At 69.0% G+C, this 55,498-nt stretch carries 53 protein-coding genes and 6 pseudogenes (2 of these 59 only partly in view); 22 read left to right on the top strand and 37 right to left on the bottom strand.

The annotated features are described in order from the left end of the window. The 4 genes and pseudogenes from ACQEXA_RS52995 to ACQEXA_RS52980 form a co-directional block, all read left to right on the top strand. Nucleotides 1-104 carry the final stretch of a TetR/AcrR family transcriptional regulator gene (locus tag ACQEXA_RS52995; protein ID WP_432921947.1) on the top strand. The gene continues 505 nt to the left of window position 1, outside the view, so the window shows 104 of its 609 coding nt (coding positions 506-609); its start codon lies beyond the left edge, outside the window; its stop codon occupies nt 102-104. A 231-nt stretch (nt 105-335) separates the two neighbouring features. Further along, nucleotides 336-491 (top strand): hypothetical protein, encoded by a 156-nt coding sequence (locus tag ACQEXA_RS52990; protein ID WP_432940035.1) that lies wholly within the window; start codon nt 336-338, stop codon nt 489-491. Beyond that, entirely contained in the window at nt 455-556 is a 102-nt protein-coding gene (locus ACQEXA_RS52985; protein ID WP_433133668.1) for a hypothetical protein, read from the top strand. Before ACQEXA_RS52990 ends, ACQEXA_RS52985 begins: the two co-directional genes overlap by 37 nt. A gap of 15 nt (nt 557-571) precedes the next feature. Continuing rightward, a pseudogene (locus ACQEXA_RS52980) lies at nt 572-1,648 on the top strand (ISL3 family transposase); the annotation flags it as partial. A 201-nt stretch (nt 1,649-1,849) separates the two neighbouring features. On the opposite strand, the gene ACQEXA_RS52975 reads toward ACQEXA_RS52980, so the two are convergent. Further along, nucleotides 1,850-3,148 (bottom strand): ISAs1 family transposase, encoded by a 1,299-nt coding sequence (locus tag ACQEXA_RS52975; protein WP_433133666.1) that lies wholly within the window; start codon nt 3,146-3,148, stop codon nt 1,850-1,852. 523 nt (nt 3,149-3,671) lie between these two features. On the opposite strand from ACQEXA_RS52975, the gene ACQEXA_RS52970 reads away from it, so the two are divergent. Together ACQEXA_RS52970 and ACQEXA_RS52965 are read left to right on the top strand one after the other, a co-directional pair. After that, the gene (locus ACQEXA_RS52970; RefSeq protein ID WP_432921950.1) at nt 3,672-4,100 is read left to right on the top strand and encodes an ATP-binding protein; all 429 of its coding nucleotides are present in this window, start codon (nt 3,672-3,674) and stop codon (nt 4,098-4,100) included. 319 nt (nt 4,101-4,419) lie between these two features. Continuing rightward, a complete protein-coding gene (locus ACQEXA_RS52965) occupies nt 4,420-5,004 on the top strand; it encodes a TetR/AcrR family transcriptional regulator (protein WP_432921953.1) in 585 nt (194 codons plus the stop codon). A 135-nt stretch (nt 5,005-5,139) separates the two neighbouring features. Here ACQEXA_RS52965 and ACQEXA_RS52960 read toward each other — a convergent pair. The 4 genes and pseudogenes from ACQEXA_RS52960 to ACQEXA_RS52945 all read right to left on the bottom strand — a co-directional run. After that, nucleotides 5,140-5,346 (bottom strand): annotated as a pseudogene (locus ACQEXA_RS52960) (cytochrome b/b6 domain-containing protein); the annotation flags it as partial. 347 nt (nt 5,347-5,693) lie between these two features. After that, complete coding sequence (locus ACQEXA_RS52955) at nt 5,694-6,329, bottom strand: chorismate mutase (protein WP_432921956.1); 636 nt, start codon at nt 6,327-6,329, stop codon at nt 5,694-5,696. A 74-nt stretch (nt 6,330-6,403) separates the two neighbouring features. After that, nucleotides 6,404-7,780 (bottom strand): FAD-binding oxidoreductase, encoded by a 1,377-nt coding sequence (locus ACQEXA_RS52950; RefSeq protein ID WP_432921959.1) that lies wholly within the window; start codon nt 7,778-7,780, stop codon nt 6,404-6,406. 125 nt (nt 7,781-7,905) lie between these two features. Beyond that, nucleotides 7,906-8,712, bottom strand: coding sequence for an alpha/beta fold hydrolase (locus ACQEXA_RS52945; RefSeq protein WP_432921962.1), 807 nt, complete (start codon nt 8,710-8,712; stop codon nt 7,906-7,908). A gap of 446 nt (nt 8,713-9,158) precedes the next feature. Here ACQEXA_RS52945 and ACQEXA_RS52940 point away from each other — a divergent pair, with 446 nt between their 5' ends. Further along, a complete protein-coding gene (locus tag ACQEXA_RS52940; protein WP_432921964.1) occupies nt 9,159-10,433 on the top strand; it encodes an ISL3 family transposase in 1,275 nt (424 codons plus the stop codon). A 196-nt stretch (nt 10,434-10,629) separates the two neighbouring features. Here ACQEXA_RS52940 and ACQEXA_RS52935 read toward each other — a convergent pair whose 3' ends face one another. From ACQEXA_RS52935 to ACQEXA_RS52925, 3 genes are all read right to left on the bottom strand, one after another. Further along, the gene (locus ACQEXA_RS52935; RefSeq protein ID WP_432921966.1) at nt 10,630-11,139 is read right to left on the bottom strand and encodes a hypothetical protein; all 510 of its coding nucleotides are present in this window, start codon (nt 11,137-11,139) and stop codon (nt 10,630-10,632) included. A 421-nt stretch (nt 11,140-11,560) separates the two neighbouring features. After that, entirely contained in the window at nt 11,561-12,271 is a 711-nt protein-coding gene (locus tag ACQEXA_RS52930; RefSeq protein ID WP_432921969.1) for a hypothetical protein, read from the bottom strand. 469 nt (nt 12,272-12,740) lie between these two features. Beyond that, nucleotides 12,741-14,291, bottom strand: a complete 1,551-nt coding sequence (locus ACQEXA_RS52925; protein WP_432921972.1) for an esterase — start codon at nt 14,289-14,291, stop codon at nt 12,741-12,743. A 396-nt stretch (nt 14,292-14,687) separates the two neighbouring features. On the opposite strand from ACQEXA_RS52925, the gene ACQEXA_RS52920 reads away from it, so the two are divergent. Together ACQEXA_RS52920 and ACQEXA_RS52915 are read left to right on the top strand one after the other, a co-directional pair. Further along, nucleotides 14,688-15,239: an HD domain-containing protein gene (locus ACQEXA_RS52920; RefSeq protein WP_433133664.1), complete on the top strand. Its 552-nt coding sequence runs from the start codon at nt 14,688-14,690 to the stop codon at nt 15,237-15,239. Then, nucleotides 15,158-15,523 (top strand): annotated as a pseudogene (locus ACQEXA_RS52915) (IclR family transcriptional regulator domain-containing protein); the annotation flags it as partial. The gene ACQEXA_RS52920 and the pseudogene ACQEXA_RS52915, both read left to right, overlap by 82 nt. Here the strand turns inward: ACQEXA_RS52915 and ACQEXA_RS52910 are convergent. Together ACQEXA_RS52910 and ACQEXA_RS52905 are read right to left on the bottom strand one after the other, a co-directional pair. Next, nucleotides 15,498-15,818 carry a hypothetical protein gene (locus tag ACQEXA_RS52910; RefSeq protein ID WP_432921979.1) on the bottom strand — a complete coding sequence of 107 codons (321 nt, stop codon included), beginning with the start codon at nt 15,816-15,818 and terminating at the stop codon, nt 15,498-15,500. The pseudogene ACQEXA_RS52915 and the gene ACQEXA_RS52910 sit on opposite strands and share 26 nt — an antisense overlap. Before the next feature lie 497 nt (nt 15,819-16,315). Then, nucleotides 16,316-18,457: a transposase gene (locus ACQEXA_RS52905; protein WP_433133662.1), complete on the bottom strand. Its 2,142-nt coding sequence runs from the start codon at nt 18,455-18,457 to the stop codon at nt 16,316-16,318. Nucleotides 18,458-18,699: 242 nt separating this feature from the next. Here ACQEXA_RS52905 and ACQEXA_RS52900 point away from each other — a divergent pair, with 242 nt between their 5' ends. Then, entirely contained in the window at nt 18,700-19,413 is a 714-nt protein-coding gene (locus tag ACQEXA_RS52900; RefSeq protein WP_433133661.1) for a transposase, read from the top strand. 21 nt (nt 19,414-19,434) lie between these two features. Here ACQEXA_RS52900 and ACQEXA_RS52895 read toward each other — a convergent pair whose 3' ends face one another. Continuing rightward, nucleotides 19,435-20,817 carry an IS701 family transposase gene (locus ACQEXA_RS52895; RefSeq protein WP_433133659.1) on the bottom strand — a complete coding sequence of 461 codons (1,383 nt, stop codon included), beginning with the start codon at nt 20,815-20,817 and terminating at the stop codon, nt 19,435-19,437. Between the two features lie 29 nt (nt 20,818-20,846). Here ACQEXA_RS52895 and ACQEXA_RS52890 point away from each other — a divergent pair, with 29 nt between their 5' ends. Further along, on the top strand, nt 20,847-21,659 hold the full coding sequence (locus tag ACQEXA_RS52890) for a transposase (RefSeq protein ID WP_433133657.1): 813 nt from the start codon (nt 20,847-20,849) through the stop codon (nt 21,657-21,659). A gap of 256 nt (nt 21,660-21,915) precedes the next feature. Here ACQEXA_RS52890 and ACQEXA_RS52885 read toward each other — a convergent pair whose 3' ends face one another. The 9 genes from ACQEXA_RS52885 to ACQEXA_RS52845 form a co-directional block, all read right to left on the bottom strand. Next, nucleotides 21,916-23,145 carry an IS110 family transposase gene (locus ACQEXA_RS52885; RefSeq protein ID WP_432942438.1) on the bottom strand — a complete coding sequence of 410 codons (1,230 nt, stop codon included), beginning with the start codon at nt 23,143-23,145 and terminating at the stop codon, nt 21,916-21,918. 227 nt (nt 23,146-23,372) lie between these two features. Further along, the gene (locus tag ACQEXA_RS52880) at nt 23,373-25,001 is read right to left on the bottom strand and encodes a transposase (RefSeq protein ID WP_433133655.1); all 1,629 of its coding nucleotides are present in this window, start codon (nt 24,999-25,001) and stop codon (nt 23,373-23,375) included. A 31-nt stretch (nt 25,002-25,032) separates the two neighbouring features. After that, nucleotides 25,033-25,266, bottom strand: a complete 234-nt coding sequence (locus ACQEXA_RS52875) for a hypothetical protein (protein ID WP_433133653.1) — start codon at nt 25,264-25,266, stop codon at nt 25,033-25,035. A 513-nt stretch (nt 25,267-25,779) separates the two neighbouring features. Continuing rightward, entirely contained in the window at nt 25,780-27,357 is a 1,578-nt protein-coding gene (locus ACQEXA_RS52870) for an acyl--CoA ligase family protein (protein ID WP_432921991.1), read from the bottom strand. Next, entirely contained in the window at nt 27,354-28,025 is a 672-nt protein-coding gene (locus ACQEXA_RS52865) for a nitroreductase family protein (RefSeq protein WP_433133651.1), read from the bottom strand. Before ACQEXA_RS52865 ends, ACQEXA_RS52870 begins: the two co-directional genes overlap by 4 nt. A 19-nt stretch (nt 28,026-28,044) precedes the next feature. Next, nucleotides 28,045-29,229 (bottom strand): flavin reductase, encoded by a 1,185-nt coding sequence (locus tag ACQEXA_RS52860; protein WP_432921997.1) that lies wholly within the window; start codon nt 29,227-29,229, stop codon nt 28,045-28,047. 9 nt (nt 29,230-29,238) lie between these two features. After that, nucleotides 29,239-30,480, bottom strand: a complete 1,242-nt coding sequence (locus ACQEXA_RS52855; RefSeq protein ID WP_432922000.1) for an LLM class flavin-dependent oxidoreductase — start codon at nt 30,478-30,480, stop codon at nt 29,239-29,241. Nucleotides 30,481-30,581: 101 nt separating this feature from the next. After that, nucleotides 30,582-30,884, bottom strand: a complete 303-nt coding sequence (locus ACQEXA_RS52850) for a hypothetical protein (protein WP_432922003.1) — start codon at nt 30,882-30,884, stop codon at nt 30,582-30,584. Beyond that, the gene (locus tag ACQEXA_RS52845; protein ID WP_432922005.1) at nt 30,885-31,187 is read right to left on the bottom strand and encodes an EthD family reductase; all 303 of its coding nucleotides are present in this window, start codon (nt 31,185-31,187) and stop codon (nt 30,885-30,887) included. 152 nt (nt 31,188-31,339) lie between these two features. Between ACQEXA_RS52845 and ACQEXA_RS52840 the strand changes: the two genes are divergently transcribed. The 5 genes from ACQEXA_RS52840 to ACQEXA_RS52820 are packed head-to-tail and all read left to right on the top strand — an operon-like array spanning nt 31,340 to nt 35,847. Beyond that, complete coding sequence (locus ACQEXA_RS52840; RefSeq protein WP_432922008.1) at nt 31,340-32,146, top strand: SDR family NAD(P)-dependent oxidoreductase; 807 nt, start codon at nt 31,340-31,342, stop codon at nt 32,144-32,146. Between the two features lie 45 nt (nt 32,147-32,191). Continuing rightward, nucleotides 32,192-32,983, top strand: a complete 792-nt coding sequence (locus ACQEXA_RS52835) for an SDR family NAD(P)-dependent oxidoreductase (RefSeq protein ID WP_432922011.1) — start codon at nt 32,192-32,194, stop codon at nt 32,981-32,983. A 36-nt stretch (nt 32,984-33,019) separates the two neighbouring features. Next, nucleotides 33,020-34,267, top strand: a complete 1,248-nt coding sequence (locus tag ACQEXA_RS52830; protein ID WP_432922014.1) for an LLM class flavin-dependent oxidoreductase — start codon at nt 33,020-33,022, stop codon at nt 34,265-34,267. 9 nt (nt 34,268-34,276) lie between these two features. Then, nucleotides 34,277-35,056, top strand: coding sequence for an alpha/beta fold hydrolase (locus tag ACQEXA_RS52825; RefSeq protein WP_433133649.1), 780 nt, complete (start codon nt 34,277-34,279; stop codon nt 35,054-35,056). Nucleotides 35,057-35,079: 23 nt separating this feature from the next. After that, the gene (locus tag ACQEXA_RS52820; RefSeq protein WP_432922020.1) at nt 35,080-35,847 is read left to right on the top strand and encodes an SDR family NAD(P)-dependent oxidoreductase; all 768 of its coding nucleotides are present in this window, start codon (nt 35,080-35,082) and stop codon (nt 35,845-35,847) included. Nucleotides 35,848-35,946: 99 nt separating this feature from the next. On the opposite strand, the gene ACQEXA_RS52815 is transcribed toward ACQEXA_RS52820, so the two are convergent. Beyond that, the gene (locus ACQEXA_RS52815) at nt 35,947-36,498 is read right to left on the bottom strand and encodes a TetR/AcrR family transcriptional regulator (RefSeq protein ID WP_432922022.1); all 552 of its coding nucleotides are present in this window, start codon (nt 36,496-36,498) and stop codon (nt 35,947-35,949) included. Nucleotides 36,499-36,662: 164 nt separating this feature from the next. On the opposite strand from ACQEXA_RS52815, the gene ACQEXA_RS52810 reads away from it, so the two are divergent. After that, nucleotides 36,663-37,283 (top strand): TetR/AcrR family transcriptional regulator, encoded by a 621-nt coding sequence (locus ACQEXA_RS52810; protein ID WP_432922027.1) that lies wholly within the window; start codon nt 36,663-36,665, stop codon nt 37,281-37,283. Nucleotides 37,284-37,349: 66 nt separating this feature from the next. Here ACQEXA_RS52810 and ACQEXA_RS52805 read toward each other — a convergent pair whose 3' ends face one another. The 7 genes from ACQEXA_RS52805 to ACQEXA_RS52775 all read right to left on the bottom strand — a co-directional run bounded on the left by ACQEXA_RS52805 (nt 37,350) and on the right by ACQEXA_RS52775 (nt 45,127). After that, the gene (locus ACQEXA_RS52805) at nt 37,350-38,102 is read right to left on the bottom strand and encodes an SDR family NAD(P)-dependent oxidoreductase (RefSeq protein ID WP_432922032.1); all 753 of its coding nucleotides are present in this window, start codon (nt 38,100-38,102) and stop codon (nt 37,350-37,352) included. Then, entirely contained in the window at nt 38,099-39,142 is a 1,044-nt protein-coding gene (locus tag ACQEXA_RS52800) for a phosphotransferase family protein (RefSeq protein ID WP_432922035.1), read from the bottom strand. The genes ACQEXA_RS52805 and ACQEXA_RS52800 overlap by 4 nt, the downstream gene beginning before the upstream one ends. After that, nucleotides 39,139-40,347 (bottom strand): acyl-CoA dehydrogenase family protein, encoded by a 1,209-nt coding sequence (locus tag ACQEXA_RS52795; RefSeq protein ID WP_433133647.1) that lies wholly within the window; start codon nt 40,345-40,347, stop codon nt 39,139-39,141. The genes ACQEXA_RS52800 and ACQEXA_RS52795 overlap by 4 nt, the downstream gene beginning before the upstream one ends. A 148-nt stretch (nt 40,348-40,495) precedes the next feature. Then, nucleotides 40,496-41,290 carry an SDR family NAD(P)-dependent oxidoreductase gene (locus ACQEXA_RS52790; protein ID WP_359407110.1) on the bottom strand — a complete coding sequence of 265 codons (795 nt, stop codon included), beginning with the start codon at nt 41,288-41,290 and terminating at the stop codon, nt 40,496-40,498. Between the two features lie 59 nt (nt 41,291-41,349). After that, nucleotides 41,350-42,405, bottom strand: a complete 1,056-nt coding sequence (locus ACQEXA_RS52785) for an ABC transporter permease (protein WP_359407113.1) — start codon at nt 42,403-42,405, stop codon at nt 41,350-41,352. Then, nucleotides 42,402-43,946, bottom strand: coding sequence for a sugar ABC transporter ATP-binding protein (locus ACQEXA_RS52780; RefSeq protein WP_432922043.1), 1,545 nt, complete (start codon nt 43,944-43,946; stop codon nt 42,402-42,404). The genes ACQEXA_RS52785 and ACQEXA_RS52780 overlap by 4 nt, the downstream gene beginning before the upstream one ends. Continuing rightward, a complete protein-coding gene (locus ACQEXA_RS52775; RefSeq protein WP_432922046.1) occupies nt 43,943-45,127 on the bottom strand; it encodes a substrate-binding domain-containing protein in 1,185 nt (394 codons plus the stop codon). The genes ACQEXA_RS52780 and ACQEXA_RS52775 overlap by 4 nt, the downstream gene beginning before the upstream one ends. A 200-nt stretch (nt 45,128-45,327) precedes the next feature. Here ACQEXA_RS52775 and ACQEXA_RS52770 point away from each other — a divergent pair, with 200 nt between their 5' ends. Next, complete coding sequence (locus ACQEXA_RS52770) at nt 45,328-46,122, top strand: alpha/beta fold hydrolase (RefSeq protein ID WP_433133645.1); 795 nt, start codon at nt 45,328-45,330, stop codon at nt 46,120-46,122. 195 nt (nt 46,123-46,317) lie between these two features. On the opposite strand, the gene ACQEXA_RS52765 is transcribed toward ACQEXA_RS52770, so the two are convergent. Beyond that, nucleotides 46,318-47,589 carry a bifunctional 3,4-dihydroxy-2-butanone-4-phosphate synthase/GTP cyclohydrolase II gene (locus ACQEXA_RS52765; RefSeq protein ID WP_432938796.1) on the bottom strand — a complete coding sequence of 424 codons (1,272 nt, stop codon included), beginning with the start codon at nt 47,587-47,589 and terminating at the stop codon, nt 46,318-46,320. A gap of 95 nt (nt 47,590-47,684) precedes the next feature. Between ACQEXA_RS52765 and ACQEXA_RS52760 the strand changes: the two genes are divergently transcribed. Then, entirely contained in the window at nt 47,685-47,909 is a 225-nt protein-coding gene (locus ACQEXA_RS52760; protein WP_433133643.1) for a hypothetical protein, read from the top strand. A gap of 42 nt (nt 47,910-47,951) precedes the next feature. Here the strand turns inward: ACQEXA_RS52760 and ACQEXA_RS52755 are convergent. The 6 genes and pseudogenes from ACQEXA_RS52755 to ACQEXA_RS52730 all read right to left on the bottom strand — a co-directional run. Next, a pseudogene (locus ACQEXA_RS52755) lies at nt 47,952-48,355 on the bottom strand (LuxR C-terminal-related transcriptional regulator); the annotation flags it as partial. Nucleotides 48,356-48,736: 381 nt separating this feature from the next. Beyond that, nucleotides 48,737-49,351, bottom strand: coding sequence for a GAF domain-containing protein (locus ACQEXA_RS52750; RefSeq protein ID WP_432922055.1), 615 nt, complete (start codon nt 49,349-49,351; stop codon nt 48,737-48,739). After that, nucleotides 49,314-49,937, bottom strand: coding sequence for a GTP-binding protein (locus ACQEXA_RS52745; RefSeq protein WP_432922058.1), 624 nt, complete (start codon nt 49,935-49,937; stop codon nt 49,314-49,316). The genes ACQEXA_RS52750 and ACQEXA_RS52745 overlap by 38 nt, the downstream gene beginning before the upstream one ends. Then, a complete protein-coding gene (locus ACQEXA_RS52740) occupies nt 49,915-50,301 on the bottom strand; it encodes a DUF742 domain-containing protein (RefSeq protein ID WP_432922061.1) in 387 nt (128 codons plus the stop codon). Before ACQEXA_RS52740 ends, ACQEXA_RS52745 begins: the two co-directional genes overlap by 23 nt. Nucleotides 50,302-50,304: 3 nt before the next feature. Continuing rightward, nucleotides 50,305-50,697, bottom strand: a complete 393-nt coding sequence (locus tag ACQEXA_RS52735) for a roadblock/LC7 domain-containing protein (RefSeq protein WP_359407142.1) — start codon at nt 50,695-50,697, stop codon at nt 50,305-50,307. Between the two features lie 76 nt (nt 50,698-50,773). Next, nucleotides 50,774-52,315, bottom strand: coding sequence for a sensor histidine kinase (locus ACQEXA_RS52730; RefSeq protein WP_433133641.1), 1,542 nt, complete (start codon nt 52,313-52,315; stop codon nt 50,774-50,776). A 331-nt stretch (nt 52,316-52,646) separates the two neighbouring features. Between ACQEXA_RS52730 and ACQEXA_RS52725 the strand changes: the two are divergent. From ACQEXA_RS52725 to ACQEXA_RS52715, 3 genes and pseudogenes are all read left to right on the top strand, one after another. Beyond that, nucleotides 52,647-52,700: pseudogene (locus ACQEXA_RS52725) on the top strand (hypothetical protein); the annotation flags it as partial. 242 nt (nt 52,701-52,942) lie between these two features. Beyond that, nucleotides 52,943-53,140, top strand: a complete 198-nt coding sequence (locus tag ACQEXA_RS52720; RefSeq protein WP_432922067.1) for a hypothetical protein — start codon at nt 52,943-52,945, stop codon at nt 53,138-53,140. A gap of 202 nt (nt 53,141-53,342) precedes the next feature. Then, the gene (locus ACQEXA_RS52715) at nt 53,343-54,419 is read left to right on the top strand and encodes a fatty acid desaturase family protein (protein WP_432922070.1); all 1,077 of its coding nucleotides are present in this window, start codon (nt 53,343-53,345) and stop codon (nt 54,417-54,419) included. A 108-nt stretch (nt 54,420-54,527) separates the two neighbouring features. Here the strand turns inward: ACQEXA_RS52715 and ACQEXA_RS52710 are convergent. Next, a pseudogene (locus ACQEXA_RS52710) lies at nt 54,528-54,720 on the bottom strand (ISAzo13 family transposase); the annotation flags it as partial. Between the two features lie 23 nt (nt 54,721-54,743). Next, nucleotides 54,744-55,498, bottom strand: partial view of a GntR family transcriptional regulator gene (locus tag ACQEXA_RS52705; RefSeq protein WP_432922072.1) — the 3' portion only. It continues 34 nt past the right edge of the window; only the last 755 of its 789 coding nucleotides appear in the window; the start codon falls outside the window, past its right edge — the gene reads right to left on this strand; its stop codon occupies nt 54,744-54,746.

Here is a 55,498-nt window from a genome sequence, read left to right as displayed (position 1 = left end):
TGACCGTGTCGAACGGCATCGCCGTCCAGGCCGCCGGCGGCGCCACCCGCTCCGAACTCCAGCAGGTAGCCGACGCGGCGCTGCGAAACTGGCCACCCGTCTGACAGTCGGTGCCCGCGGGAGCGTGCGGCTCGCGGGAATATGACGGTTTTCCAACGACCACCGACGCCCCGTCAGCCGCTCACCTGGGCCGATGTGGGGGTGACGCACGATCCGGCACGGACGTTCCTCAAGCCCTGGTTCTTGCTCAGGCGTTGCCCCTGGATGCAGAACGCCCGTGGCCATAGCTGATCATGCCTGTTCTCTACGCAGCTTGATCACCAGGAACCACGGGCTTGAACAACTTTACGACGTTGCTGCTCGATCTGAACGGCCTGGCCGTCGTTTCGGTCGAGCAACTGGAGGACGGAACCCGGCGGATCCACCTGGCCACGGCCGATGAGCGGGCCCGGGTGTGTGTCCGGCCTGCGGTGTGGTCGCCTCCCGGGTGAAGGGCTCAGCCATCACCCGACCCCGTGATCTCCCATACGGGGAACACGGGTTGGAGTTTCGCTGACACAAGCGCCGCTGGTACTGCCGCGAGCCGCAGTGCCCGAGGAAATCGTTCACCGAGCAGATCCCGCAGATACCGGCCGGCGCGCGGATCACCGCAGGGCTGCACAGTGCCGCCGGGCGCCGCATACGCGACGCCGGGCCCACCGTCATCCAGACCGCCCGAAACCTGCACCTGTCCTGGCCGACGGTGATGGACCCCTTCCGCACCGCCGCCCGCGAGATCACCGAGGCACCGCTGCCCGAGGTGCAGGTGCTGGGCATCGACGAAACCCGGCGCGGACGGCCACGCTGGGACCAGGACCCCGCCACCGGCAAGTGGCACCTGGTCCGGGAGCGGTGGCACACCGGCTTCGTCGACGTGCTCGATACCGGCGGGCTGCTGGGCCAGGTCGAGGGCCGCACCGCCGCAGACGTACTGGCCTGGCTCGCTACCACCCCGCGGACCTGGAGAAAGAGCATCGAGTATGTGGCCATCGACATGTCGACCACCTATCGCGCCGCCGTCCGCACCGGTCCGCCGCACGCCACCGTCGTGGTCGACCACTTCCACGTCGTCCAACTCGCCAACAAGATGTTGTCCATGGTCCGCCGCCGCACCACCGCCGAGACCCGCGGCCGGCGCGGACGCGCCAGTGCTCCGGAATGGGAGGCCAGGCGGCGCCTGCTCCGCAACCGCAAGGACCTCACCGACGAGCAGTTCGCCACGATGTGGCACGCGCTGCTGGGCGAGGGAAGGATCGGCCAGACCCTGCTGACGGCATGGATTGCCAAGGAGAACCTCCGCAACCTTGTCGCGTGCGCCCGCACCGGCGCCGACCGCCACCAAGTCGGCCGCGCCCGCTGGAAGTTCCTCACCTGGTGCGTGGACTCCGACATCCCCGAGGTCAGGCAGCTCGCCTCTACCGTCGACCGCTGGTGGCCGGAGATCGAAGCATTCATCGACACCGGGCACAGCAACGCCAAGAGCGAAGGCATCAACCGCGTGATCAAGCTCGTCGCGCGCAACGCGTTCGGCTTCCGCGACGCGGACCACCAACGACAGTGCCGCAGAGTCTGCTACGACCGCACCGACGAGAGGCCATTGGAGTTGTAGTCGACCTATTCCTTCCGCGTCTACGCCTCGGTCGGGCGGCAAGGACGGAGTTGCAGGCCATTTCGCAGGCATCCCCACGTGCGACAGCTCGGCTGCCTGCGCATCCGTCGCACCTGAAGCGGTCCTTGAACGCGCGCTTCAGGTGCTTCACGGCCCACGGCCCCGGCGTTGTTCCGTTACGCCCGACTTCGTAGTAGTTGATCAGATGCCGTAGACGGCGAAGGCGTCGTTGTGGTTGAGGAGATCGCGGCGGGCGTGGGCGATGTTGGCTCGTCCGGCGAGGCGGAACGTGCTGATGCCCAGGTTGCGGAAGCTGGCCAGGACTCGGGGGGCGGTGCCGGTCCGGACCTGGGAGTTGTCCTCGTGGAAAGTGACGTCCCGCACCCAGTGGATCTTGTTTTCGATGGACCAGTGGGCCCTCTCGTAGTGGTTGAGGTGAGCGGGGCCGGCGAGGTGGGCGGGCATACTGGTGACGCCGAAGACGATCTCCTTCCCGGTCCAGGTGCCGTCGAGGCCGCCGGTGTCACGGCGCAGGCGGAAGACCTGTCCCGCGCCGGGGAAGAGGGCGTCGTCGGCTTGGGCGGTGCGGATCGTGCGGCGCTCGGTGCGCCCGTGCCCACGGTCGTCCTCGGCCTCGGTGGTCTCGGTCCACTCGGCGTCGGTGCCGGCCAGCAGCGCCTGGGCGGCGGCGCGGGCCAGCGGCTGGTTCCCCTTCAGGATCAGGACGTAGTGGGCGTCGAGCCGGTCCGTGATCAGGCGGGCGGTCTTCTTTGTGGTGTGCAGGGCATCCAGGGTGAACACCCATCCAGGCAAGGCGAGTTGGGCCAGCAGGGTGCGGGCCGCCTCGCCCTCGCCGCGCTTGTCCGGAACCTGGGTCTGGCCGAGGACCGCGCCGCTGGCGTGGGCGACCGCCCCGACCAGGAAGACCCGCCCCGATTCGGTGCGGGCGCCGGTCAGGGCCTTGCCGTCGAAAGCCGCGGCGGGCAGGAGCCCGGCCGGCGCCGGGTGTTCCACGGCCCGCTGGGCGGCGCGGCGCTGTTCGCGCTCGATGGGCCCCGGGGTGCACGGGATCTCGGGCGCCGTTGCGGTTCCGGCCGCGACTTCGGTGACGTAAGCACAGGTCGCCGCGTCCAGGGCGTCGGCGTCCAGGTCGGCGAGCACGCGGCGGAAGGTGCGTTCGCTGGGTACGAGGTACTGGCCGGCCAGCGGGTCGTACCGGGCGCCGATGCGTGCCAGTTTGATCTGCGGGGCGCGGGTGGCCCACTGCCAGATCGCGGTCATGGAGTCGCCGCCGACCACCAGCGTCGCGCACGCAGCCAGCACCAGGATCACCACCAGAGGATGCCGCCGCCCTCGCTCCGCGCGCCGGTCAGGGACCTGGCGCAGCCTGCTGACCAGCGCAGAATCCGCTGCCGCAGGGTCGGCGGCGAGCTCGGCCTCCCACAGCGCGAGGTCGGTGAGCTGGCCAAGGGCAGGGCTGATCAGAGAGGATGCGGACACGAGCGCGGCTCCTGAGACGATCTTCTGGCGTAGGAACCTGAAAGATCATCAGAGGCCGCGCTCGCCTTGCAACTTGCCACCTCACCCCACGGACAAACAACCCAAAACCCATCAAAGATCAACTACGCCGGGGCCGTGCTTCACGGCCAGGTTCACAAACTGATGACGCCACTCGTAAAGATCAGAATTAGGGTCAGGCAACTACGTTCCGCCCCGGCGGCCGGTCACAGCTCCCCGCCCTGCTCCGCAGGAGTCCCTTCTTTCCCCCGCCTGAACGCGGAGGCACCCACGGAAGGCCCGATGAAGTCTCCCTCTTCCTCGCCGGCCTCTTGATCACCTGAAGCACATCCGACGACTTGGTAGCTCTCTCGGCGATGGGGAGGATTTTGTAACGCCGACATCTCTAGCTTGTAGCTTCTCCAGGTATTATAGTGAACGCTACATACAGGTCATTGCCAGCCGTAGGCCATCCCCAATCTCTGCGTATTGCGCCTCGACGGCCTGAGGAACGAAAGGATCCGCAATGCCCTCCACCATGATCCTTACGCAATCACGTCGCCTTTTCGAGGCGACAATCGCTCCCGAGCTCGCCCGAGTGCCTCAGGCACGGAACACCGCATTCGCGATCATGCAACTCTGGGACATAGATGAGTCACTCGCCGAAGATGTGCGGCTGACCGTATCCGAACTGGTATCCAACGCGATAGAGCACGGTACCGGACGGGTCGAACTGAGGATGACGGAGATGGCTGGCAAAGTGACGGTCGAAGTGTCCGACTGCAATCCGACGTCTCCCCAAATTCGCAACCCCCATGAGGACGACCCGAGGGGGCGGGGTCTGATGATCGTCGCAAGTCTCGCGCATCGCTGGGGCGTGAGTGAGGACGGCTACTCGGCCTGGGCCGCATTCCTTGATCACTCGAGGTGGGCCGAGGGTGGGGCGGGGGCCTAAGCGCAGGCTGGAGCTCGAGGCCGCACCTTCTGGTGGCCGTGATGGGCAGCATGCGTCCCGCATCCACCGCGTAATACATGCTGCGGCACGATGCGAGCTGGGCGTTCCTTCCCGCGTGCACTTGGGGACACGTCTGCCAACTCCAGCCCGCAGCCGGTGCGTTTACCGTGGCCTTGGCCCGGCACCGCGTCTTCCTCCGAGCGGGGACCAGATCGCGTCCCTGGGCATCGACTCGAAGGTAGAGCGGGTCTACGGCGCCACCAAGCGACCAACCGTGCTAGACCGATCGTTCTCTCCCGCCATTCGCTAACCTGGGCGTATGAGCCAGAGGACGAGAGAAGGCGGCACGTCGGAAGCGCGATCGCGGCTGCTCAGCACGGCGACCAGGATCTTCTACACGGAGGGAATCCACTCCGTTGGCGTCGACCGGATTGTTGCGGAGGCGCAGGTCACCCGTGCCACGCTGTACCGGCATTTCACGGGCAAGGAAGACCTCGTCCTCGCGTACCTCGACCAGACCGACCGGGACCTCCGGGCGCAGGCCGAGGCCGCTCAGGCACGCGAACAGTCGGCGGTCGACAAGATCCGGGCCATCTGCCAGACCATCGCCGCAGGTATCCAGTACCCAGGATTCCGCGGATGCGCCTTCCTCAACGCTGCGGCCGAATACCCCGACCCTGACCATCCGGTCCACCGAGCCGTCCTGGCCCACCGGCAGTGGTTCAAGGAGACCGTCACGGGGTTGCTGGCCCAGACAGGCGACACACCCGCCGGACCCGCCGGCCGGCATCTCGTCATGCTCCGGGACGGCGCCATGGCCTCTGGCTGTCTGTCCGACCCAGAACTGGTCTCCGAGACCTTCCTGCAGGGCGTCGAGGGCATCCTGCGGGCCCGCTCCGCCTGACCGGCCGCGTCGTCCGGCGCGGCCGCCCCGTCCGTCAACTGAACGGCGGGCGCTCCGGCCATGTCCCACGACAGGACCTCACGGCCTGCCTGCCGGTCCCGCGCCGGACGTGCCGGTCAGTGTGTCGGCTTTCGGTCAGGGCCGCCAGAGCGGGTACTCCCGCTCGGCCCACTCCCGCGTGACCGAGCCGGTGCGCATGCCCCGGCGGGCCTCCGGGTCGCCCATGGCCATGCCGATGTCGCCGGCGAGAACGACGCCGAGGGTCAGGGCCAGCCAGTCGTGGACGAACGTGGCCCCGGTGCGCCATGCCGGCAGGGTGAGGTGGGTGAACCACATGCGTCCAGAATGCGAGCACACACCGCCCAGCGCGGCGAGGTGAGCGACGTAGTGCACGTTGCTCACCTCGCCGCGCTGTTGCCGACAGGCCCGGAGCCCCGGGCATGTGGGCAAGTGACCATGTCGTTCGCCCGCCAGGGATTGCGGGACAGCCCTCAGGCACGTGCTGAGGACGCGCGCCGAAGGCGGCGTGATCACGGTGATTCACCCGGACCAGGCCCTTGTCCGAACCCCTGTCGACCACACTGACGGACAGAGAACAGCCAGTTGGCCGCCGCTCTCACGACAGCAATCGCTCAAGACACGGAAGGTGCGGGTAGCTCTCGCGCCGAGAAGGCGACAGCGCTCGCGAGTCAGCGTTGTCCGGTCGGCTCACTGAAGCGGCACACCGACTGTGTGGCCGTCCTGAGCGCCTGACGATGGAGCGTGTCCAACCGTTCCAGCACTGCCCCCGACCCAGTGGCCAGGGCCAACTGCACCGTGCATGCGATGGGCCTCTCGCGCAGTGCTTCCGTGTCCTTGAGCTCTTGAAGCAGGGCCGTGGTCAGTTGGTCGAGCTGCTCGCGAATCGGGCCGAGATCGGGGCGCGTCGTGGGCGCTTCCTCCGGGTGAGCGGTCCAGCGAGCGAACAAGCCGTTCTGCACGGCCTTGCTCGCGGTGATCTGGTGCTGGAAGAACGCCGCCGCCGCGTCCGGGTCCAGCCCAGCCGCGCCGGCCTGTGTTCGGACCTGCTCCAGTACCTGTGCCTCGCGCACCGGGTCTTCGATGGGCGAGTCGGTACCGAACTTGGACGCCGCCACGTCATCACTCACGCGGATGCGCTCGATGACGAGGGCCGTCAGAGGACCGAGCTCGCCGAGTGGCTTGGCCGTCTCGACCGTGCCGCTGACGGATTCGGCGGGAACGGGGGTGCTCATGGCCGTGGCCTGAGGAACGGTCAGTACGGTTGCGGCCCCCAGAAAGCCGGTGATCACCGCGTAGCGGGTCAAGTGGTCTCGCAGTTTCAAAGGTCTGCCTCGGTTCTCGAAATGCGCGGGAAGTGGGCGGCCTGCGTCAACGGGCCTTACCGGGTTCGTGACGGGTTCGGCAGGGGGGTCGCGTTGAATATGCGGTAGGGGTCGTACCGGTGTTTGGCTGCGAGCAGCCGCTCGGTGTTGGAGCCGTAGGCGTGTGCGATCTGTGCGACCGCGTCCGGGCCGAGGAGGTTGGGGTAGCCACCCGGCAGTGCCTCGGGTGCGAGGGTGTCGGCCAGATCGCCGGCCCAGACACGATGCTCCGCCGCACCGGTGTCGCCTGGTTCCCACTGGGCGATGATCTCGATCATGAGGTGCGGGTCGCGGTTGCCGAATGCCGTTTCCTTCTCAGGTACTTGTGCTGCGGCTCCGTGCAGGCTGTGCACGGATACGGCCGAGTGGGGCGAGGTCAGGGTGGAGCCCGCGAGGATCAGCATGTCCCGCACTCCTGAGGTCAGGGACGGTACGGAACGCGTGCGGATCTCGACGTGCCGGCCGAAGGGGAACTGTGCGTCGATGGCCGCGAGCATCGCGGGCACGGTGGTGGGGGCGACCTGGGAGACGAGGGGTGTGCCGAGGGTGTCGAGCCGCGCCAGCGCGTGTTCTCCCGCCGTGGAGTCGTCGCCGCTCCAGGTGGGCGAGAGGAACACCACGGGCTTGCCCTCGGGGCCGGGCAGGACACCGGACTGCACGGTCAGTTCGTCCGGGCTTCCCGCCAGGACGTCCGCCAGCCCGGCCAGTACGGTCCCGGCCTGCCCCCACCCGAACAGCACCATGCCGGACAGCAGCGTCGGAACGGCGTGCAGGCGCACGCGCATCGAGGTGACGACACCGAAGTTCCCGCCGCCGCCGCGCAGAGCCCAGAACAACTCCGGCTCCCGTTCGGTGTCGGCCGTGACGACCGAACCGTCGGCGAGCACCACCTCCGCGGACAACAGGTTGTCCAGAGCAAGTCCGAAGCGGCCGCTGAGCGGCCCATAGCCGCCGCCGAGGGTCAGGCCCGCCATGCCCACGGAGCCGGCGGCACCGGTCGCCGCGGTCAGGCCGAATGGCTGAGTGGCGGCGACGAGATCGGCGGCCGTGGCTCCTCCTTCCACCTCGGCGACCTTCGCCACCGGATCCACCTTGACCCGGCGCAGGCCGGACAGGTCAATCGTCAGGCCACCGTCGCGCAGTGCTCTCCCGGCCCAGTCGTGACCGCCGCCACGCACCGTCAGGGGTACCCCGAACTCCCGCGCGGCCAGTACGGCAGTCCCGACCTCGGCCGGATCGGCGCACCGGACGATCACGCCGGGACGAGCGGAGACCGCGCCGTTCCAGATGTTCCGGACGGAGTCGTAGTCCGGCCCGGTGGTAACCACCTGTCCCCCAGGGATGGTCCGCCCCAGGGCGGCGGTCAGACGGCCGAGCTGTTGGCGTGTCGTCACAGTGATTTCACCTCTGTCTTGCGGATCTTGACAAAAACGTGGTGAACGGCGTCACTTCGTCAGCCATAACCGGCCGAGGCCGGACGCCCCGGCCCCGGCCGGCGAGGCGGTCATGCGGGGGTGTGTCATCGGGTGCTGCGGGCGGCCTCTTCGATGATGTGTGTGACGGTGCCCGGTCGGCTGATCATCACGGCGTGGGAGGCGTCGACCTCCTCGGTGTGCGCGCCGGCCCGCTTGGCCATGAAGCGCTGGGCGTCGGGAGCGATCGCGTGGTCCTGGCGGGTGATCAGATCCCAGGACGGGATGGTACGGAACGCTTCCTGGGCGCTGGCGTCCATGACCGCCTTGATGTTGGCGGGCCGCTGGACCGCAGCCAGATCCGCGGCCGTGGTCTTGTCGACGTCACCGGCGAAGACCTCCCGGAACTGGTCCGGATCGATGGACACCTCCGTCCCGTCCGGGACGACAGTCGGCACCACCGGAAGGTCCGGCGATATTTTGGCCAGACCACCCACCGTCTCCCCCTTCGCGGGGATGAAACCGGCAATGTAGACCAGGGCCTTGACGTCGGGATCCGAGGCGGCGGAGTTGGTGATCACCGCGCCACCGTAGGAGTGGCCGACCAGCACCACGGGACCCTTGATCGTGGACAGGTAACTGGAGACGTAGGCCGTGTCACTGGTCAGCCCCTGCAGAGGATTGGCGATGGCCCGCACCGGATAGCCGTCCGCGCGCAGCCGCTCCATCACCGATGACCAACTGGAGGAATCCGCCCACGCCCCATGGACCAGGACGACCGTCGGCTTCGCGGAAGCAGACGCGGAGGAGGGCCCCTTGTCGGTCGCCATCGCCACACCTGGAGCGGTGGTGGCAGCAAGCAGCGTCAAGGCACCGGCGGCGAGCGCGACGCGACGCGGGACATGGATACGCATGATGTGACCTTTCGGTTCGACTATGACTTCGTGGCGATGACTTCACGGTGCAGAGGACCGGACCTGGCCCGACACGGCCCCGGACACCGTCGCCTCACCCGGTCGCCGGCCAGACGCGACACAGCAGCCGCAGCATTCCCGTGAATGCCACGTGACGCCTGGGCGGGCTCGAGGGAGAACGTTCGGTCTCATTAGATCCGCCGCGCAGGCCTTCGTCAATACCGAACGTTCTATCTCGTGACTTGCTAGTCTTCCGGTATGACCCCGACCCCAGAAGGTGGCAGCGCCTCTGAAGCGCAAGCACGGCTGCTCAGCACGGCCTCCAGGATTTTCTGGCTCTCCTGTCGCTTCCGTGGGTCGCTGACCAGGGGCGATGAACGCAACACGCCGTACCACAGGTACGTTTCGACTGCTGAAAGTACGAAACGGAAGAACCTGGATACGGCGTGCGATCTACAAGCATATGGACTCGGCTGCTCGGAGTCGAACACACGGTGATCGACTTGGTCGAGGCCGAGGAGGATGACAGTGCGGAGGCGGGCGCCGAGGATGTGGTGATCGTGGCCCACGCCCACCCGGCGAAGCGGCGGCGGCAACGCTGCGGGGTCTGCAAACGCCGGTGTGCCAGGTTCGACAGCGGTGAGGGCCGCCGTCGCTGGCGGGCCCTGGACTTGGGCGCGGTCCGCGTGTTCATCGAGGCCGACGCGCCGCGTGTGTCCTGCCCCGAGCACGGCGTGGTCGTCGCCCATGTGCCCTGGGCCCGTCACGGTGCCGGACACAGCCTGGCCTTCGACGACACCGTGGCCTGGCTGGCCACGCACTGCGCGAAGACCACGGTCACCCAGCTGATGCGGATCGGCTGGCGCACAGTGGGCAACATCTGCGCCCGAGTGTGGGCGGACGTCGAAGCGCGTGTGGACCTGCTCGCCGGACTGCGCCGGATCGGCATCGACGAGATCTCGTACAAGCGCCACCACAAGTACCTGACGGTGGTGGTCGACCACGACAGCAGCCGTCTGGTGTGGGCGGCGGCCGGCCGGGACAAGGAGACACTGCGGTCCTTCTTCGACCTCCTCGGCGAGGAGCGCTCGAAGAAGATCACGCATGTCAGCGCGGACGCCGCCGAATGGATCGCCACCGTGGTGGCCGAGCGCTGCCCCAACGCCGTCCGCGTGATGGACCCCTTTCACGTGGTGCAGTGGGCCACCGACGCTCTGGACGAAGTCCGCCGGGCGGTGTGGAACGCCGAGCGCGGCGGCAAGGGCCGGGTCACCGCAGGGTCCAAGGCGCTGAAGAAGGCCCGTTGGGCGCTGTGGAAGAACCCCACCGGCCTGACCGAACACCAACGTGCGCAACTGGAGTTCATCGCCAAGGCCCATCCCGTTCTTCACCGCGCCTACCTACTCAAGGAAGGACTACGCCTCGCGCTGAAGGCCGGCCCCGACACACCCGAGACGCTGCGGGACTGGGTGTCATGGGCTCGCCGCTCCCGCCTGGAGCCCTTCGTCAAGCTGCAACGGTCCATCGTCAAGCACTGGGACGCCATCACCGCCGCCGCCGAACACGGCTTGAGCAACGGCCTGGTCGAGAGCATGAACACCAAGATCCGACTGATCACCCGCATCGCCTTCGGCTTCAAGGACCCCGACGCTCTCATCGCGCTCGCCATGCTCAGCCTCGGCGGCCACCGCCCCCACCTACCAGGCCGTCACACCGCATGAACCCACCCACGGAAGCGACAGAAGAGCCGGAAACTCTGACCGCAAGGCATGCTTGATTCATTACATGGGGCGCAGTACACCGCGTTGTTGTTGCCGGCCGCTGAGGGTCGGTTACCGAGGTGGGGGGCCGCGAGTCCCATGGGTTCAAGGAAACCGAAGTCCCTTCAGCCTGAACTCACGGGTCCACCGGTCTGCTTCAGTTCGGAGCATCCGTGGGTTCGGTTGGAACACGAGGATGCTGTGCAAGCCGAAGAGCTTCGGCCGTGACATCGGCGTCGACCTGTGCCGGTGTTGTATCGCCGTATTCGAGGATGTCGTACTCGTCGTCCAGTTCGGCGAGTCGCTCGGCCAGAGGTAGCTCGTGCCCGAAGCGCTGGTGGATCCGGAAGGCCAGCTCGCGTGGCGTCAGCTCGCCGGCCAGCATCCGGGCGGCAAGTGCTCGTGCGGCGGCTTCCTTTCCGGCAATGCTGCCCACTGGATGGAAGGTGAGGCCTAGCTCGTCGAGTACTGGGGGAAGCAGGTCGGGGACGTCGTAATCTGCCTCCGCGCGTGTGCACGCAGCCAGGATCCGCAGGGCAGGACTGTCAAGGCCGGCAACGAGTGCATCGCAGGCAGCAGTGACGACGTCGGTTGCGCGGATCTCGCCCATGCTCCAGAGAACGGCACGGTCCTGAAGCTCGCGGGCTGCTGGTTCGGTCGACGGCATCTGTCCATGGTCTCGTTAGCGGGTTGAGCAGGTCGAGTGGATTTCACTGCGATGCCTGCTCGGCAGCTTCTCCCAGAAGGTCGCGTGCTGAGTCCGCGTAGCGGATGGCGGTCTTCTCATCGATGCCGAAGACGAGGGCGAGGTGGAGCGGGTCGGCGCCGTGGGTGAGAGCCTCTTCAAGTTGTCGGTCGACGCGGAGCCGTTCGAGTGTGGCGGTGAGGTTGCGGGTGGCCCGGGTGGTCCAGAGTTTGCCGGCCGGGGCGAGTTCGACGGAGCTCTTCTGGGTGATCAGGAGGTGGGGGTTGGCCGTGTTATGCCAGCTGTTGCGGCGGTAGTCGAGCCAAGTTACGTTACAGCCTGGCAGAGCACCGAAGGAGGAAGGCCGGGTCGCAACCGCCTCGCGGAGGGGTGGATGGAGACCTCACCCTCTGGTTTCGGACGCAATCCAGTTCTGCCAGACGTGGATCGTGTTGGGCACCTCGGGGCGATCGAGGAGCCAAAGAACATAGCCGGCATGCCGCCGCGCCCATGGGTTGTCGGACCGAGCGGCAGCTCCCAGCCTGTCGCGCAGATCCTCACTGTCTACGGCTCGAGCAACGCGCAGGTACTCGCGGTCCTTGCAGCGGTAGGCCCTCTGAACGACGATCTCGACCAGGTCGGTGAGCTTCGTCCTGACCGCCTCGCCGTGGTCAGCGACCGCCACGTCCCGTATGAGGCTCTGTTTCGTACCCCACTCCTTGGCATGCCGGGTCCACTCCTGTGGATACCTTGCCTCCCATTGCAGGAAGAGGAGCGCGTAGGGCAGACCCTGCCATGTCCTGATGTCGCCAGGCGGGCGATTCCACAACGCGTTGGGCAGCAAATACCTTCCGGCTTCGACGTACATCTCATGTGCCTCCAGGAAGGCTGGATCCCGCCACTGCTCCTGTCCGCCAAACGGGAGCGTCAAGCGCCACAACTCATTGAACCGACCAAGAGCATCCCGTACGTTTCCCTGGACATCAGCAAGACGGACCAGCGCCGCAGCCCGTTCGGCGGGATCGTCGGCTATCAGTCCGAACGCCCAGCCCAACCGCGCGTCCCACGCATGGGCTTCATCAACGCCCGCACCCGCATCCGCTCCACTTGTCACGCAGGAGATCATCCCCCAGTTATCACACCGAGTGCATCGACCCTCGCTTTCGTCCGGAGCACAGCTCGCTCGGACAAGTTGAGGGATATTCGGGAATCCCGAAGTTACGTCAGTAGGCGGTCAGGCCCCCGATGAAGGAAGAACCCCCCTGGCCACAGGGCCCAGTGCTCAGCGGAGGCCTGGAGAACTCGCGGGATGTCGCAAGCACTCGTGCCCTTGCCGGACCCACCGCTGTCGCCACCGCCACCGCCACCGCAGCCGCTGGCGCCCGGCGGCACGGTGCACGTCGGCACGACCGCGACCTGCGCCGCCGCTCTCCTGGTCCTCATGGAGCGACGACACCGCATGCCCCAGCTGGGAGGCCGGGACATGCGGTGCTTCGTTACGGGTTTACAGCCGGACGCGTCGTGGCGCGTCGTCGGCCCGTACGCGTATGGGCCGCTCGCCGTGTACTGCCCAGCCGTACCGCTTAGTCGTCGATCGCCGCCCCGTACAGCGCGTCCGTTGGTAGGCCGCCGAACGCGCTCGGGCCGTAGTTCCAGGAGCCGGAGGTGGTCAGGCCCGAGCTGCGCGCGGAGAACACCCAGACGTAGCCGTCGTTGGTGTTCTCACCGGGTGCCGAGGCGAGCAGGCCGAAGCGGCCGTCGTCGTTCGGGTCGGTGAAGGCGACCTGGCCGCCGAACTTGTCGCCCTTCTCGACGGAGCCCGGGACGTTCGCGGTGCCCTGGTTCACCGACAGTGCGCCGGTGGACGTCATGCCCTTGACCGAGCCGCGCAGGACCGTGACGGCGCCCGCGTCCGCGACGCTGCCGATGTCCTCGCCCGCGACACCGATCGCCACGTCCGCGTATCCGTCGCCGTTGCTGTCGCCGACAGATAGGTCGGTGCCGAAGCCGTCGCCCCGCTCGTTCGCGCCCGGCACGCCCGCCGAGTTCTGGGTCCACCACACCGGAGGGGTGCCCGGCCCCTCCCGGCCGGCGGGCCCCTCCGCACTGCCGTAGTAGACGCCGACCATGCCGCCGCTCATGCTCGCGCCGCCGTCGTCCGGGCTGTGCGGCTCGCCGGTGACCAGGTCGTCGTAGCCGTCGCGGTTGATGTCGCCGGACGCGACGACCGGGCCGCCGCGCACCGCGGTGATCGGCAGCGGCTCTTCGTTCGACGCGGAGCCGGGCAGGATGTACGACCAGCCGTAGCCCGGCTCGTCGCCCACGCTGGTGCCGGAGACGACCAGGTCGGCGAAGCCGTTGTTGTCGTAGTCGCCCGTGGTCATCGACTTGGGCTGGATGCCCGGCGCGTCGTCGGGGGAAGCCTGGCTGAGCATCTTCCGTGGAGGCGAGGTGAGCGTGGAGCGGGACTTGTGCACCGGCCGCCGTGCCTGTGCGCCCGCGCTCTTGGCGGTGGGCTGGGAGGCGGGCTCGAAGGTGTAGATCGTCAGCCCGACCGAGTCCATGACGGCGAGGGAGTCGCCCGGAGTGGTGTCGCCGAAGCGGGCCGCGGCGAGCGAGGCGCCGAACCTGCCGCCCGTGGTGGGATCGTCGGACTGCAGCCAGTTGCTGGCCGATCCGGTGAGGCCGTTCGGCGTGCCCCACAGGATGATCGCGCCGCCCGCGTTGGCGACGGCGCCGAGGTCTTCGCCGGGGATGCCGATGATCGCGTCGTCGTAGCCGTCGCCGTCGAGGTCGCCGGTGGCCAGCGACTTGCCGAAGCCGTCACCGGTCTCGGCGGCGCCGGGGACGCCCGTGGAGTTCTGGCTGAAGGCCTTGACCCTGGTCGTGCCGATGCCCTTGGGTCCGCCGTACTGCACGGTTACCATGCCGGCGCCCTTGTGTCCGCCGACCGCCGCCCCGGGGCCGCCGATGAGCACGTCGTCGTATCCGTCGCCGTTGAAGTCGGTGTTGCGGTCGTTGGCGTGTGTTCCGCCGGGTGTTCCGGCGTAGGCGCTGGGAGCGGTCGCGATGACCGCGCCGGTCACGAGGAGAAACGATGCCGCCGCGACGGCGGCCGAGCGGTGCTTGCGCATGAGCGGCTCCTTGGCTCAGATACGACCGGCTGGCTCGGGGGCGCGGGGGGTGTCCGGATAGGTCCTGTTCCTACGTCCGGCGCCGTGTTTGACGCCGCATAGGGGGGAAGGGTTGTACGGGAGGCATGTCTGCTTTGCTGAAGAAGATCACTTCTTCGCCGAAGAAGATCGCTTCGAGTCGGGCATCCGGGGCGAGGGCAGCCGCGCACACGCGAAAGGCTGGAGCCACGCGAGGCGGCTCCAGCCTTCGAGCAAGGCGTGCCCACCGCGACCACGGTCCTGACGGACGTCGGCCCACGTTTGACGATCCGGCGTCGGGCTTGCGTCGTCACCATGATCCAGTACATCCGGCGCCGGACTGTCGGTGATCTATTCCACTGAGCTACGGTGCGGCTCATGCCTTCTGCACTGGACACGCCGCAGGGCGCGGCCGAACTGGCCGAGTCTCTGTTGCCCCCGCTCGGGAACCGCTGGCTGCACACTCAGGCCGTTGCGGCCCGTGCGCGCGAGGTAGCTGCCGCCGTGTCCGAAGATGCTCGGGACCTGCTCGTTGCCGCCGCCTGGCTGCATGACATCGGTTATGCCCTGGAACTGCGCGAGACCGGGTTCCACCCACTCGACGGCGCCCGCCATCTGGAACGGCTCGGCGCGCCGGCGCGACTCGTACGACTGGTGGCTCACCACTCTGGCGCCGTGTACGAGGCGGAGCAGCGTGGACTCACCGCTGAGCTGGCCGTATATGAGCGTGAGGACTCCTCGGTCTCGGACGCGCTGACGTGTGCCGACATGACGACCGGTCCAGCTGGGCAGTCCTTCGACTTCGATCAGGCGGGCACCGCCAGGCCAAGGCGCCGTCGCGCACCGGCGGGCGTATGCCGATGCACTGCACTGCCATCGGCAAGGTGCTGCTGGCCCATGCAGGGGAAGACGAGCACGCCGCCGTACTGACCGGCCCTCTTGAGCGCCGCACGCCCCATACCGTCATCGCGCCAGGCACCCTGCGCAGACAGCTCTCGACGGCGGTCGAAACCGGTGTCGCCTACGAACGGGAGGAGTCGACGCCCGGCCTCCTCTGTGTGGCTGCGCCGATCCTCAAGCCCGACGGGCGCACGGTGGTGGCCGCCATCAGCGTGACCGGCCCTGTCGGACGCTTCCGCCCCGAAGCCCACGAAGCCGCTGTGCGTGCCGCGGCGACGGCGCTGGACTCTACCCTTGCGCGCCGAGGTCGCTGATAGTGGCGCCGCTCTCGGAAAACCAAGAGGGCCTCGGATCGCTCATCCAGTAGAAGCCGTCCGGCGTGCGCGGGTCGTCCGGGGTGGCCGTGGTGAGCGCCGAGACGGTCGGGGCGTCCTGGCTGGTGACCTTCGCCCCCGCGACGGCGGTTCCCGTGTTGGCGTCGGCGACGATGCCCGTCACCAGACTGCCATGAACCGGGTCGTAGCTGCGGTTGCCGACGCGGACGTTGTCGACCGCCCACCGCCAACCGGAGCTAGCGATCCAGCAGCGCCAGCCCTCCCTGCAGGACATTCCGGAGGCGGCGGCTTCTGCACAGGAACAGATAGCGGGAGACGCCCCGGCCACGACAGGGCTCAGCCCGGCGGCACAGCTGGCCATGCGTCGCGAATTGCGCCGGCAGCTGCGCCCCGACAATCCCGAGGTACAGCGCATCGTAAAAGCCGTCGCCGGGCGGCTGACTGCCAATCCTCGTGAGATCAAGCGTTTCGTCAACGTGTTCCGCTTCTACGCCGTCATCCGGCAAGAACGCGTGGCAGCCGGCCTCCCAGCCCCTGACACTCTGGCTGCGATCGCGAAACTCGCGGTATTGCCGTGCGATGGCCGCACTTGCGTGCCGCCCTGGGCCGGCAGATCAGCCCGACCGAGCGCGACACGGTCCTCGCACTGCTGGAGGCGCCCATCGCCGAGCTGCCCGAGGTCGCGAGCTGGTCCGCCCGGGCGCGAGGAATTGCGCACCGTGCTGACGGATGCTCAAATCCCGGACGCGCTACGGACGAGCCTCCTAAGAGTCATCCCGTATTGGGATGCCACCCGATCAGTTCCCGTGTAGGGATACCGCCGCGGGCTGCGGTGTTTCCTGCGCGGGCGGCTGTTCCGACGTGGTCCTTGTGCCGCTGGTTCGCGGGTCGGGTCTCATTCGGGGTGGGCCGGTGCCGGTCGGGGGTGTTTCGTCGAGCAGAGGCCTGCTGGCCGGGGGCACCCGGACCGTGGGCTGCCGCGTGGGTGCGGCCCCTGCTGGGGCGGGCACCGCGCTGCGGTTGACTCGACAGGGCTTCTTGCAGCCCTGGTGAGAACAAGATCTGTGTGGTGCGGGCCTGGACGGTGTCCAGGCCCGCAGTGCTGGGATCGTCCGGGTCGGTGAGCCGGACGTGCGCGGCGAGTGCGGCGGAGACCATGTCGCGGTCGGCGACCAGGCCGCAGGAGGTGCAGGCGTGCACTCGGTCGGCGAGGGTTTTGCAGACCTGTGCGCCGCATAGGCAGGTCTGCGACAGCTTCGTGTTGACGGTCGAGGCCCGCAGTAGGTGGCCGCTGGTCTTCTCGCATTCTTTGCCGATCGCGGCGATGAGCCGGCCAGGTGTGGTGGCTTGCAGGGCGCGGCCCCACAGTCGGTGCCAGGTGCGGATGTCGCAGTCTTCGACGACCAGGTTGGCGCCGTGTTCGGCGACGATCCGCTCAGCGATTCGCCGTGCCCGGTGATCTTTCGCGGCGGCCGCAGTGGCCGCGGCCTCGGCAATCCTGGCACGGTTGAGGCGGTAGCCGGCCGAGAGGGTGTCCCGGCGGTATGCCTGTTTGGGTACTCCGGCCTTGTTTGCTGCCCGCGCGCCGCCGGGCACCTGGACCTGCTTGTCTCGGAGTCCGGCGGCTTTGCGGCGTTCGGCGCGGGCCTGCTGGCGCTTCGAGGGCGCGTACTGGCCTGGGTTGGTGGCGCGGCGGGAGCGGTCGAGGGCACGTTTACGGCCGCGTTCCTTGCGGCGGGCCTTTTCGAGTGCGGCCAGCTCGGCGTCGGTGAGTTCGACCCGGGTCGAGTGCACCTGTCCGTCGGCTGGGTCGAACGTGTCCGGGAGGGAGACGACGGACAAGTTGGAGACGTTGCCGTCGATCCCACCGACCCGGCCGAGGTCGACTGCGGCAGCATGCCGCGCCTTCGTGGCCGGGGATGCGTAGCCGCCGGTGAGGACCATCAGATGCGCTTCGTACGCCCAACCCCCGAGAGCACTGGCATCGCGGCGGCGGACGAGATCGACCTTATGCCAGGTCTCCGGGTAGTTCAGGAAGTGGAGCAGCCGCGGCCAGCGGCCGACACCGGAAGGGAGCCGGACCGGCAGAACAAGATCGCCGCGCTGCGAATCGGGACCGCCGGTAAAAACCAGGGCGAGGGGCCCGGTGTGGTCCCACCATGTCGCAGCCCGTGTCTTCGGCTTTCCCTTCGCGGTAACGTCGCCGGTTTCGACACGCAGGGGTCGCACGGGCACAGGCATGCGTCGCGGCTGTGCGAGAACACTCGTCTGCGGCGCCAGCCCGGCTGCCTGTTCCGGCGTGGAGATGGTCGGGTCGAGGTCCCGGTGCCGGTAGGCGGTCAGATGCCCGGCAAGAGTGCCGTGCAGGCGGAACGTTTCCCACTTCCGCGCAGTGGTGTGCGAGCGGGCACGACCCGGGATGCGGGCGTAGTCCCACCAGGTACTGGTCTTCGGCCGTCCAAACCGCCGTCCGGATGCATCAGGAAACAGATGGCGGCTGACGCCTTCCCACACCTCATCGGCCTGATGCATCACCAAAGCTTTGGTGACGTGCTGGCCAAGATGCCGGGACCGTTCCATGTGCCGGTACCCGCGACGTTCCATGCCCTCACGGGACAAGCCCAGCTCTACCCGCCAGGCCTTCGCGTCGTCCTGGCGGCGGACATCGCCGGCCCAGTACGCGTCGACCGCAGCCCGGGCATCACGCTGCAACGCGAACTTCACCGACCACATCGCCGAATACAGCTGCTCCACCCGATGCCGGCTGTCGAGCCGGCTCACATCGAGTGGCAGCCGGATCACCGCAAGTTCGGTGTCGTCGCCGCGCATCCAGCGCTTGCCCTTGTTCTTTCCACGGAACTTGCGGACAGACGCGTCAGAGGCAGGTGCAGCCTCGAGCAACTCAGCGCTCACTGCATCCCACCTCCTTTTGTCTACGGCAACGTAGATAACCTGTCCGGCATTTGGCAGCTGCGGCAAGCAAGGCCAAAGCTACAGGCGTCCACTGACAACGGACGGGCAATGGCCCCGGATCTGGACTTTACGATGCACTCATGCGTCTAAGCCTCGATCCACCGGGCAATAGCCGGTCCAGGGCTTGGACATGAAGACGCGGATGCCCTCTGAGCTGGGACGATGGGACTTCCTAGGGTTCCATGTCCACAGAATCGGAGTACATCCGCGAGATGCAATCTTCCCATGCCACTTCGGCGGTGTCCGCCGCGTTCGATGAGGCGAATCTGGTCGCGTATGCCGGGCTGGTCCCGGTGATGCGGTTGGCTGAGCGGTGTGGGCTTGCCCGTCTGACGGCGGACAAGGTGAAGCTGAGGGGGGCGAAGAACGGGGCGGGTGCCGCGGCGGACGCCAAGGTCGGAAGCATCGTGGCCGGCATGGCCGCGGGCGCGGACAGCATCGACGACCTGGACGTGCTGCGGCACGGTGCGATGCCCCTGCTGTTCGCAGGTATCCGTGCCCCGTCCACTCTGGGCACGTTCCTGCGCTCGTTCACCCACGGTCATGCCCTCCAACTGCACGCGGTGCACCGTCAGTTCCTGGCCGCGCTGGCCGCGAACACCCCGCTGCTGCCCGGCGCGGGCGAGAAGGCGTTCATCGATGTCGACTCCACTCACAAACGCGTCTACGGCCGCACCAAGCAGGGTGGCGAGTACGGCCGGTTCAAGGGCATCCGCACCCTGCACCCCCTGCTCGCCACCATCTGCACCCCCACCTCCCGACCGGTGATCGCCACCGTGCGGATGCGCCGCGGCAAAGCGGCCGACTCCCGCGGCGCCCCGAAACTCGTCAGCGAGGCACTGACCACCGCCCGTGAGGCCGGCTGCACAGTACTCCAGTCGCACTTCGTGATGTGACGGGTGGTCGCGTCGGACGGTTCAGGTGAGGGCGGCAAGGCGTCGCTTGTAGTGGTGCCAGCGGGAGCGGGCCTGGTGGCGGCGTCGCCAGGTGGACCAGTGCAGGTGGAAGGCCATGCGGCGGGCCGCGAGGTGTGCGGGCATGTCCTGCAGTAGCGCGGTGAACAGCTGGAACAGGCGGCGGGCCTCGGTGACGGTCAGCGCGATCTGGCCGAAGTCCTCGGGAGGCTCGGCGGCTGCGTCGGCGGGCAGGACCGGTGCCGGATGGTCGCGCCGGTCCACGGCGGCGATCACCGCGAGCAGGGCGAGCGCGGCCATGGCCAGCACGATGTGCCGATGCCAGGAGCGGTAGCGGCGGGCCTGGGTGTGGTCCAAGCCGACGGCGTCCTTGGCGTTGGCGAAGTCCTCCTCCACCGCCCACCTGATTCCGGCGATCTTGACCAGGTCGGCCAGGGCCATCGACCGGCCCTCGGGCACGTAGGCGTAGAAGAACGCCAGGTCGGTGGGGTCGGCCAGGGAGCGGCGGACCAGCAGGTGGTGGCGGGGTCGGGCGGTGGCGACCAGGGCCCAGTCGTAGACGCGCGGGCCCTTGGCACCCTGCCCGCACGAGATCCGGTTCCAGGCCCGTGGGGGAACCTTCTTCGCCGCGAGCAGGTCGGCGCGGACCGGCCCGATGCCGGTGAGGACTTGGAAGTTGACGCCGACGGCGAAGACGTAGCCGATGGTGTGTTCCTCGAAGAACTGCCGCAGTTTTGTGCTGCGGCCGTAGACCTCGTCACCGGCCGCCCAGTCCACCGCGATGCCGGCAGCCACCGCTCGCCGGGCCTGCTCCAGGGCGATGGCGGTCTTGGTGCGGAAGGCGAAGTCCCGCCCCAGTCCGGCCCGTTCGCACCGCTCGGGATCCTTGGTCCAGTGTTCCTGGACATACAGGTCGCCGTCGATCAGGCAGTGTCCCAGGGTGCTGGCGTAGGTGCAGTACACGGCGACCACCGCATTGCTGACCTGCCCGGTGGTGCCGGTGTACTGGCGTCCGACCCCGGCGGTCGCGGCGCCCTTCTTCTCCTGGCCGGTCTCGTCGAAGACCAGCACCGCACCAGGCGCGGCCAGGTGGCGTACCGCGAAGCGGCGTACCGCGTCGCGAGCGGCGTCCTCGTCCCACACGGCCTGGTAGAGCAGCCGCTGCATCCCGTACGCCCGCGGCTGTCCGGCATGTTCGGCCACGGTCCAGCAGTTCTTCCGCGGCAGGTCGGCCAGCAGGCCGCGCAGGTAGTCCGCGGCGTGGGCCCGCGGCTCACGGCGGGCGAATAACGGGGCCAACTCGGCGGCGAGCTCGTCGAACTTCTCCTGGAACACCCGGGGATCTATGCTGACGGCAGAGGCCGCCTGACCTTCATGTTGCGTCACAACACCATGATCAACAGGCGGCCTCGCCCATGCCCCGGCGCCCCCAACTGACCAGACGCCCCGTCACATCACGAAGTGCCACTGGAGTAACAGGCCTGCGCATCCTGCGCGCCGACTCGCAGTTCTACAACGCCGGCGTCATCGCCGCCTGCCGCCGGGCCGGAGCCCGCTTCTCCCTCACCACCGGCATGAACCCCTCCATCAAACGGGCCATCGCCGCCATCGACGACACCGCCTGGCAGCAGATCACCTACCCCACCGCCGTGCCCGACCCGGAGAGCGGCGAGCTCATCTCGGACGCCGAAGTCGCCGAGATACCCGCCTACACCGCGTTCGCCGGCCGGAAGAAAGCAGATCGGGTCACCGCCCGCCTCATCGTGCGCCGGGTCCGCGGCCTGGCCAAACCCAACACCATCGGCGAGCAGGGCGAACTCTTCCCCGCCTGGCGCTACCACCCGTTCTTCACCGACAACCCCGCCCCCACCCTCCAGGCCGAGCGGGAACACCGCCACCACGCCGTCATCGAGCAGGTCATCGCCGACAGCAAGAACTCCGCACTGGCCCACCTGCCGTCCGGGCACTTCCACGCCAACGCCGCCTGGCTCACCCTGTGGGCCATGGCCTACAACCTGCTGCGGGCCACCGGCGCCCTGACCTCCGCCTTCCACGCCAAAGCCACCACCGCCACCCTGCGCGCCCACCTCGTCCACGTCCCCGCCAGGATCGCCCGCTCCGCCCGCCGCCTCACCCTGCACCTACCGCAGCGATGGCCCTGGCAGCACGCCTGGACACGACTGTTCGACACCGTCCACCCGCCACCCGAGGCGGCCCGACGTCACTGACCATCCCGCCCCGCCAGGGGCCCGACCGGAGCAGAACCGTGGAAACGCTGGGCAGACCAGCAAATACCCCCCGCCCACGTCCAGTCACAGCCCCAACGCCCGACCCTCGAAACCTCAAAAGACGACCCTGTTGCCCATTCGGCTACGCGGCGAGGCTGAGTTCGAGTCGGGCGAGGTGGCTGGTGTGGCGGCGGTCGAGTGGCTTGCCGTTCCACCAGGCGTTCAGTCGGATGAGACATCCCATGCCGTAGCGGTGTCAAGCGGCGGTGGCGAGGGTTGCGTGATGTGACCAGGCGGTGGCCTCGTCGTAGTGGGTGCGGGTCTTGAGGCATCCGTGGAGGATGCCGACGAGGCGGTTGCCGAGCTGGCGCAGGGCGGGGTTGTAGCCGATGTCGCGGGCCCGCTGCTTGTCGTAGTAGCGGCGGGCGCCCGGCGAGGTGTTCAGGGCGGAGAAGGCCTGCTTGTGGAGGGCGTCGGAGAGGCGGTCGTTGCGGACGTAGCGGGCCTGGACGGTGTGGCTCTTGCCGGAGGCGCGGGTGATGGGGCTGGTGCCGGCGTAGTTCTTGCGGGCCTTGGCGGAGGTGTAGCGGGTGGGGTCGTCTCCGAACTCGGCGAGCACCCGGGCGCCGGTGATCACACCCATCCCGGGCAGGGAGAGGTAGATCTCAGCGTCCGGGTGCGCGCGAAAATGCGCGCTCACCTGCTCTTCCAGGGCGTCTATCTGCTCGTTCAGGGCGATCAGCAGTTTGGCGTGCGCGACCGCCGCCGCAGCGTAGGCGGCGGCCACCGGGGCGGCGATGCCGAGCTGGGGCTCGCGCAGCGCGGCCTGGATCGCGGCGGCCTTCTGCTCCCGGTTGCGGCGGCGGTGCCGGGCCAGGACCGCAGTGATCTGCTGCTTCGTCAGCTTCGCCGCCGTCTCGGGTGTGGGTGCCTTGATCAGCAGCTCCAGGGCGTCGGTGCTGGTCAGCTCCAGGGCGGCGTAGGCGGTCAGCGCGCCGGGGAAGTACTCACGCAGCGTGCTGCGCAGCCGCTGGAAGGTGCGGGTGCGCTCCCAGATCAGCGTCTGATGGGCCCGGGCGACCACGCGGACGGCCTGGGCCTGGTCGCTGTCCCCGGCCACCGGTCGCAGCTGATCGCGGTCGATACGGACCATGTCCGCCAGCGCATGCGCGTCGCCCTTGTCGCTCTTGGCTCCGGAAGTGCCGTAGCGCTCCTTGAACCGGGCTGCCTGGCGTGGGTTGATCGCGTAGACCCGGTAGCCGGCGGCGATCAGCGCCTGCACCCACGGCCCGCGGTCGGTCTCGATCCCCACCGCCACCCGCTCGGGCTCCAGTTCCTCGCCGCCGTACCGGGCGATGAGGGCGTGCAGCTTCGCGATGCCCTCCACACCCTCCAGCAGCTGCGTGGTGGCCAGCTTGCGGCCCGTCCCGTCCTGCAGCTCGACATCGTGGTGGTCTTCGGCCCAGTCGTCGCCGATGAACAGCACCAGCACCCCAACCCTTCGCTCTCGTAGGATCCTTGCGCAGCCTGCGGAAGGCACGGCTCGCGCCCTAATGGATCCAGTGCTCACACCCAACTGCCCGGTGGGCACGCCATCCCATTAGCAGTCTGGCCTCCCGGCCGACCAGCAGGGGCACGGTCTCATCCCAGAACTCACAGTGGCTCGGGTTGAGGTAGTGCTCACCGGCTGACGGCTACGGACCGTAGTCTCACCTACGACCCGCTGAGCCCCATTAGGTTGAGGGCGACGGCGCTGTGGACGTGTTCGAGGTGGGTCTTGGCCAGGCCGCGGTAGCGGGCCCGGCGACTGTCGGTGGCGGTGAGGGCCTGGTGGATGGTTCCCTCGACGCCGGCGCGTAGGGCGTACGCGTCTTGCCAGTCCCGGTCGGCCTGCTCGGCACGGGCGGTGCGCAGGGCCTCGGTCAGCGGGCGCGGGTTCAAGGTGAGCTGGCGGAAGCCCCGGCGGCTGGTGGTGCACAACTCCCGGACCGGGCAGGGGCCGCAGGTCGGCTTGGTGAAAGCGACCACGATCATCGGATAGCCGTGTTGGGTGCACGGGCTCCAGGAGGAGCTGGCCCGGCCCTGGGGGCAGGTGACCTGCTGGTACTTGAAGTCGATGGTGAACGCGTCGGCCTGGAAGCCCGCGTTCTCGCGGGCTTGGCGGGACTGGTCGAGCAGGACCGGGGTGATCAGTGCGATGCCGTAGGCCTGGCGGGACTTCACGATCAGGTCGGCGCTGGGGTAGCCGGAGTCGAGGTAGTGCTCGCCCGGGAGCAGGCCGCGGCGCTGCAACTGCTGGTGGATGCCGTCCAGGGCCTTGGTGTCGGGGACGGTGGAGGCAGTGGTGGCCACGTTCGTGATCAGGTTCGGGGCGGTGCGCTCCTTCTCGGGCGCGTCCGTGCAGCTCTCGCTCACGTGCAGCTTGAACCCGTTCCAGAAGGTGTCGCGCTTGGCGGACCAGCGGGTGTCGAGATCGTAGGGGGAAGCGATGCGCAGATGGCCGGGCGGCAGCCCGTCACCGCCCTCCTCGGTCCTGGCGCGGCGGGCCACGACCTCGCGTCCGCCCCGCGCTGTGGTACGGGTGTAGTTCTGCAGCAGCACAGTGCGCAGGGTCTGCACCGCGGGCAGCTCGCGCAGCCAGGGTTCGGAGCGCGGATCGTAGACGGCGCTGAGCAGGGCGAAGCCGTCGCGGGCGTAGGTCAGCGCGAGCTGGTCGCGCTTGGTGGCGGAGGAGGGCATGCGCCAGGTGTCGATGCGGGTGTCGTAGCGGCGCGACCAGCCGGGCACGTCCAGCACGTCGGCGACCCAGTGCGGCGCGGCCACTGTCAACGCCTCCACCGCCGCCCGCACGCTCTCCCCGGCCAGCTCCAGGCGGTCCCGCACCGCGGAGACGATGTAGGTGGAGTCGGTGCGCTGTTTGCCCCCGGCTCCGACCAGACCCTGCTCCGTCAGCCTCTTCAGCAGCAGGTCCAGGACCTTCTCCTCCAGATGGTGCTCGACCACCCGGGTACGGAACTGCGACAGCACGGTGAAGTCGAAGCCGGTGTCGGTCAGCTCCAACCCGAGCGCGTAGGCCCACGAGAGCCGGTCACGCACCGCCTCCGCAGCCTGGCGGTCCGTCAGGTTCTCCGCCATCTGGAACACCGTCACCAACGCCAGCCGACCCGGGGACCAGCCCGCCGGCCCCGTCGCGCCGAAAGCCTGCGCGAACTCCTCGTCCGGGAACAGTTCCCCCAGCCGGTCGCGCACCGCCACCGGCAGCGGCACCTGCCGCCCGTAGTTCTTCGCCCGCACCGCCCGCGCCACCACGGGATCCGGCTCCGGCCACGACTGCGGCTCCATCGACACGCCCATCCCACCCCACGACCGAGGATCAGAAAGGAACCGGCCGCACCACCAACCCTGCCAGCACCACCAAGCCGCTGTCAGCTCTCAACTGCCAATGGGCAACAGGGTCGGCGCTCGTCTCAAAGACCACCAAATCCTCAGGCAGTGCCGCCGCCACGGCGAGGCAATCAACCATGCCGTTGCCGGCGTCGCGGCGCTCCACAACCTGAAGCTCGGCATCAGGTAAATCAAGCCCCAGCAGCGGCGAGTCATGCGCCACCCCACATCACGGGATATCTCTTAGCTTCAGAGGACCTGTGCCAGTCGCTCGCAACCGCTCCACCGATCGGCACCGCGGCCGCTGGCTACCTCTAGCTCATCAGCAACTATTGGCTCCCGGTGCCACTGCCGGCCGCCGCAGATCCAGAGGCTTGCGCATGTCCGCCACGTCACGGCCCCGGAGTCGTGGCCCGGCTACCTAGAAGGTGGTGCCGACCTGTGGAACCTGTCACACGGTGTAGCAGCGCCACCGAACCACCTGCCCGCCGCCGACGAGCACGCGTCCACGCCGCCCAGCGGCCGACAGTCCGGCGGCGTCACCCGCCGCCCGGGCCAGGGACGGGGCGTCCTCAGCGACCGTAGGGCCGGTGACCGGGCACCTGGAGACGGCCACTGCGGGGCCCGGGGGCGACGCACCACCCTCGCGGACGTCACACAGAAGACTCACATCGACAACACTGGCGGGTGGGCCGGCAGAGGCAGCGCGCTGCTGTCCGCCTGGCCGGCCGGAGCGCTACTGAATCCTGCGCTCCGCCCCGGCCCAGGCCCTATCGCGCAGGACGAACTTCTGAATCTTGCCGGTGGAGGTCTTGGGCAACTCCCCGAACACCACGCGCTTGGGCGCCTTGAAACGGGCCAGCCGGGCCCGGACGAACTCGATGATCTCGGCCTCGGTGACCTCGGCTCCGTCCAGGAGGCTCACGTATGCTGCGGGCACCTCCCCCCAGCGCTCGTCGGGTACCGCGATGACCGCGACCTCCGAGACGGCCGGATGGTCGGCGATGACCTGCTCGACCTCGACCGACGCGACGTTCTCTCCGCCGGAGATGATCACGTCCTTGCTGCGGTCGCGCAGTTCGACGTACCCGTCCGGGTGCACGACGCCGAGGTCGCCGGTGCGGAACCAGCCGTCCGGAGCGGCCTTCTTGGTGGCTTCCTCGTCCTTGTAGTAACCGAGCATGACGTTGTTGCCGCGCAACGAGATCTCCCCCACCGACGTCCCGTCGGCGGGAACGTCGGAACCGTCCCCGGCGATCACGCGCACCGTGCAGGAGATCATGTTGCCGACGCCCTGGCGTGCCTTGAGGCGGGCCCGGACCCGGTCGTCGAGGGCGTTCCACTCCGGGCGCCAATCGCAGATCATGGCCGGGCCGAACGTTTCGGTCAGCCCGTACAGATGCGTGACCTCGAACCCCAGCTCCCCCATCCGTCGCAGGATCGCCGGGGACGGCGGCGCACCGCCCGTCGCGACTTTCACCGTCTGCGCCAGCGGCGACGCGTCCGGCGCATGGGCGAGCATCGACAGCACCGTCGGAGCACCCTCCAGGTGCGTCACTCCCTCTGTGTTCAACAGCCGCCACACTTCGGTGGGTTCGACCTTCGGCAGGCATACGTGCGTGGCCGCCGCCGCGGTCACCGCCCACGGGAAGCACCAGCCGTTGCAGTGGAACATCGGCAGGGTCCACAGGTGCACGGCCGACGGCGACAGCCCGGTGTGCCCCACCATCGCGAGCGACTGCAGGTAGGCGCCGCGGTGGTGGTACATCACGCCCTTGGGCCGTCCGGTCGTCCCGGACGTGTAGTTGATCGACAGCAGCGACCGCTCGTCCTCCGGATGGATCGCGGTGGGTGTCGCGTCGGCCAGCAGTCGCTCGTACTGCTCCCCCGCACGGATCCGGTGCGGGGGCTCGGACAGGTCGGCGACCGCGGCGTCGGCCAAGTCGTCGAAGATCGGGTCGTGGATCAGCACCGACGCCTCGGAGTGCCGCAGGATGTAGGCGATCTCGCGGGCCGACAGCCGGGTGTTGACTGCCACCAGCGGGACACCTGCCCACGGCACTCCGAAGCTCGCCTCCAGCAGCACGTGCGTGTTCGGTGCGAGCACCGCGACCGGCCGGCCCTGCGCCAGTGGCGCCAGCACGCCGGCCAGTCGGCGGCAGCGGTCATGCAACTCCGTGTACGACCAGCGGCGTTCGCCGTCCACGACCGCGGTCCGCTCTCCGTGCGCCGCCGCGGCCCGGTCCAGGTAGGACACGGGGGTGAGCGGCTCGAACGACAACGTCGAAGCAGTCCGCCACTGTGGTTCGGTCATCTGTTCCGGCCCTCCGATCGGGCGCGGGTCGCGCCCCAGCGATTGAAGTGCACGACGTCTTCGACCGGCCTGCGCCTGGGTTGCGCCCACCGCCCCTTGGCGGGACGGCCCATCGGGATCAGCGCCATGGTCAGTGCGTCGGGCGGCAAGCCGAGCAGGTCACGCAGCTCGTCCTCGTGCCCACGGTAGAGCGTGGTGAGCGAGGTGCCGATACCGTAAGCGCGTGCGGCGAGACAGAGTTGCTGCACCGCACCGTAGATGGACGCGCCGACTCGGGGGTCCTGTTCGTCCGCCGCATGGCGCAGTACCGGGAAGACCCACACCGGGGCCTCCTCGATGTGGTGAGCGAGATGCTCCGCGCCGAGGAAGCCCCGCGGGCTCAGCCCGTCCGGACCGGCCGGGGAAGCCAGGATCCGCTCGCGGTGCCGGCCGTAGGCGGTTTCCCAGTTGTCCCGGTACCAGGTCGCGACGCGGTTCTTGATGTCCTGGTCGGTCACCACGACCCAGCCCCACTGCTGGGCGTTGCCCCCGGACGGGCCGGGGATGGCTGCGTCGAGGACCGCCCAGAGCACGTCCTCGGGGATCGGGTCGGGGTCGAGGTAGCGGCGGGCCGGCGTGGAATGCAGCGCCTCCAGTGCGGTCAGGGCCTGCCCGGTCGGTGGCAGCATGACGGTCCTCCCTGGGTGATCACGGCAGGGGGCGCAGCCCGTTGCCCGCGGCATCGCAGGCTGCCCGCAGCCGTCTCGCGCAGTGGGCGATCTCGGCGCCGGACATCCGGGGCGGGAATCCGAACAGGATCAGTGCGTAGCGGGCGCGGCCGCCCGGGTCGAACACCGGCGCGCTCATCGCTCGCACCTCGTACACGGTGTCCGGGCTGAGTTCGGGCTGCCCGTACTCGACGGTCGGTTCGGGGTCGAACAGATCGTGGAAGACACTGCGCCGCCATCGGACATCGGCGATGGTGGACAGCCTCTTGATCCTGGCGTCGAACTCGGGCTGGCTCGGGCCGCCGAGCCGGATCCAGAAGCCACGGTCGCGCACCCGGTCCAGCGCGGCGCGCCAGGCTTCGGCCTGCCCGGGGCTGAGTGGTGTCGGTGCCCGGGCCAGCCAGCGCCGCACATCCGTCTCGGCGGCCCAGGGCAGCCAGCTCATGCCCAGCGGAGGCGCGAGCGGGGAGCGCATCCCGACGCGGACGGCCGGCTGGCCGCCGGGCGGTGTCCCCGCGCTGGCCACGTGCACGATCTCGTCGCCGACGATCGCTCCGGCCACGCACTCGACGGACATCTCCCGTGCGATGCGTTCCATCTCCGGCCGTCCGGGGTCCACGTTGCGCAGCACGTCGAAGAGGTCGGCGTCGGCGGCTGCGCGGGACGACGGTTCGAAGCGGCCGTAGCCGCCCTCGAAGAAGACCAGGGGCATGGTGGGGTTGCCGAGGCTCATCTGCGTGACGCGCCCGATGACGATGTCGTGGTCGCCTGCGGTGTGTACGGCGTCCAGGTCGCACTCGATCCAGGCGACGACGCCGTCCAGGACCGGCAGTCCGCTCGGGCCGGGCCGCCACCCGAGCCCGGCGAACTTGTTCGGCGCCTTCGACGCGAAGGCCCGGCAGACGTGTTCCTGGTCGGCGCCGAGGATGTTGACGCAGAAGCGTCCGGCCGCGCGGATCTTCGGCCAGGACGTCGACGAGTGGTCCGGCAGGAACGCCACCAGCGGCGGGTCGAGGGACACCGAGGTGAACGACCCGACCGCCATGCCGACCGGGGTGCCGTCCGGGTGGATGGCGCTGATCACGCAGACACCGGTCGGATAGGTACCGAGAACCTGCCGGAACCACCGGGGGTCGACGGCTGTGGTGCTGTCCGTGGTGGTCATCGGCGTCTCTCAGGCCGGCTGGTCGGTGAGCTGCAGCGCCGCCACCCGCTCCTGGCTTACCTTCGGCGTCCACAGGTCCTCGTACTCCGCCCAGATGTTGCGCAGCTTCGGGGCGACTCGCGTGCCGAAGAGGTAGTTGTTCTTCGCGGCCACCTCCTCGGGCAGGTTGCCGACGTGCATGCAGGTGATGAGCTGGCCGATGCGCAGGTCGGTGACGAGTTCGCGTACCCGCTGCTCGACCCGCTCCGGCGTGCCGGCGATGATGTAGCCCAGCCGGTCGTAGTCCCAGAAGCTCAGCTCGCCCTTGTTCGCCTTCTCGCGTTCCTCGGCGGAGATGGTCCGCTCCCTGGTCAGCATGGCGCGCAGGGACTCCTGGGTGGTGTAGCCGGGCGGGTTGCCGAACTCCGGTGCCACGGGGTTTTGCCGGTAGAAGTAGCGGACGGCGTCGTAGTACTGCTCCTCGGCCTCCTTGTCGGTGTCGGCGCAGCAGATGACCTGGGTGAAGGCCATCCGGTTGGGGTTCATGTTGCCGCCGGTGGACTCGGTGTAGTCCCAGAAGCCGTTGACGATCGGGGTCGCGCTCTGCTTGCCGGAGAAGGACAGGTAGCCGTAGCAGTAGTCGAGTTCGTTGACGACCGACCAGGTCTCGACGCTGCCGCTGCCGGGGATCCATATGGGCAGCTCGCTCTGGACGGGACGCGGCCACGGATTGACGTAACGCAGTTGGTTGTACTTGCCGTTGAAGGCGAAGGGTTCCTTGGCCTTCCATGCGCGGTGGATGAGCTCGCGCGCCTCGTGGAAGCGCTCGCGCAGCTCGATCGGCGGGACGCCGTAGGAGAACGCGCTGTCCATCGGGGTGCCGAACACGATGCCGGCGATGACCCGGCCGCCGGACAGGCAGTCGAGCATGGCGATCTCCTCGGCGACCCGGACCGACGGGTTGTACAGCGCGAGGGAGTTGCCGCACAGCGCGATCGCGGAGTTCTCCGTGGTGGCGGCCAGTACGGCGGCGATCAGGTTGGGGGACGGCGTCATCGCCAGCGAGGTCTGGTGGTGCTCGTTGAGGAGCAGTGAGTCCCAGCCCAGCTTGTCGGCCTGCTGCATCAGGCGGATGTACATGTGGTACTCCTCGCCGACCTGGCTCGGATCGGCGTAGGACGCGGGTGGGGTGACCCAGGCGCTGCGCACCGTGTCGCCGTAGTCCTCCGGCAGGTGGGTGTGGAACTGCTGCGCGAACCAGTGGAACTTCATCTCTGTCCCCTTCGATGCGTTGGGTGCCGCTGCGGCCGGCCCGGTCACCGCGGCTGGCACATATGAACGTTAGTTTGTAGGACGGCTCGTACGGGTCTTCCTCACAGGTAATCGAGATGTGCCCTGACCGCCCCGCGCCGCTCGTCGTACCAGCCGCGGCTCAGCGCGTAGGCGATCATCCCGGACAGCGAGGCCTCCCAGTCCGGGTTCACGGCACGGCCCGCCAGCGTCCGCAGCAGCTCGGCGGGGATCCACACGTGCTCACCGTCGCCCGTGACGCCCGCCCGGCCGAGCCGCCGCAGTGCCTCGTCGCGATCGCCGTCGACCACGACCTTCAAAGCGGTGAAGTCCTCGGGCGCGAACAGCTCGGGCGCGGCCCGCGCGGCTGACTGACGCAGTTCCATTCAGCTGATCTCGCTCAGCATCGAAACGGACTTCGTACTGGTGAAGTTGGGTGTGTCGGCTGCCAGTTCGGCTCCCTGCGGGGAGGCCATCGCGGCCTGCATGGTCTGCGCGTCGGGGAAGTAGAGCTCGGCGATCAGGTGGTACAGGGCGGGTGTGCCGTCGGCGTCCGGCAGCGTGAACGCCACCTCGAAGCGGTCAAGTCCGGGCAGCGCCCGCACCAGCGGAGTGTGCGTCTGGAAGTAGTGCTTGTCGAACGCCTCGGGGTCGGCGGGCTGTTCGTAGAGAACGGTCAGCTTGATCACGGAGATCTCCTCGAAGGGACGGTGCGGCTCGATCCGCGGGAGGCGGGATGCGGCCGCTCGACCAAACTATTGCGCATACGAACTACTAGTCGTTAGTTTTCACCGTACACGAAAGCCCCGAAGAGAAGAACGGCCTGAAGCGAGGTTCCGCGATGGGAAAGTTGTCCGGCAAGGTCGCACTGGTCACCGGAGCCGCGGCAGGCATCGGTGCCGCCACCGCCGAGGTGCTCGCGAGTCACGGCGCCAAGGTCGTACTCGGCGACATCCGCGGCGAACTGGTGGCGCAGACGGCGAAGCGCATCGGTGAGGCCGCCTCCGCCGTCACCTACGACGCGGCCGACACGGCGTCCGTCGAGCATCTCGTCGACGAGGTGATCGCCCGGCACGGCCGACTGGACGTGCTGCACAACAACGCGGCGATCACAGCGCAGGCGTGGACCCGCGACACCACCGTGCTCGACACCGAACTGGACTGGTTCGACCTGACGTTGCGGGTCAACCTGCGCAGCGGCTACATCGCGGCGAAGCGGGCGCTGCCGCACATGATCGCGGGCGGTGGCGGCGCGATCGTCAACATGGCGTCGATCGCGGCGTTCAGCGGCGGTCCGACGCTCGTCGCCTACGGCATCTCGAAGGCCGGGGTCGCCGCGATGACCAAGTACCTGGCGGCGCAGTACGGCCGGCACAACGTCCGGACCAACTGCATCGCGCCCGGCGCCGTGCTCACCGAGCAGGTGCTGGAGAACGTGCCCGGTGTCACCGAGGCAGCGGTGGCTCAACTGCCGTACACACGCGCCGGACAGGGCACCGACATCGGCAACGTGGTGGCCTTCCTCGCCAGCGAGGACGCCGCCTACGTCAACGGCCAGGTCATCACCGTCGACGGCGGCGGCACCGCCGGGATCGCCCCACCTCTGGACAGCGCGGCGCAGGCCGGCAGCGGTCCGGTTCCGGCCTGACCTTCGACAACCACCCACCACATCGGATTACGGAAGGGAGCGGCCATGCGGCTGCAGAACAAGGTTGCGCTGATCACCGGCGCCGGCTCGGGCATCGGCCGGGCGACGGCCGAGACGTTCGCCCGCGAAGGCGCCAAGGTGGTCATCCTCGACATCGACGCCGATTCCGGCAAGGAGGTGGCCGACGGCATCGAACGCGCCGGCGGAACGGTCGCGTTCCAGCACGCCGACGCATCGAACCCGGAGGACCTCGAACGGGTCGTCACCTTCACCACCGACACGTTCGGGCGCCTCGACATCCTGCACAACAACCATGTGTGGTTCGAGTCGGGCCGGATCGGCGACCTCAGTCTGGACGGCTTCCGCAAGTCACTGGACGTCAGCCTCATCGCCTACTGGTACGCGATCAAGCTCGCTCTCAAGCCCATGCTCGCCCAGGGCAAGGGGTCCATCATCAACACCGCCTCGGTGTCCGGCGTCGCCGCCGACTTCGGCATAGGCGCCTACAACGTGCTCAAGGCAGGCGTGGTGAACCTGTCCCGGATCACCGGCATCGAGTACGCGCGCAAGGGCATCCGCTGCAACGCGGTGTGCCCCGGACCCATCGCCACGCCGCCCATCGGGCAGCTGCACGAGCAGGCGCCCGAGATCTGGGAGGACATCCGCGAGGCGATCCCCATGGGCCGCTACGGCAAGCCCGAGGAGATCGCCGCGGCCGTGCTGTTCCTCGCCTCCGACGAAGCCGGGTTCGTCACCGGCTCCCATCTGGTGGCGGACGGCGGGCTCTGGGCGCACTCCGGCATGCCCCCCATCGGCGGGCTCGGCCCGGACTTCTGACCCGCACCACCACCTCACAGCTGAACCGGAGCCCTCATGAAGTTCCATTGGTTCGCCGAAGCCACCTACAACGACCTGCCCGAGCGGCTGCCGCAGAAGAATCCCTCGTCGGCCGTCGACCTGCCCATGGACCTGGTGGACTCGCGCAAGGTCGGCGAGCACTACAAGATGTTCATCCGGCTGATGCAACAGGCCGACACGCTCGGCTGGGACGGCCTGGCCGTCAACGAACACCACCAGACGACGTTCGCGATGACGCCGTCACCGAACCTGCTGGCCGCCAGCCTGGCGGGCACCACCGAGAACGCCGCGATCCTGATCATCGGTGACTCGCTGGCGCTGTACAACCCGCCCAACCGCGTGGCCGAGGAGATGGCGTATCTCGACTGCCTCTCCGACGGGCGGGTGATCGCCGGATTCGTCTTCGGCACGCCGATGGACACGGCCTTCGCCTACGGCATCTCCCCCGCCGAGCTGCGCGAGCGCTTCCACGAGGCACGCGACCTGATCACCCGGGCCTGGACCGCGGATAAGCCGTTCGCGTTCAACGGCAAGTACAACAAGCTGCGTTACGTCAACGTCCTGCCGCGGCCCGTCCAGGGGCGGCCGCCGATCTGGGTGCCCGGTTCGGGCAGCCTGGAGACCTGGGACCTGGTGCTCGACGAGGACTACTGCTACGGCTACCTGTCGTTCTTCGGCCTCGACAACGCGCGCCCCATCGTCCACGGCTTCTGGGACCGCGTACAGGAACGCGGCTTCGACATCAACCCGTTCCGCATGGCCTTCACCCAGCTCATCTGCGTCGCCGACACCGACAAGGAGGCCGAGCGCGAGTACGCCGAGGCCGTCAACTACTTCTTCACCCGCCAGAAGGCACCGCTGCACTACGCCACGCCGCCGGGCTACATGACCATCGCGTCACAGCGTGAAGGCCTGCGCCGCCAGCGCGGTATCGGCCCCGAGGTACGGCAGCGGGCGGCCAACGGCGAGCTGAGCTTCTGGGAGGCCGACGAACTCGGGTTCATCGTCGCCGGCACCCCGGAACGGGTGCGGCAGCGCATCGAGACACTCGCGACCGAACTGCACGTCGGCCAGCTCATCACCTGCATGCACATGGGCAACCTGCCCGAGGAGACCGCGGCCAAGAACAACGAGCTGTTCGGCCGCCAGGTCGCCCCCCATCTGCGCGATCTGTTCTCGGACCACGAGGACCACTGGACCCCCGAGGTCAGCCGGCAGCGCGTCGCGGCCCACGCGCCCAAGATCACCGTTCCCGCGAACTGAGGAGGACAGATGCGCACGCTCGACATCGCCAACGTCGGAACGTTCGACGTCAATCTGTGGACGGCCGGCAGCGGCAGTCCCGTGCTGTTCCTGCACGGCTACGAGCGCCACCCCGGCGGCGCGCCCTTCCTGCAGCGGCTCGCGCGGAACCACGCCGTCTACGCACCGGAGCAGCCCGGCTACGGCACCTCGACCGGGTTCGAGCACGTTCAGGACATCTTCGACCTCGTCCTGTTCTACCGGGAACTGGTGCGTTCGCTGGGGTACGAACGCATCGACGTCGTCGGCCACTCGACCGGCGGCATGGTCGCCGCCGAACTCGCCGCGGTCAGCCCGGAGATCGTGGGCGAACTGGTGCTCGTCGACGCGTTCGGACTGTGGCTGGACGACCAGCCGGCTCAGGACCCGTTCGGGGCCGCCGACGAGGTCAAGACCGCGAAGTGGCACGACCCGGCAGCCATCCCGAACCCCGAACCGACCATCTTCGTCCCCGACCCCAAGGACCCGCACGGCGAGATCTTCTTCCAGGCCCAGAATCTCGCCACCGCCACCAAGTTCATGTGGCCGATCGCCGACCGGGGCCTGCGGCGCCGGCTGCCGTACGTGCGGGCGCGGTCCCTCGTCGTGAACGGCGCCTCCGACGGGCTGGTGCCGCCGGCCTACGCCAAGGAGTTCGTGCGGCTCATCCCGCAGTGCGAGCTCGCGGTCATCGACGACGCCGGCCACTACCCCTTCATCGAGCAGGAAGACGAATTCGTCGCCACCGTAGAGAAGTTCCTGAGCGCGTGAGCTCACCGGACAAGGAGGATCGCATGGGTCGGGTATCGGGCAAGGTCGCCATCGTCACCGGCAGCGCGGCGGGCATCGGCCGCGCCACCGCGCAGGCGCTGGCCAGGGAAGGGGCGCATGTCGTCATCGCGGACCTCAACCTCGACGGTGCCAAGCAGACCGCCGAGAAGATCGGCGAGGCTGCCACACCGTTCCAGTTCGACGCGACGAAGCAGGAGACCATCGCCGAGCTGGTCGACTTCACGATGAAGCGCCACGGTCGCATCGACATCCTGCACAACAACGCCGCCCTCGTCGGTCCTGACGCATGGTTCACCGACGGATCGGTGCTGAGCACGAGCGTGGAGATGTGGGACCGCGCGTTCGCCACGAACGTCCGCAGCATCTTCCTGGCCTGCAAGTTCGCCCTGCCGCACATGGTGGCCGGCGGCGGTGGGGCCATCGTCAACATGGCCTCGGTCGGCGGCCTGAGCGGCGGGAAGGCACTGACCGCGTACGGCACGACCAAGGCCGCCGTGGTGGGCCTGACCCGCTACATCGCGGCGCAGCACGGCAAGGACGGAGTGCGGTGCAACGCCATCGCGCCGGGTGTCATCCGCACCAGGCAACTGCTGGACGCGGTGCCGGACCTGCCGCAGCAGACACTGCCGTCCATTGCGACGCCGCGGGTCGGGGAGCCCGAGGACATCGCGAACCTCGTGGTGTATCTGGCGTCGGACGAGTCGGCGTTCATGACAGGTGAGACGCTGCGCATCGACGGCGGCGGCATGACCACCACCAGCGGCGGCTGACGGGGCAGGGGGTCCCCCGGGGGATGGCCGTCACCGCGACGCGGCCGGACCGGCTGTACGGGTCCGGCCGCGTCGCCCTTCGTGCAGGCGGATTCGGCGTCAGGCGGATTCGGCGGACACCAGGCGCAGCGCCATGTCGCCGTAGTAATAGGCCAGTTGGGATTCGGAGAGCCTGCCGCCCTCGTGGTACCAGAGCGAGATACCGATGCCCATCTCCAGCATCGCGTAACTGGCCAGCTGCGGCGACGGCGTCTGGAACCGGCCCTCGTCCACGCCGCGTTTGATGACGTCCTGCCACGAGCGCGCGTAGTCGCGGCGCAGCTTGCGGACCTGGTCCTGGGCGGGCTGCTCCAGGTTCCAGATCTCGGCGTTGCCGATGCGCACCTCGCGCGGATGGCGCGCGTGGTAGCGGACGTGTGCCTCCATGGCCCGGCGCAGCTGCTCGGCCACGTCGTTGGTGGTGGCAACCGCCACCTGGTGGTCGGCGACCAGGTTCTCCATCGTGCGCAGCATGATGTCCTGGAGCAGCTCTTGCTTGGACTCCAGGTGGTTGTACAAGCTGGGCGCCCGCATACCCAGCTGCGAGGCAATGTCGCGCATGCTGGTCCCGAGGTATCCGCGTTCGGCGAACAGCGTCAGCGCGGCGTCCATGATGTCGCCGGCACGCCCGGCTGGCGCCGGCCGAGGCGACTTGCGAGCGTTAGCAGCAGATTGTGACGACACACACTTATGTTAGTACACCAGGCAGTCCCTTGGCGAACGACCGTTCAGACGTACCGACGAGAGGTGATCGCATGGGTAGTAGCATGCCGTCCATGGGTCGCCCTTCCACGAACGCCGCCGCGGGGTCCCGTGGCCCGGGAAGGCCGCGTGACCGCGCGATCGACGACATCATCCTCGAGGAAGCCCGGCGCGAGGTGGCCGAGAACGGCATCGCCAGCTTCAACTTCCATGCGGTGGCCCGGCGTGCCGGGGTCGCCCGGAACACCATGTACCTGCGCTGGGCCAAGCGCGAGGACCTGATCAAGGCCGCGCTACTGGCCGGCCACAATCCCACCGCCCCAGAGCTGGCCGGGGTGCTCGCCGAGGACCTTGCCACGCTCGCCGACATCTTCGCCGCGTCCTTCGCGGCCGATGGGGCGCTCAGCGCTTACTACCAGTTGTCGGTGACCAGTCTGACCGATCCGGAAATGTGGGACTGGGCACGGGAGAACATCATCGCGCCCGCCCACGCCATCCCCGAGAGGGTCATCCGCGAGGCTCAGGAGCGCGGCGACGCCCGGCCGGACGTCGACGCCGGAGTGGTCGCCCGCATGATGGTCGGCGGCATCTTCGCCGAGGCCATCCTGCGGGTGCCGCACGGGCACGTGAGCGAGGAGTTCCGCCGCATGCTGGTCGCCAACGTCCTGGCCCTCGTGGAGCCGGAGCCGGCGTGAGCGGAAGTGCCCGGGCGTCGTGGGAGGGGGCGGCCTGGCCGTCGGCCGGCCGGATCGCCGGCCCGCTCAGGCCCGCCAGAGCTGTTCGCCGGGGCGGGTGACCACGATCTCCGGGACCACGGCGCAGGCCGAGAGCCGGGTGACGGACAGCGCCAGGTCGACGACGTCCTCGACCCGGATCATCCGCGCGGGATCGATCCGGTCCCGCACATGCGCGGACATGTCGGTGTCGACGTATCCCGGACAGATCGCGGTCGCGCAGACGCCCTGGGCCGAGGCCTCGCTGTTCACGGACCGGCACAGGGAGATGAGCGCGGCCTTGGCGGCGCCGTACACGGCAAGGTCCGGTTCGGCGGCGATGCCGGTGATCGAGGACAGCGCGATGACCTTCGCGCCCCGCTCGGGATGCGCCGCGGCGGTCCTGCGCAGCAGCGGCAGGCTGTGCTGGAGCAGCACGAAGGGCGCGCGCACATTGACGGCGAACTGCAGGTCGTAGCGTTTCGCCGCGGTCTGTTCGAGCGAGCCGGCACTTCCCACGCCCGCACCTATCACGAGCACGTCGAGCCTGCCGTGGTGCTCTGCGTGGTCCGCGGCGAGGCGTCTTACGTCGTCCGCGACGGCCATGTCGGCGGGTACCGGGTGGACGCGGCCGCCCGCGTCGGCCAGCGCGTCCGCCGACTTCTCCAGGCGTGCGGCGTCCCTCGCGGACACCGTCAGATCGTATCCGGCGTCCGCGAGCCGGCGGGCGATGCCCAGGCCTATGCCGCGCGAGGCGCCGGTGACGAGCGCTGCCGGACGGCCGACGGGGATGGGGCTCACAGTGCGGGTTCCTTTCCCTTGAGCGCGCGCAGTCCGGCGGCCGCCAGCAGCGGAACCGCCTGGCCGACGGTCTCGAAGCCGTCGCCGAGGGTGAGGCCCTTGCGGTGCCGGGCGTGAATGCCCTCGGCGATCACGGCGATCTTGAAGTAGCCCAGGCCGAGGTAGAACCCCAGCCGGGTGAGGTCGCGTCCGGTGAGGCGGGCGTAGTGCTCGGCGAGGTCCCGGGGGTGCGGCAGCCGGTGGCTGGTGGAGGCGGCCGAGCCGCCGAGCACGGGATCGAAGGCCGGATCCCGGTAGACCAGGTGCAGGGCGAGGTCGGCGAGCGGATCGCCGACCGTGGCCATCTCCCAGTCCACCAGCGCGCGGACCTCGGACGGCTCGGCGGGGTCCAGGATGGCGTTGTCGATGCGGTAATCACCGTGCACGATCGAGGCGCCGCTGTCGGCCGGCACCACGGCGGCCAGCCGGGCATGCAGCGCCTCGACGTCGGCCAGCGGTCTGGTGCTGACCCGCCCCCACTGGTCGCACCACCTGTTCACCTGCCGGGACAGATAGCCCTCCGGGCGCCCGAAGTCACCTAGACCGACGGCCCGGTGGGATACCGCGTGCAGCCTGGCGAGCACGTCGATCAGCGCGTGACCGCAGCGCAGCGTCTCCGCCGCGGACAGGCACTCGAGTTCGGCCTGGGTGCGGATGACCCGGCCGGACACGTACTCCACGACCGAGAACGGCGTGCCGATCACCGACGCGTCCTCGCACAGCGCCACCGTCCGGGCCACGGGGACACCGCTGTCCCACAGAGCCGCGGCAACGCGGAACTCGCGTCCGATGTCGTGGGCGGAGGGGGTGAGGCCGCCGAGCGGTGGCCTGCGGACCACCCAGGTGGACGTGCCGTCGGTCACGCGGTAGGTGAGGTTGGACCGTCCGCCGTGCAGCAGTTCGGCGTGCAGCGGCCCGGCGGTGCCTTCCACCGTGCTCTCGAAGAATCTGTGCAGGGCGGCGACGTCCAGCCCCTCCGGACCTGCTCCGTGCGCGCTCATGCGCCGGACCGGGAGGGGCCGTTGAGGTGGCGGCTGACGACGCGCCTGGCGATCGCCCAGCGGTGGGTCTCGGACGGCCCGTCGTAGATGCGGAAGGGGCGGACCTCGCGCAGGAAGCGGGACAGCAGCACATCGCCGGAGACACCCGGCGCCCCGCACATCTGCACCGAGCGGTCCACGACCCGCCAGACCACTTCGGCGGTGAACGTCTTGGCCACGGCGGTGGCCTGGGCGGCCGAACGGCCCTGGTCGAGTTCCCAGCAGGCCTGCCGGATCAGCCCACGGGAGGCGGCGATGTCGATCTCGTTGTCGGCGATCATCTGCTGAACCATGCCCAGTGCGGCCAACGGAGAGCCGAACAGCCGGCGGTCGGCGGCCCGGGCCACGGCGATGTCCTGGGCACGGCGCGCGATGCCCAGCCACCGCATGCAGTGGGTCATACGGGCCGGCCCGAGGCGCACTTGGGCATACGCGAAGCCCTTGTCGACCTCACCGAGCACAGCGTCGTCGGGGACGACGCACCCGTCGAACACGACCTCGCAGTGGCCGCCGAAGAGGCTCTCGTCGAGCGTCTCGATGTGGCGGATCACCTTCATCCGGGAGTCGGAGGCGTCGACCAGGAACATCGTCGCGCCGCCGCGGTCGCCCGGGTCGCCGGAGGTACGGGCCATGCAGATCGCGTACGCCGCTCCGTCGGCGCCGGTGATGAACCACTTGCGTCCATCGATCCGCCAGCCACCCGGTACGCGTTTCGCCCGCGTCGACAGGGCCGCCGGGTCCGAGCCCGCGCCCGGTGCCGGCTCGGTCATCGCGAAGCAGGAGCGGACTGCGCCGGCTGCCAGCGGGCGCAGGTACCGCTCCTTCTGCTCCCGCGTCGCGACATGCTCCAGCAGATGCATGTTGCCCTCGTCCGGGGCGGCGCAGTTCAGCGCCAGCGGGCCGAACAGCGAGTAGCCGGCCTCCTCGAAGACCACGGCGCGCGCCCGCATGTCGAGCCCGAGTCCGCCGTATTCCAAGGAGACGTGCGGAGCGAACACCCCGGCGTCCTTGGCGGCTTGCTGCAACCGGGCACGTACGGCGTCGCCCGCCCTCGCAGTGACGCCGGCGTGTTCCTCCTCGGCCGGAATGACGGCGTCGCGCACGAATGCCGCCGTGCGCTCGGCGAGGTCGGCGACCTCGGGATCGGGGGCCAGTTCGATGGACACGGGACCTCCTGGCTCGACGGACGTGTTACTAACTAACGCTCATTAGCCTCCCTGCAGCTTAGCAGACGCGCTGTTCAAACGGGGGAAACGTGCGAGCGCATGCGCGGTGAGAACCACGCATGCGCTCGCACGTACGGCCGGCCGGCGGTCACCCGGTGAACTGACCGCCGGCGGGGTGCAGGATCTCGCCGGTGAAGAACGACGCGGACTCACCGGCCAGGAACAGGCAGGCCTCGGCGATCTCGGACGGCCTGCCCAGCCGGTTCATCGGAGTGATGCTCATCGCGGAGGCGTACGCCGCGGTATTGTCCTCGAGGCCCTCGATCATCGGCGTCGCGGTGTAGCCGGGCCCCACCGCGTTGACCCGGATGCCGCGCTGGGCCAGTTCGAGACCCATCACCTTCGTCAGCATCCAGACCCCGGCCTTGGACGTGCAGTACGGCGCCGCGCCGGCCAGCGGGATCCTGGCGGCGGAGGAGGCGATGTTGATGATCGAGCCACCCGTCCCCTGCGCGAGCATCTGCCGAGCCAGCGCACGGTCGGTCATCATCACCCCGATCAGATTCACTTCGACCACGCGGCGGAAGTCGTCCGTCGACAAGCCGACCACGAAGCCGGCATCGGTCTCGGTCTGGCGTGTCTGGAGGTTGCTCGGCCCGGCGACGGTGGCGATGCCGGCCGCGGCCACGCCGACGTCGACGTGCCCGAACTCCTCGACGGCACGCCGAACAAGGGCGTCGCAGTCCGCCTCGCTGGTCGTGTCGGTCCGCACGGACACGGCCCGTCGCCCGGCCTGCTCGACCAGCTTGGCACTGGCCGTGCCGTCGGCGAGGTCGCCGATGACGATGTCGGCCCCCTCCTCGGCGAAGCGCACGGCGCACGCCCGCCCGATTCCGCTGGCGCCGCCGGTGATGACGGCCACCTTGCCTTCCAAAGCACCCATGTCAGTCCTCTTCTGCGTCGAGGGAGGGATCCGTGCTGTGCGTCGGGGCGCGAGCGCGGTCAGCTGACCGACGTGGTCACCGCCCCCTTGTTGGGGCCGCTGCCGGTGGCCGCGGCGGGATCGACGTCGCCCTCGCCGCCCTCGGCCTTGCCCATGTTCTGGCGGCCGAGTCCGGACCAGACGGAGATGCCCACGGCGACGATGAGAGCGACGCCGTTGAACATGCTCGACACCCACGGCTTCGCGCCGAGGAAGGTCAGTCCGCTGACCGTGGCGGCCAGGAAGTAGACGGCGACGAGCGTTCCCGGCACGTTGAACCGGCCCGGGTTGATCGTCGTGGCGCCGAGCAGCGCCGCCGCGAGTGCCGGGAGCAGATAGCCGGGTCCGACGGACGGGTTGCCCGAGCCGGACACCGCCAGCAGGAGCACTCCGCCGATGCCGGCGAGGGCGCCGCCGAGGACGAAGCTCTGCAGGGTCAGGCGGTTGACCGGGAGCCCGACGATCTCGGCCGCGCGGGGGTTGGCACCGACGCCCTGGAGGGAGCGTCCCCATGGCGTGTGCTGGAGCAGGTACCAGGAGATGATCGCGACCACCGCGAGGAAGTACAGCGGACAGGGAATCCCGAGCCATTCGCCCGTGCCGAGGTCGGTCAACGCCGGCGACACCCCGTCGATGATGGAATTTCCGCCGGTGTACCAGGTGACCAACGCCGCGATGATGCTTGTCATGCCCAGCGTGGTCACGATCGAGGACACCTTGATCTTGGTAACGGCCAGCCCGTTCACCGCGCCCACCAGCATGCCGGTCAGGATGGCGGCGATGACGGCCATCCACAGCGGCAGGCCCATCTTCGACATCACGCCGGCGCAGATCAGCGAACACAGGCCCATGGCGGGGCCGAGTGAAAGATCGAACTGCCCGCCCACCAACGGGAATATGCTCGCCAACGCGATGATGCCGGTCAGGGTCTCATTGCTCAGCACCGACTTGATATTGGCGATCGACGCGAATTGCGGAGTCGCCGGGTCGAGCGTGAAGAATGCGATGACGACGACCAGCAGGATCGCGAGTCCGTACTTTTCGAGCAGTTGGAGGCTGTCCCCGAACCTCTTCATACCGTGATCTCCCTCGGTCCGATCGACGCTTCGAGAATCTCGTGTGCGTTCATGGGCTGCCGCATCTCGGTGACGATCCGTCCGTGGGACAGCACGAGCACCCGCCCGCAGATCTGTGCCAGTTCCTCGAATTCCGAACTGACCACGACGATGGCGCAGCCCTGGTCGGCCGCCAGCGCGATGAGCTTGTAGATCTCGTCGCGTGCTCCCACGTCGACGCCCTGGGTGGGTTCGTCCAGCAGGAGCAGCCGGGGCCGTCGCCGAAGCCACCGGGCGAGGATCACCTTCTGTTGATTTCCGCCCGACAGGCTCTCGATATAGGCCGTGGGGCCCGACGTCCGGATGTTGAACCGCTGAATGTCCCGCAGCGCGTCGGCGCGTTCCACGCGGTCCCGCAGCCACAGCCGCTTGAAATACCGGTGCTCGTGTCCCTGGACGAGATTCTCCAGGACGGTGCCTGCGGGGAAGATCGCCTCGGCGGCACGGTCCTCGGGAACGAACGCCATGCCTTTGCGGCACGCCTTGCTGGGATTGAGCACATGGGTGGATTCCCCGAGATAGGTCACCGTGCCGGCCCGCCTGGGCAACAAGCCGTAGATCAGCTGGAGCAACTCCGTACGACCGGAACCGAGCAGGCCCGCGATGCCGAGGACCTCACCCGCCGCCACATCGAAACTGACCTCCGCCAGCGGTCCTCCACTGAGGTCGCGCACCTCGACCACATGATCGGCGGACGACGACGTCGGCGAGGCGACGCTGACCGCCTGGTCGAGCTTGCGGCCCAGGATCAGCTCGACGAGCATCGCCTCGGTCAGGCCCGCGCCGTCGATCGTGTTGACATAGCGCCCGTCCCGGAACGCGGTGACCCGGTCGGCGACTTCGCGCACCTCGTCGAGACGGTGGGTCACGATGAGAATGGCGTGTCCCTCCTGGGCCAGCCTGCGGATCCAGCCGAGCAGCGCCTGGACTTCGGGTGCCGGCAGCGCGGCTGTCGGCTCGTCCAGGACGAGAATGCCACCGTGCTCGGATTCCTGGTCCTGCAACGCCCGGGCGATGGCGAGCATGGCCCGCTGCGGTACCGACAGCGCGGACGCCGGCGTACGCGGATCGTGGTCGATACCGAACCGGCGCAGCACCTCACGGGCCCGCTTGTGCGCCGCTCGCCAATTGATGCGCCGTGAGCTGCCCTCGAAGCGCCGGCCGAGCGAGAGGTTCTCGGTCAGCGACAACGCCGGGAAAATGCCCGGGTCCTGGTGCACGAAGCGGAGACCGGCGTCCCGGGCGCGGTCCGGGCTCTGAGCGGCCAGGTCATACTCGGTGCCGTTGACCGTCAGCGTGCCCGCATCGGCCTGGTGCACGCCCGCGAGGCACTTGATGAGCGTCGACTTGCCACAGCCGTTGCCCCCGATCAGGGCGTGCACCTCGCCGGCGCGCAGTTCGAGTCGCACCGAACGCAGGGCCTGCGTCGCACCGAAGTTCTTGGAGACCTCGGCCACCGCGAGCGCGATCGGGGGCTCGTCGACGGGTGTCGCCGCACTCATGACACGCCCCAGGACGCGCGGTAGACGGACCGGAAGTCGTCGTTGCCCTGCCAGATGGTGTCACCCGTCGGCATCTGGTCGGGATTGGTGTTGTCGATGATCTGCCAGCCGATCCCCTCGTCCCGCCGGGGCCGTCCGGCCAGGACGCTGTTGATCGAGTCCATGGCGGCGTACCCGATCCACTGCTGCGGCCAGGCGGTCGTGGCGTTCAGCCCCCGCCCAGCCTTGATCAGATTGAACTCGTCGGGCAGTCCGAGACCCGCGATCACCTGGATCTGCTTGGCCTTCGCGCCGAGCGACAGAATGGCCTGGTTGTAGCCGGAGGTCACCGTCGATCCGAACATCGACGAGTTGATCTCGGGATGCTGCAGGGACGCATTCTTGATCAGCGCCGCCAGCGCGGCCGGCGTGCCCGATGTGGTCGCGTCCCAGGGGATGTTCACTGTCTTGCACGTCTTGCACTGCGCCATCCGTTCCTCGAAGCCTTTCTGATAGCTGATCAGGACGGCGATCTGCTCGTTGTGCAGCACCAGCGGGCGAGCCCGGCCCTTGGTGGCCGAGATGATCCAGGCGGCGGTGTCGGACCCCCACTGCTGCCAGGCGTCCAGCAGGCTCTTCCACCGCTTGCCGAAGCTGAGGTCCGCGCTGAACAGGCGGGGCGATCCGGGGTTGGTGTCCGCACAGTCGAAGGCGTACACCTCGCTGACCGCTATGCCCCGGGACTTGGCCTGCTGGAGCTGGTTCTTCACGTACGTGCAGTCGATGGCGACGAGCACGATCCCGTTGGCGCCGTTGGCGATCGCGTCACTGACACCCTTGGTGTAGTTGCCCGGATCACCCTTGGCGTCGTAAAGGGTCGTCTTCCACCCGAGTGCCTTGCCGGCCTCCTGCGCGGCCAGCGCGGGGATGCTCACCGAGGGCGCTGCCGCGGTGGATTGGATGATCCAGACGTTCTTTCCCTTCACAGCGGGATTCGGCGCGGACGGCGGTTGCGTCATCCGTCCCTTCCGTGCGACCGCCAGCTGAGCGTCGGCCGCCTTCACGGCGGCGCCGGCATCGGAGTCCGATCCGCCCCCGCCCGTGTCCGCCGCGGCCGTACAACCGGCCAGAACTCCGAGGGCCATCAGACCGGCTACGGGACCGAGGAGCACCCGTTTGCCTCGTCTCACAAGGTTACCCATCTCGATCTCCTCTGGTCAGACGAACTAACGGAAGTTAGTGTGGCTAGACGCAAAGAAGGACGTCAACAGTCGTGCACCGTCATCTCCGCGCAGTTTGAGGAAGTGTGCAGGTGGAGCACAGCCGGAAGAGGCGACTGGCCTGCATGACCAATCATTAGTTTCCGTCCCGCACCATGGCGCGGACCGATCAAGGAGTCGGCATGGCAGAGTTCGATTCGGCAGGAGTCAAGCTGCACTATGAGACCACCGGAAGCGGCCCCGAACTGCTGCTCATCTCGGGGCTCGGCGCGAACCGCAATGCCTGGGCCGCAGTGCTGCCCGAGCTGCGTGAGCGCTACACCTGCATCACCTTCGACAACCGGGGCACCGGCCAGAGCGACGTGCCCGAAGGGCCCTACACCATCGAGCAGATGTCCGACGACACCGCGGCGCTGATCCGGCACCTCGGAGTCAGTCCAGTGCCGGCCGTGGGCTGGTCCATGGGTGGGGTGATCCTCCAGTCACTGCTGATCGACCACCCGGATTCGGTCAGCAGGGCCGTGCTCCTGAGCACGCTTCCGTCCTACACCGACGTCCAGCACGCATGGCTCGACGGACTGCTTGCGCTGCGCGCGGCCGGCGCGGACGCCATCACCCTGGCCGCGGCCGGCATCCCGTGGGGATTCACGCCCTACACGCTGGTCGACCACTCCGCCGCGTACGCCGCGCTGAAACTGGCGGGGGAGGATCCGGAACCGACGAGCGACGCGGGATTCGCCGCCCAGGCACAGGCGATCCGCACCTTCGACCGCCGTGCGCAGCTGCACACGATCAGTACGCCCACGCTCGTCCTGGTCGGTGCCGAGGACATCCTCACCCCGCCCCGTCAGGCGGTGGAGATCGCCGAGCGGATCCCCGGGTCGCGCCTGGTCGTGCTGCCCCGCGGCAGCCACGGCATGCTCAACGAGTTCCCGGTTCCCGTGCTCGGCTCGATCGAGGAATTCCTGGCCGCCTGACCCGGACGACGGCCGCGCTCGCGCTGCGGGCGGACGGGCACGTGAGGCGTCCGCTCCCCCCGGCAGCACCTGGACAGCCCGCCCGGTGCACGGCCGGCACCTCGCACCCGAGCACGCCTCAACGACACCGGAAACCTCCGCTCAGGCGGGCGGGGCGTGTCCCGCCAGCTGGCGGGACACGCCCCGGCACGGCGTTCACAAGACGCCTGCCGGGGAGTCGATCTCGTCGAGCAGGTGCCCGAGCCTGGCGCGCTTGGTCTTGAGGTAGCGCAGGTTGTCGCGGGTGGCCGGCACCTGTATCGGCACCCGTTCGGTCACCGCGACACCCAGTTCCGCCAGGCCCAGTTGCTTGCCCGGGTTGTTGGTCAGCAACCGCAGGCGGGTGACGCCGATGTCGTCGAGGATCTGCGCGGCATCGGCGTAATCACGGGCGTCGACGGGCAGCCCGAGCGCGCGGTTGGCCTCGACCGTGTCCAGCCCGCGGTCCTGCAGCGCATAGGCACGCAGCTTCTGGCCCAGGCCGATGCCACGGCCCTCGTGGCCGCGCAGGTAGATCAGCGCGCCCGCGCCCTCGTTGACGATACGGCGCAGGGCGAGATCCAGCTGCGGCCCGCAGTCGCAGCGGCGCGACCCGAACAGGTCCCCGGTCATGCACTCGGAGTGCACCCGGACCAAGGGCGCAGTCCGGCGCGACAAGTCCCCGTACAGCAGCGCAAGATGCTCAACCGCCTTGAGCTCATTGCGGTAGGCGAGCGCACGGAAGGTGCCCGCCTCCAGCGGCAGGACCGCCTCCCCCGTCCGCGTGAGGAGTTGCTGCTGCTTCTTGCGATACGCGATCAGGTCACCGATCGAAACGATCGGCAGTCCGTGCTCGGCGGCGAACCGCATCAAAAACGGCAGCCGCGCCATCTCGCCGTCCGGGGTCGCGATCTCACAGATCACTCCCGCCGGGGTACGGCCAGCCAGCGTCGCCAAATCGACCGACGCCTCGGTGTGCCCGGCCCGGGTGAGCACTCCACCGGGCTGGCTGCCCAGCGGAAACATATGCCCGGGCCGGGTGAAATCGTCCGGACGCGCACACGGATCGACAAGAGCCATGATCGTCGCCGCGCGATCGCGCGCAGAGATGCCCGTCGAGGTCCGCGTCCGGTGATCCACGCTGACGTGAAAAGCGGTACGCAGCGGATCGGAGACATCCTGCACCATCGCGGGGATCCGCAGCTCACACAGCCGCTCCTGAGTGAGCGACACACAGATCAGCCCGCGCCCGTGAACGGCCATGAAATTGACGGCCTCCGGCGTCACGCAATCGGCCGCCATCACCAGATCGCCTTCGTTCTCACGGTCGGGCGAGTCGACCACCACGACCAGACGACCCGCCGCAACAGCGGCGACCGCCTCGTCCACAGCGGAGAATCCCAGCTCGGGGTCATCATCGGCGGCCCGCCGAACAGGGAGGGAGATCAGTCCGGCTTCCTGTCGTTCCATCATGCGACCTCTATTACTGAACGGGGTGCTCAGTATTACACCGGGTCGAGACGGCGAAAAAGAGCCGTGCAGCAATGAGCCGCAAGACCCACGGAAGGCCCAGGTTCGGGCGGTTGGGGAGCTTTCCGGTCGCGCACCCAGACGGGCGCGCGGACGCGAACCGCGGCGGCGCCCGCTGCACGATCGTGGCGGCGAGCGGGAGCTCGCGCAGGGTCCGGCTGAAGGACGTGGAGTGCGGTGAGCAGAGGGCGGTCGGCGTGAACGAGACCGTGGCAGAGCCGGAGTCGAAGCTCGGCTGATCGGATGTGCAGGGCCCCGGGTGCGGCCCGGGGCCCCCTGCGTCATGGGTCGAGGAGGCCGTGGCGCATGGCGCTGGTGACGGCCGCCGTCCTGTCGTCGACACCGAGTTTTGCGAAGATCCGCAGCAGATGGGTCTTGACCGTGGACTCCCCGATGAACAGACGCCGGCCGATCTCGGCGTTGGTGCAGCCATCAGCCACCAGGCGCAGGACCGCGCTCTCGCGCTCCGACAGCGAAGCCGTAGCAGTCAGGCCCTGAGCTGGTCGACCAGACGGGCCGCGACCGAGGAGGCCAGCACCGTCTCGCCCCGGGCCGCGGCCCGTACGGCGTCGGCCAGTTCGGTCCGCGGCAGGTCCTTGAGCAGGTAGCCCGCCGCCCCGGCCTCCACCGCCCGCAGGATGTCCCGGTCGCTCTCGTAGGTCGTCAGAACGATCACCCTGGACGGGCCGCGTTCCGGCCGGCAAGGACCGGGACCGACTGAACGACATCGTCACCCTCGTCCCCGACGACGCCTGGGCGGTCGGTTCGACCGGCTTCGACGCGACAGCTGGTCGGCGTCACCGGCAAGCCGCACAGACCGATCTACTGCGCGCTGCCCAAGCGCCCGCACACCGATCCGACCCATCCGGCCGGCTGCCATCGCAACCGCACCGGCGAACGGAACGTCAGTTCACGGCCGTGCTCGGCTGTTACCGGGCCCCGCCTTCGGGACCGCGCCGGGCCACCCGAGGCCGGCCAAAGGCAGCCGGCAGGAGCCGTGGCCGGGTGCTGGGCGGCCGCTGCGCGGATGGTCCGGGGCGGGCCGCGTCTGTGTCCGGCGGACCGGTCAGCGGCCACGGCGGGCCGCGTTCTCAAGCCTATCGACCAGTTCGGCAGCCATGGCCTTGATGGTTTCCAGGCCCTTACGGCCCCACGGCTGCGGGTCCTGGTCGACGACGCAGATGGTGCCGAGCACCACGCCGGTGCTGTCTATCAGTGGTGCGCCCAGGTAGGAGTGGACGCCGATCGCGTCGACCACCGGGTTGCCGGCGAACCGCGGGAAGTCCCGAATGTCCTCCAGCACCAGCGCCCGGCGGCGCTTGACCACGTGCGGGCAGATGCCCATGTCGATGTCGCGGGGCATGACGCGGCCGGGCACCGGGTCCTCCAGCAACGGCGGTCCCACATGGACCGTGGTGTCCTGCGCGGCGCTGTACAGCCCCGCGAAGTACTGGCGGTCGGCGTCGAGGAAGAAGTTGACACCGGCGTAGCAGCCGCCGGTGCGGTGCGCGAGTTCCCTGGCGAATGCGTCGAGTTCCGCATCCGGGCGGGCAACGATGCCCAGTTCGCGCAGCCGCTCCGACCGGGCACGTCCCTGAGGGTCCTCCGGGGGTAGGAGCAGATGGCGCAGGGCGATCCCGGACTCAGGCCCGGAGAAGGGGTCGGTCGGTGTCGCTGCCATGGGAACTCCTTGTCGTGATCAGATGCTGAATCAGTTCGAGCAATACGCGGGTGCCTGAGTTCTGCACGCGGGCGTCGCACAGCACCACCGGCACCTCCTGCCTGAGGTCGAGCGCGGTCCGCACCTCCTGCGCGCGGTATCGGTGGGCCCCGTCGAACTCGTTGACGGCGACGACGAAGGCGATGCCGCGCTGCTCGAAGAAGTCCACCGCCGGGAAGGAGTGTTCCAGCCTGCGGGTGTCGGCGAGTACCACCGCCCCGAGCGCTCCCTCGCAGAGGTCGTCCCACAGGAACCAGAAGCGCTCCTGTCCGGGCGTGCCGAACAAGTACAGGATGTGGGACGGGCTGAGCGTGATCCGGCCGAAGTCCATGGCCACCGTGGTGGTGGCCTTGTTCTCCACTCCGTCCAGCCGGTCCGTGGCCGCGCTGACGGCGGTCAGCATCTCCTCGGTGCTCAGCGGCTCGATCTCGCTGAGCGCGTTGACGAAGGTGGTCTTCCCCACGCCGAACCCACCGGCGATCAGCACCTTGATACCCACCGGCAGGGCGTCGGCGGGCAGCGGGTCACAGTCGTTTGAGGAGGCCATCGCGTACCGCTTCCAGGAGGTCTCGGTCGGGTCGTGTGTGGGAGCCCGAGGGCGCCGAGGGCGCGTCACCTGCGACCACCGCGCCTCCCTCGGCCAGATCGGACAGCAGCACCTTGACCACGGCAGCGGGTACCTGCATCCGGGCCGCGACCTCGGCGACGCTCACTGGCCGCTCGCACAGTGCCAGGACCTGCGCATGCTCCAGGCCGAAGGCGCCGTGCGTCTGAACTCCGGTGGCCCGCACCATGGTCACCAGCGTGAAGTGGGACGTGGCCCTGGTCCGGCCGTCACTCACGGTGTAAGGACGGACCAGCCGCCCGGCCGCTTCGTCAACCAGTGGTCCGTCCGGGAGGACGGGCGTCATCGGTTACCCCACCGGGTGCCGGGGCGGCGTGGCCAGGTGCGGTCGTACGCTCTTCACCAGCATCCCCATCTCGTAGCCCAGTACCGCCGCGTCCGCGTCGCGTCCGGCCAGCACGGCCAGGACGGCGCCGTGGCCGGCGGCCGAGACGAACAGCAGCGAGGTGCTGAGCTCGGTCACTATCTGCCGCACGTCACCGCCGTCGTCGAAGTGCCGACCCGCGCTGCGTGCCAATGAGTACAACCCGCTGGCGAGCGCGGCCAACTGGTCCGCGGCGTCCTGTTCGAGGCCCTCCGCTGCCTTCACCAGCCCGTCCGCGGACAGCAACAAGGCGCTTCGGGTGTGCGGCACCCGGTTCACCAGACCCGTCAACAGCCAGGAAAGGTCTTCGCTCACCACGATGGTGTTCTCCACTTCGGCAGAAGGAAACGGCTTGCTGAAACGCGGCCCCGGGCGTTCAGGGCAGCCTCGGCTGTCAGGGCCTCTGCGCTTCCTCGGCCCTGCGCAGCCCGGTCTGGAACGCGGCCATCAGGCCGGGGTCATGGGCGAGGTCCTCGTCGGCACCGGCGGCCCGGACCGGGTGCGGCCGTTCGGCGGCAGGGTCCCCGCGCCGCCGCTGAGGCAGCCGCGGACGGTCGCTCTCGCCGCCAACGGCCGCCGGGACAAACCGAGATCCGGAATCGGACATGTGCGGATCCGCAACGACACTCGGCACGCTCGCCCGGGGGTCCGCCGCCTCGGGCTCCGCTTCCTGCGGCTCAGAGGCCGGGCTGATGTGATGCGCGGGCGTGGGAGCAGCCGGCTGCGGGCCGAGCAGTACCCTGGGCAGCACCATGACGGCCTGCGTGCCGCCGTAGACATTGCTCTGCAACTGCACAGCGATGTCGTGCCGCTGGGCCAGGACGGACACCACATACAGGCCGATCCTGCCGTCCAGCAGCAGCTCGCCCAAAGCGACCTCGCCGGGTGCGCCAAGGACGGTGTTCAGCTGGCTGCGCTCGTCCGAGGACATGCCCAGGCCCCGGTCCTCGACCTCGATGGCCACTCCCGCGGCGACGGGCTCCACCCGCACATGCACGGTGGTCTGCGGCGCTGAGAAGACCGTCGCGTTCTCCAGCAGCTCGGCCAGCAAATGGACGACGTCGACCACGGCATGGCCGCTGACCGTTCCCTCGATGGGCGGGACCAGCTTGACCCGGGCGTACTGGTCGATCTCGGCGACGGCGGAACGCAGCACGTCGGTCAGTCCGACGGGGCGAGTCCACTGGCGGTGGGCGTTCGCGCCGCCGAGCACGGCCAGGTTCTCGGCATAACGGCGGATCCGGGTGGACAGGTGGTCCACCCGGAACAGTCCCTTGAGCAGGTCCGGGTCCTCGACCTCGTTCTCCAGGCTGTCCAGCAGACCGATCTCGCGGTGCACCAGGGACTCCAGCCGGCGCGCCAGGTTGGCGAACACCTCGAACTGCTCCAGCCGGGAGCCGTCATCCCCACCGACTGCACGGGCGGCGAACTCCTGCAGGGCCGCCTCCGTCTCAAGCCGGGTGGCGGAGATCTCGAACCGAAGGCGGGAGAGCTCGTCCGGGCCACTTGGCGGCGGCAGTTCCGGCCGGCGCAGCACAGGATGCTCTCCGGCCCGCAACCGGCGGCACAGGGACTCCAGTTCGGCCCTGCCTTCGGCCGTGGTGCGGGTCAACTCGGCCAGCTCGGCACTGCTCCGGTCGGCCGCACGAGTCAGCTCGGCCCAGTGCGCGGTGACGGCTCGCGCCTGCGCCGAAGCACGTATCCCCGCGATCCCGGCCGCCATGATGCCGATGAGCATCGCACCGCCGGACACCGCGCCCTGGCTCACGCCGTCCAGGTGGCCATCGCGGACCAGCACGGTGGCCGCCGCGCCGGCCACGGCGACAACGCCCGATGGCAGCACGGATCCCAGCACCAGACGCCGCTGCAGTTTCGCTCCCGACCCGGCCGTCACACGGGAGGTCACGGGCGACGCCGGCCGGTCGTCCGGAGGCATGGAAAGATCAGGCATAGCAGTCCCCGGACGGTCCGACGATCGGGCAGAGCGCGCACGCTACCGCGCGTCAGGACCTTGGTGTCAGCCCCTTGCGCGTACGAAATCGAACCGTTGTCCTCAACGTGCCTGCCCGCAGTCCATCCTGGCACCCCAACAGCAGTTCGTGTGCTGACCTGCGTTGGCGGTAGCAGCGGCCGGTGGCAGCCTGCCCGTGCCGTCTCCGGGCCAACTTGTCGGCCCGCTGTCCCGTCGGCAGACCATGGACACGAGCACGGCAGGGCGCACGTGACGCAGAGCCACACCGAAGTCCTTCGGCTCCGGCCGCACGGCGATCGGATCCGACGGAAAGGTACGGCCGTGCGCCCTCTCCCGCTTCCTGCACCCGGCCGGGAACGTCAGGCGCACGCCGCTCGCCCAGGCCCTCGAAGGCGACACGTGGGCCGCGCCGGTCTCGGCAATCCCCAGGCGCCGCGCCCGGGCCGGCTGCACGCCCGATGAGGACTCGTGTATGCCCTCGCCGGGTGACGTCTCGCATGCAGACCGGACGGAGACGGCCTGCAACCCGGACAAGGACGGCTCGGACTGCTCCCCGGGCCGAAACGCCTGCCTGCAGCCCCGCCTACTGAGATGGTGGATGCCATCGAGTGGGAGGCCCACGCGCGGCACCTGGCCACCGCTGTGGTCCGGCCCGAGTCACGCTGGCACGAGCCACTCGCCACGCCACCGCGGCATCTGTTCGTGCCCACCTGGTGGGCGCAGGGCACGCAAGGCTGGGAGCGGCGCGACGGGCCGGCCGATCCCGAGGCGTGGATGCGGGTGGCCTGAAGCGCGTACTCCGCTCGCCCTTCGCGCGGCCGGACCTGAACCCGCACGACCGGAACCGGAAACCGTCCCGGCGTACGCAGCCGATGCCGGCGACCGGCACAGGGTGGGGACAACCCCCTGAGATGGAGGGGGCCCGGCCCCCCACGAGGCCTACGGCTGACAGGCTGGTGGCGGTAGGAGGGCTGTAGCCAGACTCGCCTGCATGACGATTTCCTCCCACACCACGGTCACGGCGGGCCCGGCCCCCGTGCGGCCCCGCAGACCCCGCCCCGACACCGGCAGCGACTTCGCCCGGCTGTCGCAGCGCATCACCGAGGCGGGTCTCCTGCGGCGGCGCCCCGGTTACTACACGGTGCGGCTCGGCCTGGTGATCGGGCTGCTGGCGGGGGGCTGGGCGGCCTTCGTCGCGCTGGGCGACACGTGGTGGCAGCTCGCGGTCGCCGCCTTCCTGGCTCTGATGTTCGGTCAAGTCGCTTTGGTGGCACACGACTTGGCGCACCGGCAGGTGTTCCGGAAGCGCCGCGCGAGCGCGATCTGGGGTCGGCTCTTCGGCAACCTCGGCATCGGCATGAGTTACGGCTGGTGGATGAACAAGCACACCCGTCACCACGCCAACCCCAACCACGAGGAGCTCGACCCCGATGTCGCCCCGGACATCCTGGTCTGGTCTACCGAGCAGGCCCGCAACAGTAGTGGTCTGGCCCGATTCATTGGAGGCCACCAGGCGTTCTTGTTCTTCCCGCTGCTGACGCTGGAGGGCTTCAACCTGCACGTAGCGAGCGTGCGGGCGCTACGCTCACCGTCGATGAAGAACCGCCTGCTGGAGGGCACACTGCTTTTCCTGCACTTGGCGGCTTACGTGTCCGCGCTGTTCCTGGTGCTTTCTCCCGGCAAGGCCGTGGCGTTCCTCGCCGTGCACCAGTGCCTGTTCGGTGTGTATCTCGGCTGCACGTTCGCCCCGAACCACAAGGGCATGCCCACTTTCACCGGCGACGACCGCCCCGACTTCCTGCGCCGTCAGGTCCTGACCTCCCGCAACGTGCGGGGCGGCCGGCTCACCGACGTGATGCTCGGTGGGCTCAACTACCAGATCGAGCATCACCTGTTCCCGAGCATGCCCACTCCTCATCTGCGGAGGGCCCAGGTCGTCGTACGTGCGTACTGCGCGGAACTCGACGTGCCGTACCACGAAACCAGGCTGATCCAGTCCTACCGCGAGGCACTCACCCACCTGCACCGAGTGGGCGAGCCCATCAGACGTCGACGCAAGGCGTCGTGACGGCGGGACCACACGCGGGGCCGCCGGGGGACGTCGACCTCAATCCATGGCGCCCTCGACGATCGACCAGACGGCAGAAGGTTCTCCGCAGGGTCGGTCGTCGGCGGCGCCGCGCTCGTCGGGCTTGACCAACTCCAACAGCGTGGACCGCAGACCTGGGCCGAGTTCTGTCGCCGTCTTCCGGCCTCCGCCCGGCGTACTCGTCCAACCGGTCCTGATCGGATTCTGGTTCAGCCACACCACGCGAGACCGTGCCCTCCTGGGCTCCGGCAGCACGGGTGGCGAGTCTGATCCCGCCATGCCAGGGGACGGGACGTGGCGAGTTCACCCCGTGATCGAGGCCCGGAAGTGGTACCGGTCGCCGCGGTACACCGCTGCGGTGAGTTCCAGTGGCTGGGCGTTCTGGTTGAAGGCGAGCTGGGTGGCGACCAGGACGGGGGTCGCATCGGTGATCTCCAGCAGGTTGCGCTCCTCCTCGGTGGGATGCCGGGCTTCCACGGAGTAGTCGGCGACCTTGGGCAGTTGGGGTGGGTCGGCGCGGCGGAGGGTGGCGAAGAGGGTGTCCTTGGTGAAGTCGGTTTCTGCCAGTTGCGGACACAGCCCGAGGGGCAGCCGGTTGTGCTCCAGGACGATGACGATGTCATCCAAGTATCGCAGTCGGCGCATCTCGAAGAGCGCCGCCCCCGGGCCGACGCGCAGCAGCTCGGACTCTTGGACCGTGGCTGCCCGGACCCTGGATTCCAGGACTTCGTCCCGGAGTTGGAAACCGTGTTGGTCGGCGTAGTCGGCGAAGCCTTGCACTGACTGGCCGCCCCCGGGAGCGGACGATGGCCGGGAGGCTGGTACTGCGCGTTCGTAGCCCTGAGCGAGGAACCATCCTCGGGCCGGCGAGGACTCGATGACGTCGCGCTCCGCCAGTTCGTTCAGGGCGCTGCGCAGCGTGACGCGTGAGACCCCGTACCGGGCGGCGAGCGATCGTTCGGACGGCAGGCGGTCCCCAGGTCGGGCGCCGTTGGCGGCGATGTCGTCCAGAAGGCGTCCTGCGATCTGGGAGTACAGGGGCAGGGAGTCGGTGCCCA

Origin of the sequence: Streptomyces sp. CA-106110, from assembly GCF_050936285.1 — a bacterium.
In the GTDB taxonomy this organism is placed as follows: Bacteria; Actinomycetota; Actinomycetes; order Streptomycetales; family Streptomycetaceae; genus Streptomyces.
This window is presented reverse-complemented; position numbering and strand designations above follow the sequence as displayed.

What these genes read in the sequence shown, in the direction of transcription:
- ACQEXA_RS52750 (WP_432922055.1), bottom strand. Translation starts at nt 49,351, where the DNA reads ATGGCAGCGACACCGACCGACCCCTTCTCCGGGCCTGAGTCCGGGATC.
- ACQEXA_RS52840 (WP_432922008.1), top strand. Translation starts at nt 31,340, where the DNA reads ATGGGAAAGTTGTCCGGCAAGGTCGCACTGGTCACCGGAGCCGCGGCA.
- ACQEXA_RS52860 (WP_432921997.1), bottom strand. Translation starts at nt 29,229, where the DNA reads ATGACCACCACGGACAGCACCACAGCCGTCGACCCCCGGTGGTTCCGG.
- ACQEXA_RS52935 (WP_432921966.1), bottom strand. Translation starts at nt 11,139, where the DNA reads ATGCCGTCGACCGAACCAGCAGCCCGCGAGCTTCAGGACCGTGCCGTT.
- ACQEXA_RS52945 (WP_432921962.1), bottom strand. Translation starts at nt 8,712, where the DNA reads ATGCGTATCCATGTCCCGCGTCGCGTCGCGCTCGCCGCCGGTGCCTTG.
- ACQEXA_RS52800 (WP_432922035.1), bottom strand. Translation starts at nt 39,142, where the DNA reads ATGAGCGCGCACGGAGCAGGTCCGGAGGGGCTGGACGTCGCCGCCCTG.
- ACQEXA_RS52815 (WP_432922022.1), bottom strand. Translation starts at nt 36,498, where the DNA reads ATGGACGCCGCGCTGACGCTGTTCGCCGAACGCGGATACCTCGGGACC.
- ACQEXA_RS52745 (WP_432922058.1), bottom strand. Translation starts at nt 49,937, where the DNA reads ATGGCCTCCTCAAACGACTGTGACCCGCTGCCCGCCGACGCCCTGCCG.
- ACQEXA_RS52820 (WP_432922020.1), top strand. Translation starts at nt 35,080, where the DNA reads ATGGGTCGGGTATCGGGCAAGGTCGCCATCGTCACCGGCAGCGCGGCG.
- ACQEXA_RS52970 (WP_432921950.1), top strand. Translation starts at nt 3,672, where the DNA reads ATGCCCTCCACCATGATCCTTACGCAATCACGTCGCCTTTTCGAGGCG.
- ACQEXA_RS52825 (WP_433133649.1), top strand. Translation starts at nt 34,277, where the DNA reads ATGCGCACGCTCGACATCGCCAACGTCGGAACGTTCGACGTCAATCTG.
- ACQEXA_RS52760 (WP_433133643.1), top strand. Translation starts at nt 47,685, where the DNA reads ATGAGCCGCAAGACCCACGGAAGGCCCAGGTTCGGGCGGTTGGGGAGC.
- ACQEXA_RS52785 (WP_359407113.1), bottom strand. Translation starts at nt 42,405, where the DNA reads ATGAAGAGGTTCGGGGACAGCCTCCAACTGCTCGAAAAGTACGGACTC.
- ACQEXA_RS52810 (WP_432922027.1), top strand. Translation starts at nt 36,663, where the DNA reads ATGGGTCGCCCTTCCACGAACGCCGCCGCGGGGTCCCGTGGCCCGGGA.
- ACQEXA_RS52865 (WP_433133651.1), bottom strand. Translation starts at nt 28,025, where the DNA reads ATGCTGCCACCGACCGGGCAGGCCCTGACCGCACTGGAGGCGCTGCAT.
- ACQEXA_RS52855 (WP_432922000.1), bottom strand. Translation starts at nt 30,480, where the DNA reads ATGAAGTTCCACTGGTTCGCGCAGCAGTTCCACACCCACCTGCCGGAG.
- ACQEXA_RS52830 (WP_432922014.1), top strand. Translation starts at nt 33,020, where the DNA reads ATGAAGTTCCATTGGTTCGCCGAAGCCACCTACAACGACCTGCCCGAG.
- ACQEXA_RS52730 (WP_433133641.1), bottom strand. Translation starts at nt 52,315, where the DNA reads ATGCCTCCGGACGACCGGCCGGCGTCGCCCGTGACCTCCCGTGTGACG.
- ACQEXA_RS52920 (WP_433133664.1), top strand. Translation starts at nt 14,688, where the DNA reads ATGCCTTCTGCACTGGACACGCCGCAGGGCGCGGCCGAACTGGCCGAG.
- ACQEXA_RS52900 (WP_433133661.1), top strand. Translation starts at nt 18,700, where the DNA reads ATGTCCACAGAATCGGAGTACATCCGCGAGATGCAATCTTCCCATGCC.
- ACQEXA_RS52775 (WP_432922046.1), bottom strand. Translation starts at nt 45,127, where the DNA reads ATGGGTAACCTTGTGAGACGAGGCAAACGGGTGCTCCTCGGTCCCGTA.
- ACQEXA_RS52720 (WP_432922067.1), top strand. Translation starts at nt 52,943, where the DNA reads ATGGTGGATGCCATCGAGTGGGAGGCCCACGCGCGGCACCTGGCCACC.
- ACQEXA_RS52890 (WP_433133657.1), top strand. Translation starts at nt 20,847, where the DNA reads ATGCCCCGGCGCCCCCAACTGACCAGACGCCCCGTCACATCACGAAGT.
- ACQEXA_RS52790 (WP_359407110.1), bottom strand. Translation starts at nt 41,290, where the DNA reads ATGGGTGCTTTGGAAGGCAAGGTGGCCGTCATCACCGGCGGCGCCAGC.
- ACQEXA_RS52740 (WP_432922061.1), bottom strand. Translation starts at nt 50,301, where the DNA reads ATGACGCCCGTCCTCCCGGACGGACCACTGGTTGACGAAGCGGCCGGG.
- ACQEXA_RS52715 (WP_432922070.1), top strand. Translation starts at nt 53,343, where the DNA reads ATGACGATTTCCTCCCACACCACGGTCACGGCGGGCCCGGCCCCCGTG.
- ACQEXA_RS52880 (WP_433133655.1), bottom strand. Translation starts at nt 25,001, where the DNA reads ATGGAGCCGCAGTCGTGGCCGGAGCCGGATCCCGTGGTGGCGCGGGCG.
- ACQEXA_RS52910 (WP_432921979.1), bottom strand. Translation starts at nt 15,818, where the DNA reads ATGTCCTGCAGGGAGGGCTGGCGCTGCTGGATCGCTAGCTCCGGTTGG.
- ACQEXA_RS52835 (WP_432922011.1), top strand. Translation starts at nt 32,192, where the DNA reads ATGCGGCTGCAGAACAAGGTTGCGCTGATCACCGGCGCCGGCTCGGGC.
- ACQEXA_RS52870 (WP_432921991.1), bottom strand. Translation starts at nt 27,357, where the DNA reads ATGACCGAACCACAGTGGCGGACTGCTTCGACGTTGTCGTTCGAGCCG.
- ACQEXA_RS52965 (WP_432921953.1), top strand. Translation starts at nt 4,420, where the DNA reads ATGAGCCAGAGGACGAGAGAAGGCGGCACGTCGGAAGCGCGATCGCGG.
- ACQEXA_RS52850 (WP_432922003.1), bottom strand. Translation starts at nt 30,884, where the DNA reads ATGGAACTGCGTCAGTCAGCCGCGCGGGCCGCGCCCGAGCTGTTCGCG.
- ACQEXA_RS52925 (WP_432921972.1), bottom strand. Translation starts at nt 14,291, where the DNA reads ATGCGCAAGCACCGCTCGGCCGCCGTCGCGGCGGCATCGTTTCTCCTC.
- ACQEXA_RS52770 (WP_433133645.1), top strand. Translation starts at nt 45,328, where the DNA reads ATGGCAGAGTTCGATTCGGCAGGAGTCAAGCTGCACTATGAGACCACC.
- ACQEXA_RS52780 (WP_432922043.1), bottom strand. Translation starts at nt 43,946, where the DNA reads ATGAGTGCGGCGACACCCGTCGACGAGCCCCCGATCGCGCTCGCGGTG.